This window comes from Pseudomonas sp. zjy_15 (genome assembly GCF_043101865.1).
GTDB lineage: Bacteria > Pseudomonadota > Gammaproteobacteria > Pseudomonadales > Pseudomonadaceae > Aquipseudomonas > Aquipseudomonas putida_Y.
The window spans coordinates 1-55250 of record NZ_JBICII010000003.1; the positions used below are offsets into that span (position 1 = coordinate 1).

Consider the following 55250-nt stretch of genomic DNA (forward strand, 5'->3'; position numbering starts at 1 on the left):
AACCCGCTCCTACCACGGTGGTGGACACACATCGGGCGTTGGACACAGGCCGCCGTAGGAGCGGGTTCACCCGCGAAGAGGCCAGTACATGCAGCACATCCCGTCAGCCGAAACGATATTCCGGCAACCCTGCCAACCCCTCCTTCAGGTAATCCACCAGCCGCCGTACCTTCGGCGACAGGTGCCTCTGCTGCGGATACAGCGCCCATACCGCCGTATTCGGCGGCTGGTGCGCCTCCAGCAGCGACACCAGCGCACCGCTATTGAGGTGTTCCAGCACGTAGTAATCCGGCAACTGGCATAACCCTATCCCTTGTAACGCCGCATCCAGCACTGCCTGGCCACTGTTGCAGCGCCAGTTGCCCTGTACCCGCTGGCTGATCTCACGGCCATCCTGCTGTAGTGCCCACAAGTCCGAACTCCCCACCAGGCAATTGTGCCGCGCCAGCTCCGACAGGCTGTGCGGCCGGCCATAACGCTCAAGATAGGCCGGCGAGGCGCACAGGTACATGCGCCTCGGCGCCAGGCGGGTAGCCACCAAGCGAGAGTCGGCCAGGCGACCCAGGCGGATGGCCAGGTCCATGCCTTCATGCAGCAGGTCGAGGGTGTGGTTGCTCAGTTCCACATCCACGCGCAGCTGCGGGTACAGCGCCATAAATCGCGTCACCAGCGGCACGATGAAGCGCTCGCCGTAGGCCACAGCGCAGGTCATGCGCAGCAACCCCTTGGGTTCGCTGGCCAGGTCGCCCATGGCGCGCAGCGCTTCCTCACGGCCATCCTGCAAGCGCTGGCAATGCTGCAGGAAGGTCTGCCCGGCCTCGCTCAGGGTTACCCGGCGGGTACTGCGGTACAGCAAGCGCGTTTGCAGGCGTTCTTCCAGCCGGGCGATCTGCCGGCTGATGTGCGATGAGGAAACCCCCAGGCGTTCGGCGGCGGCAGTGAACTGGCCCGATTCGGCCACGGCGACGAATTCGTCGATGCCTTCCCATCGGCTGCTCATCGATTATCCCTGTATGGCAATAATGTTTTGTCTTTGGCCTGATTATTCATCAAAAGGCGCTGAATTACACTGCAAGACTGAATCGACCCACTGTCTGGAGACCTTTGATGATCAAGTCCCGTGCTGCCGTAGCCTTCGAAGCCAAGAAACCCCTGGAAATCGTCGAAGTCGACGTGGCCATGCCAAAGGCCGGTGAAGTGCTGCTGCGCGTGGTCGCCAGCGGTGTCTGCCACACCGATGCCTATACCCTGTCCGGTGCTGACCCGGAGGGTATCTTCCCATCGATCCTCGGCCACGAAGGTGGTGCAATCGTCGAAGCGGTAGGCGAGGGGGTCACCTCGGTCGCTGTAGGTGACCACGTCATCCCGCTGTACACCCCGGAATGCGGCAAGTGCAAGTTCTGCCTCTCGGGCAAGACCAACCTGTGCCAGGCCATCCGCGCCACCCAGGGCAAGGGCCTGATGCCGGACGGCACCACGCGCTTCTCGTACAAGGGCCAGGAGCTGTTCCACTACATGGGTACCTCGACCTTCTCCGAATACACCGTGCTGCCGGAAATTTCCGTGGCCAAGATCCAGAAAGAAGCACCACTGGAGAAGGTCTGCCTGCTGGGCTGCGGCGTCACCACCGGTATCGGCGCGGTGCTCAACACTGCCAAGGTCAAGCCGGGTGATACCGTGGCCATCTTCGGCCTCGGTGGCATCGGCCTGTCGGCCGTGATCGGTGCGGTCAAGGCCAAGGCCTCGCGTATCATCGCCATCGACATCAACCCGGCCAAGTTCGAAATCGCCCGCCAGCTGGGTGCCACCGATTGCGTCAACCCGAAAGACTACGATCGCCCGATCCAGGAAGTGATCGTCGACCTCACCGATGGCGGCGTGGACTTCTCCTTCGAGTGCATCGGCAACGTTCAACTGATGCGCGCCGCCCTGGAATGCTGCCACAAGGGCTGGGGTGAGTCGGTCATCATCGGTGTGGCCGGTGCCGGCCAGGAAATTTCCACGCGTCCGTTCCAGCTGGTGACCGGTCGGGTTTGGCGTGGTTCGGCGTTCGGCGGCGTGCGTGGCCGCAGCGAGCTGCCGAGCTACGTGGAAATGTCCGAGAAAGGCGAGATCCCGCTGGACACCTTCATCACCCACACGATGGGTCTGGAAGACATCAACAAGGCCTTCGACCTGATGCATGAAGGCAAGAGCATCCGTAGCGTGATCCACTTCTGAGGTTTGCCATGAGCCTGGATAACATCTCCTGCCAGAAGAGCTTCGGCGGCTGGCACAAGCGTTACCGGCATCACTCCAAGGTGCTGGGTTGCGACATGGTGTTCGCTGTGTACCTGCCGCCGCAGGCCGAGCAGGGCGAGAAGCTGCCGGTACTGTACTGGCTCAGCGGCCTCACCTGCACCGACGAGAACTTCATGCAGAAGGCCGGCGCCCAGCGTCTGGCCGCCGAGCTGGGGCTGATCATCGTTGCTCCCGACACCAGTCCGCGTGGCGAGCAGGTGCCGGGCGATCCGGACGGCGCCTGGGACTTCGGCCTGGGGGCGGGCTTCTACCTCAACGCTACCCAGCAACCCTGGGCCCAGCACTACCGCATGCATGACTATGTGGTGGAGGAGTTGCCAGCCCTGATCGAGGCACATTTCCCGGCGTCGGGCGAGCGCAGCATCAGCGGCCACTCCATGGGGGGCCATGGCGCGCTGGTGTGCGCCTTGCGCAACCCGGGGCGCTACCGCTCGGTGTCGGCATTCTCGCCGATCAGCAATCCGATGGATTGTCCGTGGGGCGAGAAGGCCTTCAGCCGCTACCTGGGTGAAGACCGTGGGCGCTGGCGTGAGTGGGATGCCAGCGTGCTGCTGGCTGAAACCCCTGCTGGCCAATGCCCGCCGTTGCTGGTGGACCAGGGCGACCGTGACGACTTCCTCGAGAAGCAACTCAAGCCTGAAGCACTGGAACAGGCGGCACGCAAAGGTGGCCATGAAATGACCCTGCGTATGCAGCCGGGCTATGACCATAGCTACTACTTCATTGCCAGCTTCATCGAGGAGCACCTACGCCATCATGCGGTGGCACTGGGGCGGGTGTAACACCCTGGTCCAAAAGCCGCCAAACCCGCTGCAAAGCAGGTAGAATCACGCCCTGACTCTTTCAGGGCGTTTTCTTATGCGTATTGGCCACGGCTACGATGTGCACCGTTTCTGCGACGGTGATTTCATTACCTTGGGCGGGGTGCGCATCCCGCACAAATACGGCCTGCTGGCCCATTCCGACGGTGACGTGCTGCTGCACGCCCTGAGCGATGCCTTGCTTGGCGCTGCGGCACTGGGCGACATCGGCAAGCACTTCCCTGACACTGACCCGCAGTTCAAGGGGGCTGACAGCCGCGCGCTGCTGCGCCATGTAGTCGGCATCGTCAAGGCCAAGGGCTGGAAGGTCGGCAACGTTGACGCCACCATCGTCGCCCAGGCACCGAAAATGGCCCCACACATCGAAACCATGCGCCAGTTGATCGCCGAAGACCTGCAGGTCGAGCTCGACCAGGTCAATGTCAAGGCCACCACCACAGAGAAGCTGGGCTTTACCGGTCGCGAGGAGGGCATTGCCGTGCATTCGGTCGCCCTGCTGCTGCCAGCATGACCGAACTGGAACTGCTGGGCCCGCGCGCATCGGGTGAATCCCTGGGTACCGCCGTCCTCAAAGCGGTTGCCGAAGACTTTCAGGTTGACGAAGTCCTGGATATCCCGCTATCGGGCCAGGGCGAGCACCTGTGGCTGTGGGTCGAGAAGCGTGATCTGAACACTGAAGAAGCTGCCCGGCGCCTCGCCCGCGCCGCTGGCGTGCCGGTGCGCAGCATCAGCTACGCCGGCCTCAAGGACCGCCAGGCGCTGACCCGCCAGTGGTTCAGCCTGCACCTGCCGGGCAAGGCCGACCCGGATCTGTCGCGAGCCGAGGATGCCAGCCTGCGTGTGCTCAAGCAGGTGCGTCACCAGCGCAAACTGCAGCGCGGGGCGCATTCGGCCAACGGTTTCACCTTGCGCCTGACGGCCTTGGCTGCCGATCACCAGGCGGTTGATGCGCGTCTGGAACAGCTCAGGCGGCAAGGTGTGCCCAACTATTTCGGCACCCAGCGCTTCGGGCACGGCGGTGGCAACGTCCATGACGCCCTCGATTGGGCCGTACGCAAGGCTTTGCCTGAACAGCGCAACGTGCGTTCGCGGCTGCTTTCGGCCGGGCGCAGCTACCTGTTCAATCAGGTGCTGGCTGCGCGTGTCGCTGACGGTAGCTGGACCCGAGCCCAGGTCGGGGACCTGCTGGCGTTCACCGACAGCCGCAGTTTCTTCCCGGCGGGTGAGGCAGAATGTGGCGACCCGCGCCTGGCGATTCTCGACCTGCATCCGACCGGCCCGATGTGGGGGGAGGGCGCTTCGCCTGCTGGCGCTGCGCCTGCCCAGCTGGAAAACGCTATCGGCTCAAGTCAGCCAGCACTTTGCCAGTGGTTGGCCCAGGCGGGCATGGATCACGAACGACGAATTCTGCGGCTCCCTATTGGCGGCCTGACGTGGCATTATCCCGAGCCTGATATCCTGCAACTGGAATTCGTCCTGCCGGCCGGATGCTTCGCCACCGTGGTGGTGCGTGAAGTCGTGGATCTGGTGTCGGCAGGGCAGACGGACAGCCCATGCGTATTCTGATTTCGAATGACGACGGTGTTACCGCACCTGGCATCGCCGCGCTGCATGCTGCGCTGGTGGATTATGCCGAGTGCGCGGTGATCGCCCCGGATCAAGACAAGAGCGGCGCCAGCAGTTCGCTGACGCTGGACCGGCCACTGCATCCGCAGACCCTGGCCAATGGCTTCATCAGCCTCAATGGCACGCCGACCGATTGCGTGCACCTGGGGCTCAATGGGCTGTTGCCGCAGACGCCGGACATGGTCGTATCGGGGATCAACCTCGGTGCCAACCTGGGCGATGACGTGCTGTATTCGGGTACGGTCGCTGCGGCGCTGGAAGGCCGCTTCCTCGGCGGTACCTCGCTGGCGTTCTCGCTGTTGTCGCGCCAGCCGGACAACCTGCCGACCGCGGCCTATATCGCCCGCCGCCTGGTCGAGGCACAGTCGCGCCTGGCGTTGCCGCCACGCACCGTACTCAACATCAATATTCCCAACTTGCCGCTGGAGCACATCCGTGGCATCCAGCTCACCCGTCTCGGTCACCGGGCGCGGGCGGCGGCGCCAACCAAGGTAGTCAACCCGCGTGGCAAGGAAGGCTACTGGATTGCCGTGGCCGGTGATGCCGAGGATGGCGGGCCGGGCACCGACTTCCACGCGGTGATGCAAGGCTACGTATCGATTACCCCGCTGCAACTCGATCGCACCTTCAATGATGCCTTCGAGCAGCTCGATGGTTGGCTGGAGGGCCTGCTCTGATGCGTGAGGACGATATGCTGCGGCGTGGCATCGGCATGACCTCTCAGCGTACCCGGGAGCGGCTGATCCAGCGCTTGTGCGAGGAGGGTGTTTCGAACCCCAAGGTGCTTGACGTGATCCGGCGTACGCCGCGCCACCTGTTCGTTGACGAGGCGCTGGCGCATCGGGCTTACGAAGACACCGCGCTGCCGATCGGCCACAACCAGACCATCTCCCAGCCGTTCATGGTTGCTCACATGAGCGAGCTGTTGCTCGAGGCCGGGCCACTGGACAAGGTGCTGGAGATTGGTACCGGCTCGGGTTACCAGACGGCGATCCTGGCCCAGCTGGTCGAGCGGGTGTTCTCGGTAGAGCGCATCAAGGTACTGCAGGATCGGGCCAAAGAGCGCCTGGTGGAACTGAACCTGCGCAACGTGGTATTCCGCTGGGGCGACGGTTGCGAGGGGTGGCCGGCACTTGCGCCGTACAATGGCATCATCGTCACCGCCGTGGCGCCGGAGGTGCCACAGGCACTGCTCGACCAGCTGGCACCCGGTGGGCGCATGGTCATCCCGGTAGGGCCGGCCGGCGAAACGCAGCAACTGATGCTGATCGTACGCGAGGAGCATGGTTTCTCCCGTCGCGTGCTGGGGGCTGTGCGTTTCGTGCCGCTGCTCAATGGTCCGCTGGCCTGAGGTCTGTTGAACTGAGCTGTGCAGGCATGAGGCGCGGTGTATTTTTGTGCCGGTGGCGAATTCTTGTCGCTTCGCCCTGTCTATCAGGCGGTGCGAAGCGCTAACGCACAGCGTGCACCGGGGTTTTGCGCTCGTCTTTCGTAGCCGTCTGCCAATACCGGCTGGCTTGGTTATAATTGCAACAATATTGCATTTCTTGTCTTCATATCGATTTTCGGCACCATGAGGGGAGCGCGGGTGGGTCACACAGTCATTCGGCAGCGCAAGGACGGCTCGGGTTTCAAGCTTCTGGTGATTGCATTGGCCATGGGCGCGCTTCTGGTGGGTTGCTCAAGCACCGGCAGCAACAGCGCGCGGGTGGTCGACCGCAACAACACCGTTCCCAAGCGTCCGGCAGTGACTTCCGGGCAATATATCGTCAAGCCAGGCGACACCCTGTTCTCCATCGCCTTCCGTTATGGTTGGGACTACAAGGAGCTGGCTGCACGCAATGGCATCCGGGCGCCTTATACCATTCGCCCGGGCCAGGCGATTCGATTCAGCAGCGGCTCCGGCAGCCGCACCACGGTGGTGTCCAGCCCGTCCTCGTCAAGCCGCACTACGGTCACGCGGCGGCCTGTGGGCACTCCTGCCACGGCGCCTGCCAGCACCCGTAAACCGGTCACGCCGGCCTCTTCGGGCAATGCGCCAGCGGTTGCCAGTGTGCCGGCTGCGGAGCGTGCCGTAGGCGGTTGGGCCTGGCCGGCCAACGGCGTGCTGATTGGAAAATTCGCTTCAAACGGTAGTTTGAATAAAGGCATTGATATCGCCGGTGATTTGGGACAGCCTGTTTTTGCTGCGTCTGATGGTGCAGTGGTCTACGCCGGAAGTGGTTTGAGGGGCTACGGCGAGCTGATCATCATCAAGCACAGCGACACCTACGTCAGTGCCTACGGTCATAACCGCAGGCTGTTGGTTCGGGAGGGGCAGCAGGTCAAGGCAGGGCAGTCGATTGCTGAAATGGGGTCTACGGGCACAGATCGGGTGAAGCTGCATTTCGAGATTCGCCGCCAGGGCAAACCCGTCGATCCGCTCCAGTTCCTGCCACGTCGTTGATCGTTGTACCCAGCCTGTTCCTGTGATGTAGAGGGGACAGGCTCAAGCGCTGCCAGGGATAAAGGTGCCGCTCGAGTCTGAGTTCGAACTCAGCAAAGGATTATAACAATGGCTCTCAGTAAAGAAGTGCCGGAGTTTGACATCGATGATGACGTCCTCCTGATGGAGACGGGTATCGTTTTGGAAACGGATGTGGTGTCAGACGAACCTGCTGTATCTTCGGTTCGGACGAGGGCCAGGTCGGGCTCTTCGCTCAAGCAACACAAGTACATCGATTACAGCCGGGCGCTCGATGCCACCCAGTTGTATCTCAACGAGATCGGTTTCTCGCCGCTGCTTTCGCCGGAAGAAGAAGTGCATTTTGCGCGCTTGTCGCAAAAGGGTGACCCTGCCGGCCGCAAGCGCATGATCGAAAGCAACCTGCGCCTGGTTGTCAAAATTGCCCGTCGTTACGTGAACCGTGGCCTGTCGTTGCTCGACCTGATCGAGGAAGGCAACCTGGGGTTGATCCGTGCGGTCGAGAAGTTCGACCCGGAGCGTGGTTTCCGTTTCTCGACCTATGCGACCTGGTGGATTCGCCAGACCATCGAACGGGCGATCATGAACCAGACCCGCACCATTCGCCTGCCGATCCACGTGGTCAAGGAACTGAACGTCTACCTGCGCGCCGCGCGCGAGCTGACCCAGAAACTCGACCACGAACCTTCACCAGAAGAAATCGCCACGCTGCTGGAGAAGCCGGTCACCGAGGTCAAGCGCATGCTGGGCCTGAATGAGCGGGTGTCGTCGGTGGATGTGTCGCTTGGCCCGGACTCGGACAAGACCCTGCTTGATACGCTGACCGACGACCGTCCGACTGATCCGTGCGAATTGCTGCAGGATGACGACCTGTCGCAGAGCATCGATCAGTGGCTGGGTGAGCTGACCGACAAGCAGCGCGAGGTGGTGGTGCGTCGCTTTGGCCTGCGTGGGCATGAAAGCAGTACCCTTGAGGATGTTGGCCTGGAGATAGGCCTGACCCGGGAACGGGTGCGGCAGATTCAGGTAGAGGGGCTCAAGCGTTTGCGCGAGATCCTTGAGAAGAATGGCCTGTCCAGTGAGTCCTTGTTCCAGTAGCGAAGGTCTGTGTCACTCAAAACGCCCCGATGACCTCGGGGCGTTTTCGTCTGTAGCGGAAAAGCTTGAGAGCGGCGGGGCGCACTTCAGGGCAGAACAGATACCCAATGTGTATTCCGCTACCCCGGTAACATTGCATGTAAGCCTTTTCTTACTCGTTTTGTAAGCTATCTATGCAAGCCTCAGTAGACCATTGTCGTTTCCTGGCTCTGTTTTTTTACAACTCATTGAAAATCATGATTTATTCGCCGCTGACCATATGTGTCGTCGGAAATACCCTGTGAGGTCTCGCGCTTGCCCGCCCGGCTCAACCCGCTAGTATTCGAACTGTGCACAGGGACATGCACAGGCTTTCAGGATGAAGGCCAAGGACATCGCAAGAAGCGATTTCATCAGGATGATGTTTGGGACAAGCAGGGACTACGGAAAAAATGTGGGCGGGTCAAACCGCCCCTTTTTTTTGCACGTAGGAAAACAAAAAAGGCCCCGAAGGGCCTTTTTCGCGTCTGGGCGCTATCAGCGCTCCAGGTCGGCAATCTTGCCGGTCTTGCCATCCCATTCTTCAGCGTCCGGCAGGGCATCCTTACGCTCGGTGATATTAGGCCAGATTTCCGCCAGCTCGGCGTTCAGCTCGATGAAGTTTTCCATGCCCGAAGGCACTTCGTCTTCCGAGAAGATGGCTTGCGCTGGGCACTCCGGCTCGCACAGGGCGCAGTCGATGCACTCGTCCGGGTGGATGACCAGGAAGTTCGGGCCTTCGTAGAAGCAGTCCACCGGACAGACTTCCACGCAGTCGGTGTATTTGCATTTGATGCAGTTGTCGGTGACGACGAAGGTCATTTCTAATTCTCTCCTCAGGCGACGGCGGCGGCCCTTCCTCTCAGGGCCGCGCGGTTTACGGGCATGTGGCTGCAGGCCAGGCTAATAACCTGCAGCACCAGCAAACCGCGGCGGATTCTACCAGCTTGTAATGGGCGCCGTTATAACAGGTTCTTTAGTTGATATAGCATTTCGATAGCTTGACGCGGGGTCATGTCGTCCAGTTGCAGCTTGCCCAGCTTCTCGATGGCTGGATGTGGCAGGCTGGCGAACAGGTCGCTCTGGTGCGGTACCTGCGGCGCATCCTTGGCTTTTGCGGCCGGGGGCTGCTCGTGCGGCAGGCTGGTGGTTTCCAGGCGCCCCAGGTGTTCGCGGGCACGCTGGATGACCGCCGTGGGGACGCCGGCCAGTTGCGCCACGGCCAGGCCGTAGCTCTGGCTGGCAGGGCCGGGCAGTACATGGTGCAGGAACACGATGCGTTCGTTGTGCTCGGTGGCGTTCAGGTGCACGTTGGCCACCAGCGGCTCGCTCTCCGGCAGCACGGTCAGTTCGAAGTAGTGCGTGGCGAACAGTGTGTAGGCACGCAGTTGGGCCAGGCGCTCGGCGGCGGCCCAGGCCAGCGACAGGCCGTCAAAGGTACTGGTGCCGCGGCCCACTTCGTCCATCAGCACCAGGCTGCGGTCGGTGGCGTTGTGCAGGATGTTGGCGGTTTCGCTCATCTCGACCATGAAGGTCGAGCGCCCGCCTGCCAGGTCGTCACTGGAGCCGATGCGCGTGAAGATGCGGTCGACCAGCGACAGCTCGCAACTCGCCGCAGGGACGAAGCTGCCGATGTGCGCCAGCAGCACGATCAGGGCGGTCTGGCGCATGTAGGTGGACTTACCGCCCATGTTCGGGCCGGTGATGATCAGCATGCGCGTGCTGTTGTCCAGGCCCAGGTCGTTGGCCACGAACGGTGTGGTCAGTACCTGCTCCACCACCGGGTGGCGGCCTTGCTCGATGCGCAGGCACGGTTCGTCGACAAAGCGCGGGCAGTTAAGGTCGAGGTTAAGCGCCCGCTCGGCCAGGTTGCTGAGCACATCCAGTTCGGCCAGCGCGGCTGCGCTGTCCTGCAGGGGTGCCAGGTGGCTGATCAAGGTTTCCAGCAGGGCGTCGTAGAGCATCTTTTCGCGGGCCAGGGCGCGGCTTTTGGCCGACAATGCCTTGTCCTCGAACGCCTTCAGCTCCGGGGTGATGAAGCGCTCGGCGCCTTTGAGTGTCTGGCGGCGGATGTAGTCGCCCGGGGCCTGCTCGGCCTGCTTGGTCGGCAGTTCGATGAAGTAGCCGTGTACACGGTTGTAGCCGACCTTGAGGTTGGCAAGGCCGGTACGGGCCTTTTCCCGGGCTTCCAGGTCGATCAGGAACTGGCCGGCGTTCTCGCTGATTGCCAGCAGCTCGTCCAGTTCGTTGTCATAGCCGGCCTTCAGTACACCGCCGTCGCGGATCACCGCCGGCGGGTTGTCGATGATTGCCCGCTCCAGCAGGCTGGCCAGCTCCGGATAGGTACCGGTAATCGCCGCCAGGCGCGCCAGGTGCGGCGCTTCGAGCTCGGTCATGGCGTTCTGCAACTCTGGCAACGCGCCCAGCGCATCGCGCAGGCGTGCCAGGTCGCGCGGGCGGGCATTGCGCAGGCCAATACGGGCGAGGATCCGCTCGATATCGCCAATTTCCTTCAACTGCGGCTGCAGCTTTTCGAAGCGGTAGCTGTCGAGCAGGCAGCGGATCGAGTCCTGGCGTGCTTGCAGCACCTTGAGGTCGCGCAGTGGGCGGTTCAGCCAGCGGCTCAGCAGGCGGCTGGCCATGGCGGTCTGGCAGCGGTCGATTACCGATTGCAGGGTGTTGTCGCGCCCACCGGCCAGGTTGATGTCCAGCTCCAGGTTGCGCCGGCTGGCACCATCGAGGATGACCGTATCATCCAGGCGCTCGTGGCGCAGGCTGCGCAAGTGCGGCAGGGCGGTGCGCTGGGTTTCCTTGGCGTAGGTCAGCAGGCAGCCGGCGGCACCGATGGCCAGGGTCAGCTTGTCGCAGCCGAAGCCCTTGAGGTCCTTGGTCGCGAACTGCTGGCACAGGGCCTTGCGTGCCGAGTCGCGGTCGAAGTCCCACGGTGCGCGGCGGCGGGCGCCTGGGCGTTTCTCCGCAGGCAGGTCCCGTGGCCAGTCGTCGGGGATCAACAGCTCGACCGGGTTCAGGCGCTCGAGTTCGGCCAGCAGGTTTTCCCAGCCCTTGATCTCCTGCACGCTGAAATTGCCGCTGGTGATGTCCAGTACCGCCAGGCCGAACAGGCGCTCGTCACCGAGCAGTGCGGCAATCAGGTTGTCGCGGCGCTCGTCGAGCAGTGCCTCGTCACTGACCGTGCCCGGGGTGATGATGCGCACCACCTGGCGTTCCACCGGACCCTTGCTGGTGGCCGGGTCGCCGATCTGCTCACAGATCACCACCGACTCGCCGAGTTTGACCAGCTTGGCCAGGTAACCCTCCAGCGAATGGAACGGAATCCCGCACATGGGGATGGACTGGCCGGCCGACTGACCGCGGGCGGTCAGGGTGATATCCAGCAGTTTCGCGGCCTTTTTCGCATCTTCGTAGAAGATTTCGTAGAAGTCGCCCATGCGGTAGAACATCAGCTGGTCCGGGTGCTGGTTCTTCAGCTTCCAGTACTGCTGCATCATCGGGGTGTGTGCGGAAAGATCTGACATTCAGGGCCTTACAGGGGGGATCTGGTTGGCGATGGTAAACCCGTAATGGTACAGGCTTTTTCGTTGCGATGCAGGCGCGTGCTTTGGGGCATGCGCGCAGTCTGGCGGGCAATGGTGGAGCTGCACCGCGTAACCCTCTAGAATGCGCGCCCCTCGATGAATGCCCCTAGCCGTGACCTGCACGATGAATGTGTCCAGCCCTGTCCCTTATGTATCGCAACAGCTGATCTACCTCCTTTATGGCGAGCGCCGGATCTACCAGCTGGAGGCAAAACTCAGCATCCTTACCGCCCTGGCCCGTTGCAGGTCGGCTGAGCTGCCGGTGATCCGTGTGCTTACCGACCAGCCACAGGCTTTTGCCGGCTGGCCGGTGGAAGTGATCGCACTGGACGAGCAGACCCTGCAGGCCTGGGCCGGCTACGGCGGCTACACCCACCGGCGCAAGGCCTGTGCCATTGCCCTGGCCGGTCAGTGGGCGGACAAGACCGTGTTCATCGATACCGATACGGTATTTCTGCAGTCGCCGCAAAAGCTGTTCAGCCAGGTCGATGCCGGGCAGTTCTTGGTCGACGAGGTGGAAATGAGCTGGGCCGAGGCCTCCCGCAGCAGTTATTACCGCAGTTTCACCGAAGGACTTGCGGAGTCGGGCGAAGCGCCGGCCGATGACTTGCGGCTGTGTAACAGCGGTGTCATGGGCTTTATCCGCGACAACGTAGGCACCGCCGAGCGCGCCATCTGCCGGATCGACACCTGGACGCCGTATGCCCGTGACCTGCATACGATCGAGCAGATCGCCTTTTCCTTCGAACTGGATGGCGCGCAGATCAACGAGGCGCGCGGCGTGATCAGCCATTACTTTGCGATGAAGCAGTACGTGCATGCCATTCTAGAAATCTTCTTTGCCCGGCATGGCGAGCATTTTCATCCGAAGATGCCAGGTCTGGCCCTGAAGGTGCCGGCGCACCGCCCGGAGCCCTCGTGGTTGACTCGGCTCTCGGTGAAATGGAGCCTCAAGCATGTGCCCCGGGAGCTGCGTGGCATCGGCCGCAAGTTGCTCTATGGCAGTGTGATGAGTGGTGATGATTACCAGCGCGCGTGCAAGGTGGTCTGGTGGCGTTCGGCAATTGAGGACATGCGCAAGCTGGGCGGCTTCGACTGTAGCCGGGAGTGGCCTGAGGGGCTGCCGCGGTTGGGGCAGCGTGACGAACTGGCGTTCAGCGAAATCGCCCGGGCCAGCCTGAAAGTTCCTGAGCCAGAGTTCGAAGCAGGGTGATAGGGTAGAGAGCCGCCCTCAAGGAGCACCCTACATGGACCCGATCACCACGCTCGCCACCCGTCTGGGTGAACACCTGCGCCGATTCAATGCGCAGGTGACTACCGCCGAATCATGCACCGGTGGTGGCATTGCCGAAGCCATCACCCGCATACCTGGCAGCTCGGCCTGGTTCGAAGCCGGCTACGTCACCTATTCCAATGCCCAGAAAACCCGCCAGCTGGGGGTACCTGAAGCGTTGTTCGGTCAGGTGGGGGCAGTCAGCCAGGAAGTGGTCGAAGCCATGGTCCGCGGAGCTCAGGCCGCCAGTGGCGCACGCTTTGCCGTGGCGGTGAGTGGTGTGGCCGGGCCGGACGGCGGCTCGCCAGCCAAACCGGTGGGCACCGTGTGGCTGGCCTGGGGTGACGGCGACCGGGTGTTCAGCGAACGCCGGCAGTTCGACGGTGACCGCGAGGCGGTGCGTCGACAGACGGTGATCGCCGCGTTAGACGGCTTGTTACAGCTTGGTGCCGAGTAAATCGACGACAGGGGTTTGCGCGGGCGTCTGCCTGTGGAATAATACTGGCTACTTATACAGGTATTCCGGCCGTCAGGGCCAAGTCGAACACGTGAGGATTTCAATGGACGACAACAAGAAGCGCGCCTTGGCTGCGGCCCTGGGTCAGATCGAACGCCAATTTGGTAAAGGCGCGGTCATGCGCATGGGTGACCATGAGCGTCAAGGCATTCCTGCCATTTCCACCGGCTCGCTGGGCCTGGATATCGCCCTGGGTATCGGCGGTCTGCCAAAAGGCCGTATCGTCGAGATCTACGGCCCGGAATCGTCGGGTAAGACCACGCTGACGCTGTCTGTCATCGCTGAAGCGCAGAAGAACGGTGCCACCTGCGCCTTCGTCGACGCCGAGCATGCCCTTGACCCTGAGTACGCCGGCAAGCTGGGCGTCAACGTCGATGACCTGTTGGTTTCGCAGCCGGACACCGGTGAACAGGCCCTTGAAATCACCGACATGCTGGTGCGCTCCAACGCGGTCGACGTGATCATTGTCGACTCCGTGGCCGCGTTGGTGCCGAAGGCCGAGATCGAAGGCGAGATGGGTGATATGCATGTGGGCCTGCAGGCCCGCCTGATGTCCCAGGCGCTGCGCAAGATCACCGGTAACATCAAGAATGCCAACTGCCTGGTCATCTTCATCAACCAGATCCGTATGAAGATCGGTGTGATGTTCGGCAGCCCGGAAACCACGACCGGTGGTAACGCCCTGAAGTTCTATGCTTCGGTCCGTCTGGACATCCGCCGTACCGGCGCGGTCAAGGAAGGCGACGAGGTGGTCGGCAGCGAAACCCGCGTCAAGATCGTCAAGAACAAGGTCTCGCCTCCGTTCCGTCAGGCTGAGTTCCAGATTCTTTACGGCAAAGGTATCTACCGTAACGGCGAGATCATTGACCTGGGGGTATCTCAGGGCCTGGTCGAGAAGTCCGGTGCCTGGTACGCCTACCAGGGCAACAAGATCGGTCAAGGCAAAGCCAACGCTGCCAAGTACCTGGCTGAGAACCCGGCTATTGGTGCCGAGATCGAGAAGCAGATTCGTGACAAGTTGCTGAAAGCGGGCGCTGTTGCTGAAGCCGGCAAAGCTGCTGCTGCCGAAGCTGATGCCGATGACATGGCCGGCGCTGACGCCGGTTATTGATTGCGCAGTAGATAGCCGAATATGTCCGCCGTACTCGATACCCCCGTCGCCATCCGGCGGACAGCCATGGACCTGCTCGCACGACGTGAGCACGGTCGAGTCGAGCTGACGCGCAAGTTGCGTCAGCGCGGCGCTTCTGACGAGTTGATCGAGCCTGAACTCGATCGGCTCGCCGAAGAAGGGCTGCTTAGTGAAGCCCGCTACCTTGAGAGTTTCATCCGTTATCGTTCCGGCTCTGGCTATGGCCCTGCGCGTATTCGCGAAGAGCTATGTCAGCGTGGTTTGGCGCGTGCAGACATCGACCAGGCCCTGCGTGAAAGCGAGGTGAATTGGGGTGAGCGTATGCGAGACGTGTGGCAGCGCAAGTTTGCTGGGCAGCGCCCGCAAGATCCGCGCAGCCGTGCCCAGCAGACCCGGTTCCTGGCTTACCGTGGGTTCCCCATGGACATGATCGGCCGTCTGCTCAACGGGCGTGATCTCGACGATTATTGACGCTCGGTATGTGCCCGTAGCGGATAATCTGTTTTGCCAAATTCCCCAGGCTGTCTCCATTCCATTGTAGGAGCGGGTTCACCCGCGAATACGGTGGCGGCTGTGACGGTGAATGGCCGGGGAGATTGGCTGGCAGGCCCGGCCCTTTCGCGGGTGAACCCGCTCCTGCAACGGTCTATGCCCAACCATCGACCAGGTGTTGCTCCTGCCGGCATCACGCGAGCTGTTACAAAAAGCATCAACTCACTTTCAGCGCCTGCCTGGCCCTCTGCGTGGTATGTATCGGCTCCGGCTTGGCCCAGTTCTCCGGCAGGTTGATGAAATCCACCAACTCACGCAAGCGGCCCTGATCCCGGCCGTTGAAGGCGAATGACAGGCGGGTCAGGTGGCTGTAATTGCCAACTTCGTGCTCGGCGCTGCTATCCGCTTGCTGGTGATATTTGCCACTCAGGCGCAAATCGGCAAAACCTTCCTGAATGTCATACAGCGCCGCTTCGCTGAGCGGGTGATGCATGCGAATCACGAACTGGCTCTTCAACCAGCGGCTGGAATGGTAGTTGCTGTAGAACTGGTTGATTTCCTCAACGGCCTCGTCGGCACTGTGCACCAGGCGCACCAGTTTCAGGTCGCTGGGCAGGATGTAGCGGTTTTCTTCGAGCTGGCGGCTGATGAAGTCCAGGCAGTCGTGCCAGAAGCTTCCGCCCGGCGAATCCAGTAGCACAACCGGCACCAGTGGGCTCTTGCCGGTCTGGATCAAGGTCAGTACCTCCAGCGCTTCATCCAGGGTGCCGAAGCCGCCAGGGCACAACACCAGGCCATCGGCCTCCTTGACGAAGAACAATTTGCGGATGAAGAAAAAGTGGAACGGCAGTAGTTTGTCGGTACCGTTCACCGTCGGGTTGGCATGTTGTTCGAAGGGTAAGGTGATGTTGAAGCCCAGACTGTGCTCGCTGCCGGCCCCTTCGTGGGCAGCCGCCATGATGCCGCCGCCGGCACCGGTGATGACCATCAGGTCGGAGCGCGCCAGAGTGGCGCCCAGCTCGCGGGCCAGGGCGTACATCGGATGTTCCTGCGGGGTGCGTGCCGAGCCGAACACGGTCACTTTGCGTCGGTCCTTGTAGCGCTGCAGGGTGCGGAACGACTGGTCCAGTTCGCGCAGGGCCTGCAGGGTGATCTTGGCGCTCCAGCGGTCGCTGTCGTCATGGGCCATGCGCAGGATGGTCAGCATCATGTCGCGGTAGAGCGGCAGGTTGGGGCTGTTGGGGGCAACCAGTTGCAGTTGTGCTTCGATATTGCTCAGGTCGATATTGTTGTCGCGGAAGTGGCTGAACAGCAGTTCATTCGAATGGTAAGGCATGCGACGTCTCCTTCTGCACCAATACCTCTGACCTCAATCTAGACCCTTGCGCCCGATCGTGCCGAGGTGTTCGGCGCAGCCGCCTGTCGGCCTGCGGCCATCGGCAGCACGGGTTTGGTTAACTGGTAGAGCGAAATGTGTCGATGCAGGAGGTGGCGGTATGCATCGCTTGGTCATCGAAGTGGACCGGCAGCTCTACCAGCAGCTGGAGAACGCCGCCCAGGTGCATCACCTGAGCCTTGAAGCCGAGTGCCGCCGCAGGCTGTCGGGGCTGGAGTGCCGGTCGCGATACTTGCAGGCGCTGTTGGCGGAGATGCGCGCCGATGCCGCTGAAGGTCGCTGGCGCGCTCATGAGGACGAGAAAGCGTAGCCTTGACGCTATGCTTATTTCTTCTTGTTGCCGGCCAGGCAGCTGGCGTTGTCAAAGGCTTGGTCCATGACTGGCTGGTTGGTTTTGTAGACCGTGAAGCGGTAGACCATGACCGCGCCCTTGGACATCAGGTTGCGGAAGCCGTTGTTGCGGCACACGCTGTCGCCGAGCTGGCTACGCACTTGCTCAGGGTTGGCCTGCATGCGCTCTGCGTGGCTCTGGCGTACGCTCAGATGGTTGACCAGCGCCTTGCCTTCAACGGTGTAACCCTGATCGAGGATGTCCTCGTTAATTGCGCGCGGGGTGCCGACGCTGCTCTCTTTGGCGACCTTCTGCAGCAGGGTGTTCAGGTCGTAATCCTGCTTGGATGCCGCCTGGGCTGCCAGAGGCAGGGCGAGCAGCAGGCTCAGGGCGGGGGCAATAAGGCGCAGCATGAATCTCTCCTGGTTCGATGACTGGCGCTTTGACATGCGCGGGCCGACGGCGTTCCGTGAAATTACGCGCGGCGAGGTCCGGCACGGTAAAAAACCGATTATAAGGAGCGCTTTGCCGGCTGCACAGCAATTGCCACCTGTTCTGGTAGACTGGCAGCCTTGTTTTCTCCGAGTCATCCTTGTGCCCATTTCCAATCTGTCCAGAGGCCTGCCGGCATGAGCCATGCGGTAGCGCGTCTGCGCGCCGAACGCCTGGCCCGCAGCAACAAGCCTTTCATCGCCCGTGGCTCGCGTGCCGAGCGTTGCCCGGATTGCCGGGTCATTGCTACCCATTGCCTGTGTGCCTGGAAGCCTAGGGTGCAGGCTGACGCGGGTGTGTGCCTGCTGATGCACGACACCGAGCCGCTGAAACCCACCAACACCGGCTGGTTGATTGCCGACCTGATTGAAGACACCTGGGCCTTCGGCTGGTTGCGCACCGCGGTTGACGAGCGCCTGCTGGCCTTGCTCGATGACCCGAGCTGGCAGCCCTATATCGTTTTTCCGGGCGAGTTCGTTGCCCAGGAGCGGGTGGTCAGCGAGGTGGTGCGCGAGCCGGGCAAGCGTCCACTGTTCATCCTGCTGGATGCCACCTGGACCGAAGCGCGCAAGATGTTCCGCAAAAGCCCGTACCTGGACCGCTTCCCGGTGTTGAGCCTGCAAGCCGAGCAGATGTCGCGCTACCGCCTGCGGCGCTCCAAGCGCGATGATCATTTCTGTACGGCAGAAGTTGCGGCCATGTGCCTGGACCTTGCTGGCGACAGCCAGGCCTCGCAGGCGCTGGATGCCTATCTGGATGTGTTCAGCCTGCATTACCTGAGCGGCAAGCGGCGGCTGCCACTTGACGAGCAGGACGACACCCACCAGCGTTTGCATACCTTCCTATAGTCCAAGGGGCACAACCCCTGCTTTGGTTCATAATGACTGAGCTGGCAGCCAGGGTGGGCGAGACGGCAGGGCGATTGGCTTGATCACCCTTGAACGTGCTCGGCATCCTTGGCGCCGTTTCCCGCCGGGCGCTTCCCTTCCTCTCGAGTGCCTGGCACAGAACAGGATCCTTAGATCGATGGCCACATACGAAATCCTGATTGCCGATGACCACCCACTGTTCCGTGGCGCCCTGCGCCAGGCCGTTACCCTCGGGCTTGGCTCCGATGTGCGTCTGGTCGAAGTTGCGAGCATTGCCGAACTGGAAACCCGCCTGAGCGAAAAAGCCGACTGGGACCTGGTGCTGCTGGACTTGAACATGCCGGGTGCCTACGGTTTTTCCGGTCTGGTGCTGCTACGCGGGCAGTACCCGCAGATCCCCGTGGTGATGGTTTCGGCACAGGAAGAGGCCGCCGTGGTGGTCAAGTCCCGCGAGTTCGGCGCCAGTGGTTTCATTCCCAAGTCCAGCACCCTGGAAGTGATCCAGGATGCGGTGCGCAAGGTGCTTGACGGTGAGGTCTGGTGGCCGCCGCAGGCGTTCGAAAAGGTCGATGTTTCGGCCGAGGCCAAGGCCGCCAGCGAAGGCTTGGCCAGCCTCACGCCGCAGCAGTTCCGCGTACTGACCATGGTTTGTGAAGGCTTGCTGAACAAGCAGATCGCCTATGAGCTGAGCGTGTCGGAAGCGACCATCAAGGCCCACGTTACCGCGATCTTCCGCAAGCTGGGTGTGCGTACCCGGACCCAGGCTGCGTTGCTGCTGCAACAACTGGAATCGGTTGCCAGCAACTGAGTGCGCGTGGCTTCACGCTTTTTTGACCCGAGCCGGTCTAGTCTGCTGGCCTTTCTGCTGTGAAGTGACTTACATGACCTCGCCATTCAAGGGCCAGACCGGCCTCAAACGCATCTTGAACGCCGCTGGCTACTCGCTGGACGGCCTGCGAGCCGCCTTCAAGGGCGAGGCCGCATTCCGCCAGTTGGTGCTGCTCAATGTGCTGCTGATCCCGATCGCCTTGTGGTTGCCGGTCAGCCGCGCCGAACGGGCAATCATGATTGTGGTTTGCCTGCTGGGGCTGATCGTCGAGCTGTTCAACTCGGCGGTGGAGGCGGCCATCGATCGCATTTCGCTGGAGCGCCACCCTCTGTCGAAAAACGCCAAGGACATGGGCAGCGCCGCACAGCTGGTGGCACTGACCATGGTGGCGTTGGTGTGGGGGGTGATCCTGCTTTAAGCGATCGGCGGCAGCACGATTTCGTCGCTGCGGGTAAAGCCCGCAGTGAAGTTGCGGCATAGCTCGAGAAACTCACGCATGGCCGAGGTCTGGTACTTTTGTTTGTGCCAGATGAAGTAGAACTGGCGCAGCAGGTCCAGTTCCGGGGTTTCCACAGGTACCAGGCTGCCACGGCGGAAGGCGTCACGCAGGGCCAGACGTGAAATGCAACCGATGCCCAGGCCCGACTCCACCGCCCGCTTGATCGCTTCGGTGTGCTCCAGCTCCAGGCGAATATTCAGGTTGGCGCGGTGATGGCGCATGGCCTGGTCGAAGGTCAGGCGCGTGCCTGAGCCTTGTTCGCGCAGGATCCATGCCTCTTGCGAAAGGCTTTCGATATCGGCGCGGCCCAGTTTCGCCAGTGGGTGCTGTGGCGCACAGAACACCACCAGTTCGTCCTCGACCCACGGCTGAACCTCCAGGTCGGGGTGATTGCAGTCGCCTTCGATTAGACCCAGATCAATTTCGTAGTGCGCGACCTGTTGCACGATATGCGCAGTATTTTGAACATGCAGTTTTACCTGGCTTTCCGGGTGTGTCTGCATGTAGTTGCCGATCAGCAGGGTGGCCAGGTAGTTGCCGATGGTCAGTGTGGCGCCGACCGCCAGCGAGCCGAAACCGGATTTGCCGTTGAGCAAGTCTTCGATTTCCTTGGCCTGGTCAAGCAGGGCTACTGCTTGTGGCAGCAGTTGATGGCCCAAGGCATTGAGGGCCAGGCGTTTGCCGGCACGGTCGAACAGCTGGCAGCTCGATTGGCGCTCCAGCTCGGTGATAGAGGTGCTGGCAGCCGACTGCGACAGCGCCAACAGGCTGGCGGCCCGAGAGACGCTTTGGTGCTGGGCGACAGCAACGAAGACTTGCATTTGACGGAGTGTGAATCGCATATCGATATAACCGATAACACATATCTTGATAATCCAGTTAACAGATATTGTCGCTGCCCCTAAACTATTGCGCAACTGTGCGCTTTGCGCGCGCGTTTTTCTTCAGGAGCCCCATCGATGAGCAACATGAACCACGAACGTGTCCTCAGTGTGCACCACTGGAACGACACCCTGTTCAGCTTCAAGTGCACCCGCGACCCGGGCCTGCGCTTCGAGAACGGTCAGTTCGTGATGATCGGCCTGCAGCAGGACAACGGCCGTCCGCTCATGCGTGCCTACTCCATCGCTTCGCCGAACTGGGAAGAGCACCTTGAATTCTTCAGCATCAAGGTACCGGACGGCCCGCTGACCTCGCAGCTGCAACACCTGAAGGAAGGCGATGAGATCATCATCAGCAAGAAGCCTACCGGTACCCTGGTACTCGACGACCTGAACCCTGGCAAGCACCTGTACCTGCTGAGCACCGGTACTGGCCTGGCGCCGTTCATGAGCGTCATCCAGGATCCGGAAACCTACGAGCGCTTTGAAAAAGTGATCCTGGTCCATGGCGTGCGCTACGTGAACGAAGTCGCCTACCGCGAGTTCATCACCGAGCACCTGCCGCAGAACGAGTTCTTCGGTGAGTCGGTTCGCGACAAGCTGATCTACTACCCGACCGTGACCCGTGAGCCGTTCGAAAATCAGGGCCGTCTGACCGACCTGATGCGCAGCGGCAAGCTGTTCAGTGACATCGGCCTGCCGCCGATCAACCCGCAAGACGACCGCGCGATGATCTGTGGCAGCCCGAGCATGCTCGACGAGACCAGTGAAGTGCTGGACAGCTTCGGCCTGAAGATCTCCCCGCGCATGCGCGAACCGGGTGACTACCTGATCGAGCGAGCTTTCGTCGAGAAGTAAGGCGCAGGCGAATAGAGGAAGGCGACTTTCGGGTCGCCTTTCTTATGCCTGGGATTTGTGCATTGCCTGTTCCGGCCCTTTCGCGGGTAAACCCGCTCCTACGGGGGGCGTGCAATTCTCGAGACGTGCGCTGCACCTGTAGGAGCGGGCTTGCCCGCGAAAGGGCCGGTGCAGGCGAAACCCGGTCTATTCGACCCGCGTCTCGCCGCTGTACACCAGGACTTCCCGGCACCGCTTGCACAGGTATCGTCGCCCCTGGTGCACCAGCCTGTGCCGCTGCGCGGTAAACGGGAAGTCGCTTTTCGGGCACGGGCAGCGGTAGATGTAGCGGGTCACTGCACGCCGTTGCACGTCATAGTTGTGGCAACGATTGGGCGGCAGCTCATACACCCCGCGCATGATCAATTGCCACTCTTCACCGTGGGCCTGGATACGGTCGCCAAACAGTTGGTGGGCAACCAGGTGCGCCACTTCATGGGCCACGGTCTGGCGCAGGAAGTCTTCCTGGTTTTCGCGGTAGAGCTGCAGGTTGAAGCGCAGCAGATTTTCGTGCAGGTGGGCGACGCCGGCTTTTTGCCCGCGCAGTTTGAAGCTGACCTCCGGGCGCGGGAAGCGGCGTTTGAAAAAGGCTTCGGCTTGCAGGTAACAGGTTTCGACGCGTTGTTTGAGCTGCTCGGGCATGGCGGGGCGGTTCTCCTGACCAGGCATTATGCCGCAAGCGCAGGTGGCTTGCCGAGTCACCGGTCAGCGCACAGCCAGAAGCCGCCTTGCGGCGGCCCCTGGTTGATGCCCCAGTGTTGGTTCAGTCTGTTCTAGTTGGTGTAGACGGGCCCCACGCCCAGTCCCCAGATAATGACGGTAGCCGCCATGATTGCCACCAGTACCACCAAGCCTACTGCCAGCACCGAGCTGGAGAACAGGAAGCCTTCATCCGATGGTATGTTCATGAACGTCGGCAAGCCGACATACAGCAGGTATACCGTGTAGCAGATGGCGGCTGTGCCGATCAGCATGCCCAGCCACAGGTGCGGGTAAAGCGCCGCCAGGCCGCCGATGAACAAGGGGGTGGCGGTGTAGGTGGCAAAAGCGATGCATTGCGCCATGGACGGGTTGGCATCGTAGGTGCGGGCCATCCAGTGGATGAACGCGCCCATTACCGCCACCCCGGCGAGCATGGCCAGGTATGACATGATGCTCATCCAGACAGCGCTTTCCATGGTCAGCATCACTGCCGGTCGGTCACCGATCACCCAGCCCACCTGGGTAGTGCCGATAAACGCCGAAACGGCCGGAATCGCCGCGAGGATCAGGGTGTGCGTCAGGTACATGTGGCTGATGGTTTCTTCTTCGCCACGAATCTCCCGCCATTCCTGATCGGGATGGGTAAACAGCCCCACAACGTGATGAATCATGCCGATCACTCCTCTCAATGTTGCCAAACGCCCCCCAATATGGAGCGCAAGCGGCCCGAGGCCCTAACACCGATGCAAGCGGTAATGTGGCCTTATGTGGCAGTATAGGAAGCCGTTACCCACATAAACCGCGCTTTTTAGAGCAAATTGCGCTGTAAGCGGTGCTGTTGATTACATTGAAGTCTTTATCGGAATGCCTACAGCGATGCTGCGTTTGTGCGTAAAATAGCCGGCTTTTGTCACACCTCGCGGATCCAAGCGCTATGGGCACCCTCTCGGTCAACCAGAACAAACTGCAAAAACGCCTGCGTCGTCTCGCTGGCGAAGCCATCACCGACTACAACATGATCGAGGATGGCGACAAGGTCATGGTCTGCCTGTCCGGCGGCAAGGACAGCTACACCATGCTCGACGTTCTGTTGCACCTGCAGAAGGTGGCACCGATCACGTTCCAGATCGTGGCGGTGAACATGGACCAGAAACAGCCGGGCTTCCCTGAGCACGTATTGCCGGCCTACCTCAAGGAACTGGGTGTCGAGTACCACATCGTCGAGAAGGATACCTACTCGGTGGTAAAGGAGCTGGTACCCGAAGGCAAGACCACTTGCTCGCTGTGTTCTCGTCTGCGCCGCGGTACCCTGTACACCTTTGCCGACGAAATTGGCGCTACCAAGATGGCGCTGGGGCATCACCGCGACGACATCGTCGAAACCTTCTTCCTCAACATGTTCTTCAACGGCGCGCTCAAGGGCATGCCGCCGAAGCTGCGCGCCGACGACGGCCGCAACGTGGTGATCCGCCCGCTGGCCTACTGCAGCGAGAAGGACATCCAGGCCTACTCGGACATGAAGGAATTCCCGATCATCCCGTGCAACCTGTGCGGCTCGCAGGAAAACCTGCAGCGCCAGGTGGTCAAGGACATGCTGGTGGAGTGGGAACGCAAGCACCCGGGCCGTACCGAGAGCATCTTCCGTGCCCTGCAGAACGTGGCTCCGTCGCAGTTGGCCGACCGGAACCTGTTTGACTTCACCAGCCTGAAGATCGACGAAAACGCTACCCCGCGTTTCCTCGACGTGCTGAACATCTGAGCCCATGCGCGATTACCAGTGGTTGCATGAGTACTGCCTTAACCGCTTTGGCTCGGCCCAGGCGCTGGAGGCTTTCCTGCCGCAGCCGCGCACGCCGGCGCAACTGCGCGACATCAGTGACGACCGCTACCTGTCGACGCTGGCCCTGCGGGTGTTTCGCGCCGGGCTCAAGCACAGCCTGGTGGACGCCAAGTGGCCGGCGTTCGAGCAGGTGTTCTTCGGCTTCGATCCGGAGAAAGTGGTGTTGATGGGTGCCGAGCATCTGGAGCGGCTAATGCACGACGAGCGCATCATTCGCCACCTGGGCAAGCTCAAGAGCGTGCCGCGCAATGCGCAAATGGTGCTGGATATCGCCAAGGCGCATGGCAGTTTTGGGGCATTTATCGCCGACTGGCCAGTGACCGACATTGTCGGCTTGTGGAAGTACCTGGCCAAGCACGGCAACCAGTTGGGCGGGTTGTCGGCGCCACGGTTCTTGCGCATGGTCGGCAAGGACACCTTCATCCCGACCGATGACATGGCAGCGGCGTTGATTGCACAGAAGGTGATCGACAAGCAGCCAACCAGCCAGCGCGACCTGGCTCTGGTGCAGCAGGCGTTCAACCAGTGGCATGCAGAGAGCGGGCGGCCGCTGTGCCAGTTGTCGGTGATGCTGGCGCACACCGTCAACCATTGAGCCTTGTGTTGCTCCCATTCGCGGGCACGCCCGCTCCCACAGGAATCGCACCGCACTTAAGGCCTGTGCAGTACCTGTGGGAGCGGGCGTGCCCGCAAAAAATCTAACTGCCTTCGCCTGCCATGCGCCGCTCATGCTGGAACTTCCAGCGCACGTACAGTAGCCCGGCAATGAACAGCCCCAGGCTCACCAGCACTTCAAGCCAGCCGAATACCGCCCGGGCCGGGTCGAACGCCGCCAGCACGCCCTTGATGAAATAGATATTCACCACGAAGCAGGTCCAGGCATGCGCCCGGGCGCTGCCTTTCAGCATGCCTGGCAGCAGCAACAGCAACGGCACCAATTCGATCGCCAGGATCACCTCGACCCGGGCCCCGTGCAGGTTGGCGAACCACAGGTTGTTCACCACCAGCAGGGCGATCAGGCCGAAGAAGCATGCCAGGCTGAATGCCCGCGTCAGGCGCAGGCGTGGTACCAGCCATTGCAGCGGTGGCAATACCTTGGGCTTTCTAGCCACGCGCCGCCTCCAGGGCCTTGGCCGTGGTCGCCAGGCGTTGGCCCAGGGCGCGGCACAGGGTGATTTCGTGGGAGTCGAGTTCGCGCTTGCCATCGGCACCTGCGTGGTGGCTGGCGCCATAAGGCGTGCCGCCGCCGCGGGTCTCGAGCAGTGCCGACTCGCTGTAGGGCAGGCCCATCACCAACATGCCGTGGTGCATCAGTGGCAGCATCATCGACAGCAAAGTCGTTTCCTGGCCGCCGTGCAGGCTGGCGGTGGAGGTGAACACGCCAGCCGGTTTGCCGACCAGCTCACCGCCTAGCCAAAGGCTGCTGGTGCCATCCAGGAAGTACTTGAGTGGCGCTGCCATGTTGCCGAACCGGGTCGGGCTGCCCAGTACCAGGCCTGCGCAGTGGCGCAGGTCATCAAGGGTGGCGTACAGCGCGCCACTGGCCGGAATATCCGGGGCCACCGCTTCGCATTCGGTGGAAATCGCGGGCACCGTGCGCAGGCGCGCCTCCATGCCGGCCAGCTCGATACCGCGGGCGATGTGCCGGGCCATTTCGCTGGTCGCTCCATGGCGGCTGTAATACAGCACCAGGATGTAGGGCGCGCTCACGGCAGGATCTCCAGCACTTTTTCTGGCGGACGACCGACCACGGCCTTGTCACCGGCAACCAGGATCGGCCGCTCGATCAGTTTGGGGTGCTGGGCCATGGCCTCGATCAGTTGCGCGTCGGTCAGTGCCGGGTCGGCCAGGTTCAGTGTTTTATATTCGTCCTCGCCGCTGCGCAGCAATTGGCGCGGGGCGATGCCCAGCTTGCCGAGCAAGGCCTTGAGGGTGGCAGCGTCGGGCGGGGTTTCCAGGTAGCGCACGATGGTCGGGGCCAGGCCGCGGGCTTCGAGCAGTTCAAGGGCGCCGCGGGATTTCGAGCAGCGCGGGTTATGATAGAGCGTGAGGTCAGTCATGTCGGGTCGCATCCAGCTGGGTGTGGCGGCTATTCTAACCGCAGCGACTGACCAATTTGCTTTAAAACTCGAGAAGGATTGACCCATGGCAAGGCGTTTGGCAGCAGTACTGGCCATCACCGCGAGCCTGTTGCTCGGTGGTTGCGGTGCCGATTATGGCGTGGACCAACACGGTAATACGGTTAAGGCCGAACAGATCGAAGGGCACTGGCTGGTGCTCAACTACTGGGCTGAGTGGTGCGGGCCGTGCCGTACCGAAATCCCGGAACTGAACGCAGCGGCCAAGCAGTGGGCGGCTGATGGCGTCAAGGTGGTGGGGGTGAACTTCGATGGCCTGCAGGGGCAGGACCTGAAGCAGGCTGCCGAAACCCTGGGCATCGGTTTCACCGTGCTGGCCCAGGACCCGGCCGAGCGCTATGACCTGCCGCGTAGCGAGGCCTTGCCGGTGACCTACATCATCGACGACAAGGGCAAGGTGCGTGAGCAGTTGATGGGCGAGCAGACCCTGGAAGGGTTGCAGGCAAAGATCAAGGCCCTGAAAGGCGCCTGATGCATTCGGGGCCGTTCTGCAGCCCTTCGCGGGCACGCCCGCTCCCACAGGGGGACGCGATAAACTGTGGGAGCGGGCGCGCCCGCGAAGGGCCGCAAAGCGGCCCCGGCAATCCTCAGCCTTCCTCGGGCCAGAAGCGCAGCGGCTTGCCTTCGGCCGGCCAGAAGCGTATCTGCTCCACCGGTGACACATCCCAACGCTCTACCGTTTCCAGCGCCTGCAGGAAGCGCTTTTCCTGTTCCATCAGCGCGGGTGCGCACAGCTTGCGGGTCTTGCCGACCTTGCCGAAGCTGAGGTGCTCGCCATCGAGCGTGTAAGGCGCAAACCAGTGGTTGCAGCCGCCGTTGCCATAGGCACGGCCGTCGCTGGCCAGTGTCAGGGTCAGGTGGCTGTAGTCGATCAGTGGTCGTTCGCCAATCCACTCCAGCACGTAGCTGCGCTCCTGCTGCAGCTTGGAAGGTTCTGTGGCGCAGCCGAGCAGGCCGGTTGCAATCAGCACGCCGGTCAGCAGATTCTTCACTCGGCGCTCTCCTGGCAACGTGGGCACAGGTGTTTTTCGCCACGGCTGGCCCAGCCCAGCTCTGCGATACGGGCACTGGCAGCCGGTTGACGAGCTGCCTTGCCGAGCTTGGCGTCTACCGCGAACTCGAAGCCCAGCACCGCATCGCAGCGATCGCATTCGACCTGCCAGGTGAGGATTTCCAGCTCGTTGAACACCGGGCCGCTCGCCACGGCAACCCACTGGCCGCGTGGGTTGATCAGGTGGCGCACGCTTTCCACGGTCAGGCGCATGGACAAATCCTTGCTGCCCTTGAGCGTGACCAGCAGGCTGTCGCCTTTGTGCATCGAGCCGCCGTTGCCGGTGACCTGATAGCGGCCTGGCACCAACGCACGGCACTCGATCAGGGTGTGTTGCGGGTTGAAAAGGGTGTAGCGAAAATCGTGTTCGACCATGGGTCCTCCAGAAATGCCGCGTATCCTAGCACTAACCCATTACCAGATTCTGTGGATTGCCTGCCGCCCAGCGGTTGATGTTGTCCAGTGTGGTCGCGGCAATGGCATCCAGCGCCTCGCGGGTGAGGAAAGCCTGGTGGGCGGTGATGATCACGTTGGGGAAGGTCAGCAGCCGAGCTAGCACATCGTCTTGCAAGGGCAGGTCGGAGCGGTCCTCGAAGAACAGTTGGGCTTCTTCTTCGTAGACGTCCAGGCCCAGGTAGCCAAGCTGGCCGCTCTTCAGTGCGTCGATCAGCGCAGGGGTGTCGACCAGCGCACCGCGACCGGTGTTGATCAGCATGGCGCCGGGCTGCAACTGGGCCAGGCTTTGCGCATTGATCAGGTGGCGAGTGTGCTCGGTCAGTGGGCAGTGCAGGCTGATGATGCGGGCTTCGCGCAATAGCTCGGGCAGGGGCATGTAGCGGGCGCCAAGGGCCAGCAGCTCTGGGTTGGGGTAGGGGTCGTACGCCAGCAGCTTGCAGCCGAAACCGGCCATGATGCGGGCAAAGGCGGCACCGATCTGGCCGGTACCGACCACCCCGACGGTTTTGCCGTGCAGATCGAAACCGGTCAGCCCGTGCAAGGTGAAGTCGCCTTCGCGAGTGCGGTTGTAGGCCCGATGCAGACGCCGGTTGAGTGCCAGGATGAGCGCCACGGCATGCTCGGCAACGGCGTGTGGCGAGTAGGCCGGCACACGCACCACGGCCAGGCCCAAGCGCTGGGCGGCGGCCAGGTCGACGTGGTTGTAGCCGGCCGAGCGCAGCGCGATCAACCGCGTGCCAGCTGCGGCCAGGCGCTGCAGCACCGGTTCGCCGAGCTCATCATTGATGAAGGCGCAGACCACCTCAAAGCCATCTGCCAGGGCGGCGGTGTCGAGGGTCAGGCGGGCGGGCTGGAAATGCAGCTCCAGGGTGGTGCCGCGGGCAGCCTCGGTGAAGCTTTCCTGGTCGTAGTGCTGGCTGCTGAACAACAGGGCGCGCATGGTGGAACTCCTTTGCAATGCATGTTTTGGGTGGGGCGCTGCCTGTCAAGGCATACCCAGCGAGGCCCAGATCCACTCAAGCGCTCAATCTGGCCTGTGCCGCCAGCCGGCTGATCGCGCTGTCCAGTTCATCCAGGGCCTGCTGCGCCTGCGGATTGTCCTGCTTCAGCAAGGTTTCGCTGCGTTGGCACGCTGCCCTTAATTGCGGCACGCCGCAATAGCGTGAGGCACCGTTCAGACGGTGTACTTGCTCGATCAGGCCATTGCGGTCATCGGCTGCGCGGGCGGCGCGTATGGCTTCACGGTCCGTATCCAGCGACGCCAGCAGCATGCTCAGCATGTCAGCCGCCAGATCTGCCTTGCCAGCGGCCAGGCGCAGGCCCTCTTCGGGGTCGAGTACCTTCAGTTCGTCGCCGTTGGTCAGCAACTCGGCCTGCGCCTGCTGCGGTGTGCCCAGGCTCAGGCCGGTCCACTTCATCACCACCTGGGCCAGTTGCCGTTCGCTGATCGGTTTGGTCAGGTAGTCGTCCATGCCGCTGTGCAATAACGCACGTTTTTCGTTGGCCATGGCATGGGCCGTGAGGGCGACGATCGGCAGCGGATTGCCGCTTTGGGTGTTCTCCCACAGGCGGATCTGTTCAGTACAGGCGCGGCCGTCCATGCCGGGCATCTGCACATCCATCAGCACCAGGTCGAACAGCTCGCCCTGCACGGCCTGTACCGCCGCATGGCCATTGTTGACGGCCAGTACCTCGGCACCCAAGTCTTCGAGCAGGGTTTTCACCAGCAGCAGGTTGGCGGCATTGTCGTCGACGCAGAGTATTTTCGGTCGGCGCTGGCCATTGGGGTTATTTGCATCGGCCAGCGGTCGACGTGGTTGCACCAGTTCCAGCAAGAGACGCCGCAGCTTGCGGGTGCAGGTCGGCTTGGACAGCAATTGGCCATGGCCGTTAGGCAGGTATGGGTGGTAAAGCGCCTGCTCGGTGGTCGGGCACAGCACCACGCACTGGCAGTGGTAACGCTCGAGCTGCTGGTGATAATGGCCTAGTTGCTCGGGCGACAGGTTGCCCAGGTTGGCCCCGAGCACCGCGAACTCGAACGGCAGGCCGGCCTGGCTGGCGGCCTGCACCCCCTGCAGCAACTGGTCATAGGAGCCGAAAAGGCTCACGCTGAGGCCGCAGTCTTGCAACTGGTGCTCCAACGCCTGGCGTGCCAGTTCGTGGCCATCGACAATGGCGGCACGGCGGCCCAGCAATGGCTGCGGTGGCAGTTCTTCAGCATCGTCATGCGCCTTGGGCAGGTTGAGGCTGATCCAGAACTGCGAACCTTCGCCCGGGGTACTGTCGACGCCGATCTCGCCGCCCATCTGTTCGATCAGGCGCTTGGAAATCACCAGCCCTAGACCGGTGCCGCCGGGCTGGCGGGCCAGTGAGTTGTCAGCCTGGCTGAAGGCCTGGAACAGTGTGCGCACATCCTGTGGTGACAGGCCGATGCCGGTGTCCTGCACGCTGATGCGCAACTGCGCGCAGTCTTCGTGCTCGTCTTCCAGCATGGCGCGCACGACGATGGTGCCTTCGCGGGTGAACTTGATGGCATTGCTGACCAGGTTGGTGAGGATCTGCTTGAGCCGCAACGGGTCGCCAACCAGCGAAGCAGGCGTGTCACGGTAGATCAGGCTCAGCAATTCCAGCTGCTTGGCGTGGGCGGCCGGAGCGAGGATGGTCAGGGTGTCCTGGATCAGGTCACGCAGGTTGAACGGTATGCTGTCGAGCACCAGCTTGCCGGCTTCGATCTTGGAGAAATCGAGGATCTCGTTGATGATTCCCAGCAAGTTGTCAGCAGACTTCTCGATGGTGTTCAGGTAGTCGAGCTGGCGGGGTGTCATCTCGCTTTTTTGCAGCAGGTGGGTAAAACCGAGGATGCCGTTGAGCGGGGTGCGGATTTCGTGGCTCATGTTGGCCAGGAACTCCGACTTGATGCGGCTGGCCTCAAGTGCCTCTTTGCGCGCCATGTCCAGCTCGATGTTCTGGATTTCGATGGTTTCCAGGTTCTGGCGCACGTCTTCGGTGGCCTGGTCGATGCTGTGCTGCAGTTCTTCGTGGGCGTTTTGCAGGGTTTCGGCCATGCGGTTGATGCCATGGGCCAGTTCGTCCAGCTCATGGCTGCCCAGGGTCGGCAGGCGTTCCTCGAGGTGCCCGTCCTTGAGCTGGTTGACCGCGTGCTTGATGCGCTCGATAGGGTCGTTGATGGTGCGGCTCATGCGCAGCGCCAGCAGGCCACTGAGTGCCAGGCAAGCGAGGATCAGCAACAGGCTGGTGAACAGGTTGCGGTAGCCGCGCAGCAGCGTGCCGTCGTGCGACAACTCGATCTCTACCCAGCCCAGCAGGCGATCGGCTTCGGCGGGCACGGCGTCGGTGGCCAGGTCACGGTGGTGGCCGAACACTGGCATCAGGTAGCGGGTGGCGTCGTTGCCACTGCGCTGCAGGAGTTGGGTGCCGGTACCGCCGCTGGGCGGCAGGTTGAGCATGCTCGGGCCTGCGTGGGCCAGGCGCGTGCGGTCTGGGGCCAGGAACGCAACTGCGCGCACATCGGCCTGCTCCAGGGTTTGTGCGGCAATTCTCTCCAGTTGCGCAGGCGCGAGCCGGGCCATGGCGGGTGCGGCCAGTGGCGCCAGTTGTTCGGCGATCATTTTGCCGCGCTGCAACAGCTGGGTGCGCAGGTCGTTCTGTTGCAGCCAGGTGAAATAGCTACCCAGCACCAGGGCCATCAAGCCGGCCGGCAGCAGTGCCAGCAGCAAGACCCGACTGCGGATTCCCAAACGATCGAGCACAATCGCCTCCTCTGATGTGCCTGGATGCCGTCAAGTGGTAACGGCCAAGCCGCGAAGTTACTCCGCCTGCGGCACCATTGCATCTCTTTAGTATGTGTCATGCGCTGTTGCCGGGGTATTGGTCGCAACGCGGTTGCCTGGCAGGTGGCGAATGCTCAATAATCGCTCAATTGAGAATTAATGGCAGTTGCCAATGAATCCTGTAGCTATTTACAACTCCAATATCCTTGCCATCGAGGACGACCCGGTTCTTGGTGCCTATCTGCAAGAGGAATTGCAGCGCGGGGGCTTCCAGGTCACCTGGTGCCGCAATGGCCTGGAGGGCCTGGAAACGGCTGGCCGCCAGGCTTTCGATGTTGTGCTCATGGACATCCTGCTGCCCGGGCTTGATGGGCTGGACGCCTTGGCGCAGTTGCGCAGGCGCAGCGCCACGCCGGTAATCCTGATGTCGGCGCTGGGAGCCGAGGCCGACCGTATCAGCGGCTTTCAGCGCGGTGCTGACGATTACCTGCCCAAGCCATTCAGCATGGCCGAGTTGCAGGTGCGCATCGAGGCGATTCTGCGCCGCGTGGCCCTGGAGCGGCGGCATCAAGGCCCGCTGGAGCAAGCCAACTGCGGCGAGCTGCAGTTCGACGAGGGGTTGTGTGACGTGTGCCTGGATAATCGCCTGGCAGGTCTGACCCCCAGCGAATACCGCGTGCTGGACATCCTCAACCGCAACCTCGACGAGGTCCTCAGCAAGCCGTTCCTGTACCAGCAGGTGTTGCAGCGCGGCTATTCACGGCACGACCGCAGCCTGGACATGCACGTCAGCCAGATCCGCCGCAAGCTCAAGGGCATCGGTTATCACGAACGGCAGATCCGCACCGTGTGGGGCAAGGGTTACGTGCTCAGTGCCGGCGAGGCAGAGTGAACCATGCTCGATCGCCATTCGCTGTTCTGGAAGCTGGCCATCTTGCTGGTGGGCTTCTGCCTGCTGATGATCGGCCTCAGCTATACCTGGGGCCGGCATATGGAAACCCAGAACGCCTTCCTCTCGCAGCCGGCACGGCATACGTTGCTGGGCTATGCCGCCGAAGCTGAAAAGGCCTGGCGCAGCGGCGGTCGGGCAGGGCTGGACCAATGGGTGGCGGCCATGCATCAGCGCGAACGGGGCTGGGTTGGCGTGCTCGACATCAACCTGCGGCCGCTCGACAACGCCACACTCAACCCGCAGATCATGCAGCGTCTGACGCGCCTGCGCGGTGTCGATTGGCCCATGAGTCGGCGCAGCGTCGACCAGCCGTGGGTGCGCATACCGTTCCCGGGGGCGCCGGAGCAGGGCATGCTGGTGATCGAGCTGCCGCAGCGCTTCAATCCGGGCCAGCACCGCGTGCTGTGGCGCATCGTCACCAATGGCATTATCCCGGGGCTGTTCACCTTGCTGTTGTGTGTAGGCCTGTACCGCATGTTGATCGTGCCGCTCAATCAACTTCGCGAGCAGGCCAATGCCTGGCGGGCCGATCAGCTGTCGGCCCGCCTGGACTCGCGCACCATCGCCCGGCATGACGAGTTGGGCGAACTGGCGCGTGCCTTTGACCAGATGGCCGAGCGGCTGCAAGGCACGGTGGCTATGCAGCAGCAGTTGCTGCGCGACCTGTCCCACGAAATGCGTACGCCGCTGAGCCGGCTGCGGGTGGCCTGCGATGGTGAAACCGACCTGCAGCGTCTGCGTGATCGCCTGATCCGTGAAGTGGACTGCATGCAGCAACTGGTCGAAGACACCCTGCAACTGGCCTGGCAGGACGCCGAGCGTGCGCCGATGAACCTGGAGCCGATCGAGGTCCACGCCTTGTGGGAGTTGCTGGCCGAAAATGCCAGCTACGAGAGCGGCTGGTCGCCTGCGCAATTGCGCTGCGAAGTGCCGGCCGACTGCTGGGTGCAGGGCAACCTCAACCACCTGGCTCAGGCGCTGGAGAACATGTTGCGCAATGCCATTCGTCACTCGCCGGCCGAGGGGGTGGTGCGGCTGGGAGGCCAGCGCGAAGGCGGTTATTGGTGGCTATGGTTGGAGGATGAAGGTGGCGGTGTGGCTGAAGAGGACCTGGAGCGGATCTTCGCGCCGTTCTCGCGGCTGGACGGTTCTCGGCCGGGGGATGGGGGCTTCGGTCTGGGCTTGAGCATCGCCCGCAGTGCCATTCAGCGCCAGGGCGGGACCTTGTGGGCGCAGAATGGCAAACGCGGGTTGCGCTTGTGGATGAAGTTGCCGTTGCATGTGCCGGCCTCTTCGCGGGTAAACCCGCTCCTACAGGCTAGCGGATCCCCGTAGGAGCGGGTTTACCCGCGAAGAGGCCAGCACATGTCACACCGTTATAGCTTGTAGCTATATGCACTACAGATTGCGTGATATGGCCGCGAAGGGTTTGCCGGTATGATAGGCACCCCGCCGTCCGGATTGCGAAATACGCCCATGACCTTGCAGTACCCAACCATCGCCGATTGCGTCGGCAATACGCCACTGGTTCGCCTGCAGCGCATCGCTGGCGAAACCAGCAATACCCTCCTGCTCAAGCTCGAAGGTAACAATCCCGCCGGCTCGGTGAAGGACCGCCCGGCACTGTCGATGATCGCTCGCGCCGAACTGCGTGGCCAGATCAAGCCAGGCGATACCCTGATCGAAGCCACCTCAGGCAACACGGGCATCGCCCTGGCGATGGCGGCGGCGATCAAGGGCTACAAGATGATCCTGATCATGCCCGACAACTCCACCGCCGAGCGCAAGGCCGCCATGACGGCCTATGGCGCCGAGCTGATCCTTGTGACCAAGGAGGAGGGTATGGAAGGCGCCCGTGACCTGGCCGAGAAGCTGCAGGCCGAAGGCCGTGGCCTGGTGCTCGACCAGTTCGCCAACGGCGACAATCCGATCGCCCACTACAACAGTACCGGCCCGGAGATCTGGCAGCAGACCCAGGGCACCATTACCCATTTCGTCAGCTCCATGGGTACCACCGGTACCATCATGGGCTGCTCGCAGTACCTCAAGGAACAGAACCCTGCGGTGCAGATCATCGGCCTGCAACCGATGGAGGGCTCGGCCATTCCGGGCATTCGCCGCTGGCCCGAGGAATACCTGCCGAAAATCTTCGACGCCACCCGCGTCGACCGCGTGGTCGACATGTCGCAGCAGGAAGCCGAAGACACCACCCGTCGCCTTGCGCGTGAAGAGGGCATTTTCTGCGGCGTGTCTTCTGGTGGTGCGGTCGCGGCCATGTTGCGTCTGTCCCGCGAAGTGGAAAATGCCGTGATGGTTGCGATCATTTGCGACCGCGGCGACCGTTATCTGTCCACTGGCCTGTTTGACCCACGCTAAATGTCCAAGAAAAAAAGCAACAGCGGCCTGCGCTTCCAGCCGGCCGGCGGCAATCGCACCTCCCAGGTCCCAGTGGGCAAGAAGCAACGGCTGGACATCGAGCGCCTGGCCGGTGACGGCCGTGGCATCGCCTTCCTCGACGGGCGTACCTGGTTCGTCAGCGGCGCCTTGGCCGGTGAGGCCGTGGAGGCACGCGTGCTCAATGCCCGTGGCAAAGTGGTCGAAGCCCGCCTGGAGCGGTTGCTGCAGGCCGGGCCCGAACGCCGTGAGGCGCCATGTCGCTACTACGACCGCTGCGGTGGCTGCAACCTGCAGCACCTGCCGCACGAAGCGCAACTGGCGCTGAAGCAGCGCACCCTCGCCGAGCAGTTGCAGCGGGTGGCCGGCGTGCAACCCGAGGAATGGGCCACACCCCTGAGCGGGCCGGAATTCGGCTACCGGCGCCGGGCCCGTGTGGCCGTGCGCTGGGACGTCAAGGCGCGTCAACTGGAGGTGGGGTTCCGCGCCGAAGCCAGCCAGGACATCATTGCCATCGACGATTGTGCCGTGCTGGTACAGCCCTTGCAGTCGATTCTGCGCCACTTGCCGACGGTGCTGCGCTCGTTGAGCAAACCGCAGGCGCTTGGCCATGTGGAGCTGTTCAGTGGCACCGCCGAGGCGGTTCTGGTGCGCCACGTCATGCCGTTGCCGGCTGAGGACCAGGCCAGGCTGCAAGCGTTCTGCGAGCAGGCCAATGCCCAGCTGTGGCTGCAAGGCGAAGGGGAGCCGGCGCCCGTGGACCCTGCTGCGCAGTTGGGCTTTGCCCTGGCACCCTGGCAGCTGGAGCTGGCCTGGCGCCCGGGTGATTTCGTGCAGGTGAATGCCCAGGTCAATACCGCGATGATCGAGCAGGCCTTGGCCTGGCTCGCGCCAAAGGCCGACGAGCGTGTGCTGGACTTGTTCTGCGGTCTGGGCAATTTTGCCCTGCCGCTGGCCCGCCAGGCGCGTGAGGTGGTGGCAGTGGAAGGTGTACAGGCCATGGTCGATCGGGCCGCGGCCAATGCCCGGAACAACAATGTGCATAATGCACGGTTTTTTCAGGCCGATTTATCGCAGCCTTTGGCAGGCACCGGATGGGCCGCCGAAGGCTTTTCTGCGGTACTCTTGGATCCACCGCGCGACGGTGCTTTCGAGGTGGTGCAAGGCATCGCCCGCCTCAAGGCCAGAAGGCTGGTCTACGTATCGTGCAACCCGGCCACGCTGGCGAGAGACGCCCAAGTGCTGGTCGGCCAGGGGTACCGGTTAAAAAGGGCCGGGATTCTCGACATGTTTCCTCAGACGGCGCATGTCGAGGCCATGGCGTTATTCGAAGCGGGCTAGCTGACTGGCCCCTTGGTGCGGTTGCCACGGAATGGCGGCCGCACGGTGATCGCCAGCACATCCGTATGGTGTGCTGCATGGAAAGGTAAAACAAAGATGGTACAGGTGAGAGTGCACCAGCCGGTCAACACTGACGGCAGTATCAATCTCGAAGCATGGTTGGACCATGTGGTAAGCGTCGATTCGGCACTGGATCGCGCAGCGCTGAAAGAAGCCTGCGAGTTTGCGCATGAGGTAGAGAAAAAGGGCAACCCGGCCAAGCATTCCTGGGCGGATGGTACGTCCAGCTTCCAGGCTGGCCTGGAAATCGCCGAAATTCTGGCTGACCTCAAGCTCGACCAGGACTCCCTGGTGGCTGCGGTCATCTACCGTTCGGTGCGCGAGGGCAAGGTCACCCTCGCCGAAGTCAGCCAGTGTTTTGGCCCGGTGGTCTCCAAGCTGATCGACGGCGTGCTGCGCATGGCCGCCATCAGTGCCAGCCTCAGCCCGCGACAGTCGCTGGTGCTGGGTTCGCAGGCGCAGGTCGAAAACCTGCGCAAGATGCTGGTGGCCATGGTCGACGACGTGCGCGTGGCACTGATCAAGCTGGCCGAACGCACGTGCGCAATCCGTGCGGTCAAGTCCGCCGACGACGAGAAACGCCTGCGCGTCGCGCGTGAAGTGTTCGACATCTATGCGCCGCTCGCGCACCGCCTGGGTATCGGTCACATCAAGTGGGAGCTGGAAGACCTCTCCTTCCGCTACCTGGAGCCCGACCAGTACAAGCAGATCGCCAAGCTGTTGCATGAGCGGCGGCTGGACCGCGAGCGCTTCATCAGCGACGTGATGACCCAGCTGCAGAACGAGTTGCTTGCCACTGGCGTAAATGCCGACATCAGCGGTCGGGCGAAACATATCTATTCGATCTGGCGCAAGATGCAGCGCAAAGGCCTGGAGTTCAGCCAGATCTACGACGTGCGAGCGGTGCGCGTACTGGTGCCGGAAATCCGCGACTGCTACACCGCGCTGGGCATCGTGCACACCTTGTGGCGGCATATTCCCAAGGAGTTCGACGACTACATCGCCAACCCCAAGGAGAACGGCTACCGCTCGTTGCACACCGCGGTAATCGGCCCCGAGGGCAAGGTGCTGGAGGTACAGATCCGCACCCACGGCATGCACGAAGAGGCCGAGCTTGGGGTATGCGCCCACTGGCGCTACAAGGGCACGGACGTCAAGCCCAGCTCCAACCACTACGAAGAGAAGATTTCCTGGTTGCGCCAGGTGCTGGAATGGCACGAAGAGCTGGGCGACATCGGTGGCCTGGCCGAGCAGTTGCGGGTCGATATCGAGCCTGACCGGGTTTATGTGTTCACCCCCGACGGCCACGCCATCGACCTGCCCAAGGGGGCCACGCCACTGGACTTCGCCTACCGCGTGCACACCGAGATCGGCCACAACTGCCGCGGCGCCAAGATCAATGGCCGTATCGTGCCGTTGAACTACAGCCTGCAGACTGGCGAGCAGGTGGAGATTATCACCAGTAAGCACGGCAACCCCAGCCGAGACTGGTTGAACTCCAACCTGGGCTACGTCACCACCTCGCGGGCGCGGGCCAAGATCGTCCACTGGTTCAAGCTGCAGGCTCGCGACCAGAACGTTGCCGCCGGCAAGACCTTGCTTGAGCGCGAGCTCAGTCGTCTGGGCCTGCCGCAGGTTGATTTCGAGCGCTTGGCCGAGAAGACCAACGTCAAGACTGCCGAAGACATGTTTGCCGCGCTCGGTGCTGGCGACTTGCGCCTGGCTCATCTGGTCAACGCTGCCCAGCAGTTGCTGGAGCCCGAGCGTATCGAGCAGATCGAACTGGTGCCGCGCAAGCCTACCGGTCCGCGTACCGGCAAGCGTGGCGACATCCAGATCCAGGGTGTCGGCAATCTGTTGACACAAATGGCCGGCTGCTGCCAGCCGCTACCGGGCGATGCCATTGTCGGTTACATCACCCAGGGCCGTGGCGTGAGCATTCATCGCCAGGACTGTGCCTCGGTACTGCAGCTGGCGGGCAGGGAGCCAGAGCGCATGATCCAGGTGAGCTGGGGGCCGATCCCGGTGCAGACCTACCCGGTCGACATCGTCATCCGTGCCTACGACCGCCCGGGTCTGCTGCGCGATGTGTCGCAGGTGCTGCTGAACGAAAAGATCAACGTGCTGGCGGTGAATACCCGATCGAACAAGGAAGACAACACCGCGCTGATGTCGCTGACCATCGAGATCCCCGGCCTGGACGCACTGGGGCGCCTGCTGGGGCGGATCTCGCAGTTGCCGAACATCATCGAAACGCGGCGTAATCGTACCCCTTGAGACTGTGGCGCCAGCTTCGCGGGCTTGCCCGCTCCCACAGGATGGATGCAGGTTTGGAAATCTGCACCGTACCTGTGGGAGCGGGCAAGCCCGCGAAGCAGCCACCACCGAAGGACCTGCCTGTATGACCTACACCCTTGACGACCTGCTGCATCTCATGGCCCGTCTGCGCGACCCGCAGTACGGCTGCCCGTGGGACCTGAAGCAGAACTACGCCAGCATCGTCCCGCACACCCTCGAAGAGGCCTACGAGGTCGCCGACACCATCGAGCGCGGCGATTTCGAGCACCTGCAAGGTGAACTGGGCGACTTGCTGTTCCAGGTGGTCTATTACAGCCAGCTGGCCCGGGAGGAGGGGCGTTTCGAGTTCGACGGCGTGGTCGACAGCATCACCCGCAAGCTCATCCGCCGTCACCCGCATGTATTCCCCACTGGCGAGCTGTACGCGCCGATGGATACCCCCGGTTTGAGCGATGCGCAGGTCAAGTCGCGCTGGGAAGAAATCAAGGCCGAAGAGCGCGCGGAAAAAAGCCAGCCTGAACAGCTTTCGCTACTCGACGACGTTCCGGCAGCCTTGCCGGCGCTGTCGCGGGCAGCCAAACTGCAAAAGCGCGCGGCCACGGTCGGTTTCGACTGGCCAGCGGCATTGCCGGTGCTGGACAAGGTCCGTGAAGAGCTTGATGAAGTGCTGCAGGCCATGGCCGACGGTGATGTCGATGCCCTTGAAGATGAAATGGGTGACCTGCTGTTCGCCACCGTCAACCTGGCACGCCACCTCCAGCAGGACCCGGAGCACGCCTTGCGCCGCGCCAATCGCAAGTTCGAACGACGCTTCCGTTTTATCGAACAGGCATTGCGCGACAGTGGCCGCCCCATTGAAGACTGTGACCTTGACGAGCTGGATGCCCTTTGGGGGGAAGCCAAACGTCAGGAAAAGAACCTGCCCAGCTGCGGCTGAGCTGTTGCATAAGTGAGTGAATATTCATGAGCCTTTCCCTTCGCGACCAATTGCTCAAAGCCGGTCTGGTCAACCAGAAACAGGTCTCGCAGACCAACAAAGCTGAAAAGAAACAAAAGCGCATGGAGCACAAAGGCCAGGTCGAAGTCGACGACAGCCAGCAGCGCATGGCCAAGGAAGCCATGGCTGAAAAAGCCAGGCGTGACCAGGAACTGAACCGCCAGCAGCAGGAAAAGGCCGAGCAGAAGGCCCGTGCCGCGCAGGTCAAGCAACTGATCGAGGCCACTCGCCTGCCCAAGCTGAACACCGAGGATTACTACAACTTCGTCGACGACAAGAAGGTCAAGCGCATTGCCGTCAACGCCCTCATGCGTACCAAGCTGAGTAATGGCGCGCTGGCCGTGGTAGCCCATGCCGGTGGCTACGAGGTTATCCCCCGTGAGGCCGCATTGAAGATCCAGGAGCGCGACCCTGGCCGTATTCTGCTGCTCAATACCCATGTCGAGGAAGCGGACGAAGACGACCCGTACGCGGCTTACAAGATCCCTGATGATCTGATGTGGTAAACAGTAAAACACCGCTCTGGCGGTAACGCGGTTCATTCAAGATCGCCAGGGCCGCTTTGCGGCCCTTTTGCGACGCAAGGTCGCTTCTGCGGCCATCGTGAAAAACGCGTTGGCTCGCAGCTCGCCGAACCGGCGCGATCAGTCAGCTGTGCTATTGCCTTGGTTCCTTCCGTTCGTCGGACATTTCCTAGGGTTTTGGCACAGCGGCTAGCCTCCAGCTTAGCGTCAGGGATAGCGCTGAACATTCGGTCCAGGAAGGGCCAGTACGCCTCGTCGTCCCGACGCTTTATCTGCTGAGGAGACGATAATGAAAATAACCCTGAAACGGTTGGCGTGCCTGGGTGCAAGTTTCACCAGCGCGTTCGCCATGGCCGATGCGGCCAGTCCGCCGGTGCTGTCACCTGCGATTCCCTTCGACGTCACCGCCAATCCCCCTTTCACCCTGGACAACCTGCAACACGATTTCGACGTGCTGTCGTGGCAGACCTTCGTCGCCCTGAACTGGCCCGCCAACGCCGACGGCAGCGCCAACACCTCGGCGCAGATCGGCGCACCCGGCAAGACGGTGTGGGAGTCGTGGAAAGAGAGCTACGAGATCTTCCTGCCCAAGGGACAGAAACCCGTTGCCTGGGATCAGCAGGCACCCGTGCCCGCAGCCTGCCAAGGCAAGGGTGACTTGCCGGTGCTGCAGCAGATGGGCAAGGTCGCCGGCGTGCTCGATGAGTTCATCCAGCCGTTCAAGACCGGCCCGTTGGTCGACCAAAGCGGCACCTACACGCGCAACGCGATCATGGTCAACAAGCCGATGTTCGATGACATCGTCAACAATGGCCTGTACAGCAAGGAAGGCCAGCAAGCGTTCCTGAGCAAGGCTGACAACCGCATCGCTTTCGCCTGTGGTTCGCAGAAGGCCCAGCAGGTCGGTGCGATCATGGTCAAGTCGGCCTGGAAAGTGCTCGATGGCAGCGACAACCCGCAGGAGTTCCACGCCGTCGACGCGCTGGTCTACACCCCCGGCAACGCCGACCCGAACAAGGGGGCGCTGATCCCCGAGTCGTGCAATGCGCAGAAGGTCGGGCTGGTAGGCCTGCACATCGTGCACAAGACCGAAGGTGCACCACAGTGGGTATGGTCGACGTTCGAGCACGTGCGCAACGTGCCGGAAAAGACCACGCCCATGAACGAGCGCAAGGGGCCCTACCTGTTCTACGACGCCCAGGCCAGCGACCGCCCGGTGAACGAGCCGCCCGCGCAACCGTGGGACCCGTCGAAGAAGGCCATCCCCTCGCAGATCGTGCGTGAAATTCCCATCACCGCCGCCACCCAACAGCTCAACGCACAGTGGCAAGGTGCGCTCAAGGGCACGGTGTGGGCCAACTACCACCTGATCAGCACCCAGTGGCCCACCGCCCCGGCCGATGACTGCCAGGTGCCGTCACCGACCAACCCGTTAGGTACGCCTGCGCCGAACTTCCTGGCCAACGCCACCCTGGAGACCTACAACCAGGGCACCACCCCGCAGGCCTCGTCCAGCTGCATGGAGTGCCACAACAACGCGACCACTCGCGTGACCCAGTCACCGCGCACCAGCTTCGCCGATTTCACTTTCCTGCTTGAACGTGCCCAATCCACCGGCGCCAAGGAGTGATGCCATGAGCGACCAGAACCTGCAAAACTTCATCGGCTTGTCCGCCGTGCTCACTGGCCTGTCGGCCAAGCTGCTGGCGCCTTCCGTCGACCCGATCAACCTGCCGCCGGTGTTCTTCGCCACCGCCCAGCAAGGCATGGGCCTCGAGGCGTTCAGCAGCCTGCTGGAGCTGTACGCCAGCATCCAGAGCCAGCCGCCCGCGCAAATCGCCAGCGCCGTGCTCGATAACGCGAACCCGCAAATCGCCCAGGGCGCCCGCTCGATCATGAAGCTGTGGCTGCTCGGCAGTTGGTACCAACCCTACGACCTGGGCAACGCGCGCACGGGTGACACGCGCGTGGTCTCCGACCAGGCCTACAAGGAGAGCTGGGCGTGGAAGATCGCCCAATCCCATCCCATGGGCTACAGCCAGTTCCACTTCGGATACTGGGGAGAGCAGCCACCGACCCTCAAGCAATTCACCGGAGTCGACGCCAAGGAAGGGCAGCAGCCATGAGCAATGTACAAACCCAGAACATCGAAACCGCCGATGTGATCGTGGTGGGCGCCGGCATGGCCGGCAGTGTCATGGCCTACCAGTTGGGCCTGGCCGGGTTGAAAGTGCTGGTGCTCGAATCGGGCCCGGCCATTCCGCCCAATCGCAGCGAGTACCTGGAGCGCTTCTACACCGCGGTGCTCAAAGCGCCCGAATCGCCGTACCCACCTGAACAGAGCGAGCAGACCCCGGCCACGCAGTTCGCGCCACGGGCGACCATCCAGGACCTGATCACCGCGGGTAGCCAAGACCCGGACAAGGCGCAGAAAAGCTACCTGGTGCAGAAGGGACCGCAACTGTTCGCCAGCACTTACGAGCGGGTAGGTGGCGGCACCATGTGGCACTGGATGGGCACGGCCCTGCGCCTGTTGCCCAACGACTTTCGCATGCGCACTGCGTACAACGTCGGGGTCGACTGGCCGATCAGTTACGACGATCTGCAGACCGCCTATTGCCGCGCCGAAGAGGAGATGGGCGTGTCCGCCGATGTCGCCTCGCAGACTTACCTGGGCGTGACGTTCCCGCATGGCTACAAATACAGCATGCATGGCATCCCGCCGTCGCTGGTCGACCAAGGCCTGGGCGAGAACGTCACGGGCACGGTATACCAGAGCCCGGAGAAGGGGCCCGACGGCAAGCCGTACCCAGGTGTCACCCTCAATGTCCGGCAGACCCCGGCCGGGCGCAACTCGCAGAATGATAACGGCCGTCGGGTGTGCGCAGGCAACACCAGTTGCACACCGATCTGCCCGATCCAGGCCAAGTACGATGCCACCGTGACCATGGCCAAGGCACTGGATACCGGCAACGTGCGCATCCTCTACCAGACCGTGGCAAGCCAGGTGCAGGTCGATGCCAATGGGGTCACGGGAATCGACTTCATCCAGTATCAGAACAACGGCACGCGCCAGAACGGCACGGCCCAGGGCAAGCGCTACGTGATTGCCGCCCACGCGATCGAAACACCGAAGCTGCTGCTCAACTCCATCGGCCCGAACAGCCCTAAAGGGGTCGCCAACAGCAGCGGCCAGGTCGGCCAGGCGTTGGCTGACCACCCGGTGTACCTGGCCTGGGGCCTGATGCCCGAAGGCAAGCCGCTGTTCCCGTTCCGTGGGCCATTGTCCACCTCGGGGATCGAGGACATGCGCGATGGCCCGTTCCGCAGCCAGCGTGCCGCCTGGCGTATCGAAATCGGCAACGAGGGCTGGAACTGGTCGGTGAACGACCCCTACACCTCGGTCTGCGATTTCATCGACGGGACCAACCACGGCGGCGCTAACCCCAACAAGCTGGCATTGTCCGGCCAGGCGCTGGTGCAGCAGCTCAACAGCGTGCTGACCCGCCAATTCCGTCTGGGCTTCTTGGTCGAGCAGGTGGAGAAAGACCCGGACAAAGCGCTGTGCCGGGTGGAGAGGAGCACGGAGTTCACCGACGGCCTGGGCCTGCCTCGGCCACAGATCACCTACGAACTGTCCGACTACACCAAGGAGGGTTTCAAGCAAGCGCGCCTGGCCGCCACGCACATCATCACCGAGCTGATGGGCGCCACCGAGCTGACCGACCTGAACCCTAAGCTCGAGCCCGGCTCGCAAACGGTGTTCGAGTACGACGGCCAAAACTACGCGTTCTACGGCGCTGGCCACCTGATGGGCACCTACCGCATGGGCTCGGACCGCACCAAGTCGGTGGTGGACAAGGACCAGCGCAGCTGGGACCACCCCAACCTGTTCCTGGTCGGCGACGGTGTGTTCCCCACCACCGGCACCGCCAACCCGACCTTGACCATCACCGCGTTGACCTTCCAGGCCGCCGATGTGGTGGCCAGCGACCTGCTCAAGCGTACCGTACAGGTGCAGGCCAACCAGGCATGGCAGGGCACGGGCATGCAGATCAATGGGCAGAGCTGGCAGTTGGCGGTCTGTACGGGCGGGCAGTGGACGGCCAACCCGGCCACCGGCATGGTTGGCGCGCAGGGCAACCCAGCGTTGATCGCCAAGCAGGGCTACACCCTGCCGGGGCAGAACGAAGGGGCGTTGATCGGGCGTATCGGCAACAGCGGCGTGCCGTTCCTGGTCGGCAACCAGATGCAATTGCCGCGTGGCCAGCAGGGAGAGTTGCAATTGTGCATCAATGACGACTTGGACGGCCGTTACGGGGCTGGCCTGAGCGATAACCTGGGCAGCCTGTCGGTGGAGGTGCGTTTCGGGTCGGTGTAGACCCTGTCATGGCAACCCCACAAGGCTCCGGTACTGCCGCAGTATTGTGGGGTTGTTCTTCGAGCCCGGGTGAATCAGGGATTCGCGGCAATGCGCTGGGTCATTGTGTAGCGCGCTGGTTTTCCAGGTCTTCAAGCTCAACGCGGTATTGGTGCGCTTCGTGTTCGTTATGGAACATGCCCACCAGTTGGCCTTGTTGGTACACATCCCAGATCCGCACGCCAGCGGCCAGGCCTTCGTGGGACATTTTCGATTCGTCGCGTTCGGTTACTTGGACAGTCATCGTTAAACTCCACTTCTTCAAGATGGCTGCGACAGTGTGTCGCACGTCTTCTTTATAGAGTTTGTTAGCAGACTAAGTAAATAAAACAGGCATGAAACAAGTTTCATGAAGCTGGGAGGTGTGCTGCCTCGATGGGCTTCTTCGCAGCAAAGAAAAGCCCCGCACTGGGCAGGGCTTCAGGTGTTGCAGGCAGTGCCGGATCAGTTGCCCTTCACCGGCTTGCCATCGACCGTGCCATCCTGCAGCACGATCACGTACTCCTTGCCATCGGTCTCTACCTGGCGCAATTGCACCAGTAGGTAGTCCCAGTTCTTGGCAAACCATAGCTCGGTGATGCGCTTGCTCTGGCTTGGATCGCGCACGCGCTCGACCTTCACTGCATCGACCTGGCCGGTCTTGGTGGTGACCTTTTCGGTGCCCAGCACGCGGAAGTCGTAGGTGTCGATTTCGTCGCCGTCGACCACCTGGTAGGTCATGCTTTTCTTGCCCGCGGCCACGTCGTGCTGCAGGGCCAGCTGGTAGGACGACTTGTCCAGTACGCCGCGGTTCAGTGGCAGGCTGACGGCATCGCCACGGTCGCTGCCGGTGACCTTCTTGGTGCTCCAGTCGAAGTCCAGGTCGACCTTCTTGGCCTTGCCCAGGCCGCCGCGCTCGAAGTGGTACTTCTGCGGCAGCAGGGTGTCGTTTTCCATGCGCAGGGTGCTTTGCTCGGTCAGGCTGGCGATCATCATGGAAGCCTTGAAATTAAGGTCCCAGGTACCGTTGGCATTTTTGACCAGGCTGCGCTCGGCGGTGCCGCTCATGGGCAGCTGTTTCCAGTCGGCCGTGTAGCTGGCCGAGAAGGGCTTCAGATCAGCTGCCTGGAGGGGCAGGGCGAGCACGGCGAGAGCCAAGAGCAGGGCGCGACGCATAAATTCTCCTAGGATCGAATCAAGTGACCGCTGGCCGCCAGTGGCTGGCCGTCCAGTAATGCACCCTGTTCGCCAAGACGCAAGCGCCCTTCAGCGAACCAGCGCACCGCCAGTGGGTAGATCAGGTGTTCCTGATGGTGTACCCGCTGTGCCAGGCTTTCGACGGTGTCATCAGACGCCACCGGTACCACAGCCTGTACGACCAGTGGGCCGCCATCGAGTTCCTCAGTCACGAAGTGTACGCTGCAGCCATGCTCGGCGTCGCCAGCTTCCAACGCCCGGCGATGAGTATGCAGGCCCTTGTACTTGGGCAGCAGCGACGGGTGGATGTTGAGCAGGCGGCCCTGATAGTGGCGCACGAAGCCGCCACTGAGGATGCGCATGAAGCCGGCCAGCACCACCAGGTCCGGGGCAAAGCCGTCGATGCGCGCCATCAGCGCGGCATCGAAGGCTTCACGGCCGTTGAACTGGGTGTGGTCGAGCACGACGCTGTCGATGCCGGCCGCTGCGGCGCGTTGCAGGCCGTAGGCATCGGCGCGGTTGGAGACCACCGCGCGGATACGCACCGGGCTGTCCTGCCCTTGGCAGCTGTCGATCAGGGCTTGCAGGTTGCTGCCGGAGCCCGACAGCAGTACCACTACATTGCAGGCATTGCTCGGCATCAGTGTGCCTTGAGGTTCTGCAGCTCGACCTGGGCAGCGCCTTCGGCGGCTTCGGCGATGTGGCCGATTACCCATGGCTGCTCACCGGCGGCGCGCAGTTCGTTCAGGGCGGCTTCGACCTGGTCCTGGGCCACGCAGATGACCATGCCCACACCGCAGTTCAGTACGCGGTGCATTTCGTGCTCGTCGACGTTGCCTTTTTCCTGCAGGAAGTCGAACACCGCCGGGCGCTGCCAGCTGGCCACGTCAACCACGGCCTGGGCGTTTTTCGGCAGTACGCGCGGGATGTTGTCCAACAGGCCGCCGCCGGTGATGTGGGCCATGGCCTTGACTGCGCCAGTGTTCTTGATCAGCTGCAGCAGCGGCTTGACGTAGATGCGGGTCGGCGCCATCAGCAGGTCGGTCAGCGGCTTGCCGTCCAGCTGGGTGTTCTCGATATCGGTAGCCGAGACTTCGAGGATCTTGCGGATCAGCGAGTAGCCGTTGGAGTGCGGGCCCGAGGACGGCAGGGCGATCAGCGCGTCGCCGGTGGCAACCTTGGAGCCGTCGATGATTTCGGCCTTTTCCACCACACCTACGCAGAAACCGGCCAGGTCGTAGTCTTCACCTTCGTACATGCCAGGCATTTCGGCGGTTTCACCACCGACCAGCGAGCAGCCGGCCAGTTCGCAACCGGCGCCGATGCCGGTGACCACGGTGGCGGCCACGTCAACGTTCAGCTTGCCAGTGGCGTAGTAGTCGAGGAAGAACAGCGGCTCGGCGCCGCAGACGACCAGGTCGTTGACACACATGGCGACCAGGTCCTGGCCAATGCTGTCGTGCTTGTTCAGGTTAAGTGCCAGGCGCAGCTTGGTACCGACGCCGTCGGTGCCGGAGACCAGCACCGGCTGCTTGTAGCCGGCCGGGATCTCGCAGAGGGCGCCGAAGCCACCCAGGCCACCCATGACTTCAGGGCGTGCGGTGCGTTTTGCCACGCCCTTGATGCGTTCGACCAGTGCTTCGCCGGCGTCGATGTCTACACCGGCGTCCTTGTAGCTCAGGGAGGGTTGCTTGCTCATTGATCCAGGCCTTTAGGAGGGAGGGATTCTTAAAAACGACCATGACGGCCAAGGCCGGCTGGTAAGCGGCGGCTGCCTGAAACGTCAGTAGTCTGTGAAGGCGCGCGATTTTATCAGGGTTGCCGTGCAGCGGCCATCCTCAGGCCGACGGGCAGGGCATGAAAAAGATAATTAGTTGGGACGTTCGCCTTGAGGGAACAGCCATGCGCCGCGCGGGCGGTGCGCGATCTCACCGGCGCTGCGCCGCTCAACGCGAACACCGGTAGGCCCTACAACACCCGCAAGCAATCTTTCACGCCCCGCGGCTGGTTACCTGGCGCCCCCGTGTATAAGGTATAGGCATTGCGGTAACTGGACAGGAATCCTCCATGCGTTTGTTCAATATTCTGGCAGCCGGTTGCCTGGCCCTGATCTCGGCCACTGCCCTGGCTGAAAATGTCTCAGGCCTTTATCAGGTGCGCGAACCGGTCTCCGGGCCGGGCGCTGAAGCCCGTACCGCGGCCACGGTCAAAGCCCTGGACACGCTGGTGCTGCGTCTGACCGGTGACCCAAAGGCAGTGCAAAGCCCTGCGTTGGCCGAGCTGCGCAAGGACCCTCGGCAAATCATCAACCAGGTGGGCAGCGAAGCCGGCCCGCCCGAGTCGATAGTGGTCGAGTTCGACCCTGGTAGTACCGAGCGGGCCTTGCGCAAGGCTGGCCTGGCGCTATGGGGCAGTAATCGGCCTTCAATACTGGGGTGGTGGTTGAACGACACTGTTGAGGGCAGCAACCTGGTCGGTGATGGCCAGGTCAGTGCCCAACCCCTGCGCCGCGCCGCCCAGCACCGCGGTCTGCCGCTGCGCTTGCCGCTGGCCGACTTGCAGGAGCAACTGGTTGCCAATGCCAGGCAGATCGAAGGCAGCGACCCGGCGCAGTTGCGCGAAGCATCCGAGCGCTACGGCGCCGATGCTTTGCTGGCGGTACATGCACAGGAAGCCGACGGCAAGTGGCAGGGCAAGTGGCAGCTGTGGCTGGGCGACCAGCGTGAGCAGGGCAATGCCGAGGGTGCCGACCCGACAGCCTTGGCTGACGCGGTGATGCTGGCGGTAAGCAGCCGCCTGGCGCCGCGCTACGTTACCCGGCCGGGTGCCGGCCGCCAATTGCAGGTGCAAGTGCAGGGCATGAACCTGCAGCGCTACGCCGAACTGGCCCGCGTGCTGGAGCCCTATGGCCCACGCTTGCAGGCGGCCGAAGGCACGACCTTGACCTACGGGGTCACTGGCAATCGTGATCAGCTGCGTGCCCAGCTTGGCCTGGCCAAACTGCAGGAGGTGCCGGTAGAGCAGGCATCGGCAGTGCCAGCCACGCCAGCACCGGCAGTGGACGCCGCTGCCGGGCAGCCCGCGCCTGCGCAGCCAGCACCCACGCCGTTCGACGGCTTGCGTTTTCGCTGGTAAGGGGCGCTTGCCGTGACTGACATGCGTCGCTGGATCTGGCTGGGTGTTGCGCTGCTGATCGCTGTGCTGCTTTATAGCCTGCACAATATTCTTACGCCGTTCCTGGTTGGCATCATGCTGGCCTACCTGGCCGACCCGCTGGTCGATCGCCTCGAGCGCCTGGGGCTATCGCGTACCTGGGGTGTAGTGGTGGTGTTCGGCCTGTTCACCCTGGTGCTATTGGCCTTGTTGCTGGTGCTTGTGCCGATGCTGGCCAAGCAGTTGGTGCGCCTGTACGAATTGGCGCCGCAGGTGCTCGACTGGCTTGAGCATGTAGCGCTGCCGTGGGTACAGGGCCGCCTTGGCCTGGCCGATGGTTTCTGGAAATTCGACAAGATCAAGGCCGCCATCGGCGCGCACATGGGGCAGACCACCGATATCGTCAGCATGCTGCTGTCCCAGGCTACCGCCTCAGGCCTGGCGTTGGTGGCCTGGCTGGCCAACATGGTGCTGATCCCGGTAGTGGGCTTCTATCTGCTGCGCGATTGGGACCTGATGATGGGCAAGCTGCGCAGCCTGCTGCCGCGCCAGCGCGAGACGCAAGTGATGGGCCTGGCAGGTGAATGCCATGAAGTGCTGGGCGCATTCGTGCGCGGGCAACTGATGGTGATGCTGGCCCTGGGCATCATCTATTCAGCCGGCCTTATGCTGGTGGGGCTCGAGCTCGGTCTGCTGATCGGCATGCTTGCAGGTCTTGCGGCCATCGTGCCATACATGGGCTTCATCATTGGCATTGGTGCCGCGCTGGTGGCCGGCCTGTTCCAGTTCGGTGGCGACCTGTACCCGATGCTGGGCATCGTTGCGGTGTTCATGGTCGGGCAGGCGCTGGAGGGTATGGTACTGACCCCGCTGCTGGTGGGCGATCGCATCGGCCTGCACCCGGTTGCGGTCATCTTTGCCATCCTCGCGGGTGGTGAACTGTTCGGCTTTACCGGCGTGCTGCTGGCGCTGCCGGTGGCGGCGGTGATCATGGTGCTGCTGCGGCATGTGCATGCTCTGTACAAGGAATCGGACATGTACGCCGGAAATATCGACCCGGAGCTTTGAACGCCACGCGTTTTGTCTTGAGCCTTTTCGCGCCCCGCATCCGCAGGTCGCTTGCAAAACGCAACTTGTTGATTTTGCTTGCCCTATCCGCAGTCGAGATTGTGCGTCCCGCGTTGCAGGTATAGACTTTGCACATTGTTCACCAAAGGCCCCCCGCGGTCCTGCCGACCGCCCGCGAGCATGAAACCACCGATCCAGTTGCCCCTGGGTGTGCGCCTGCGCGATGACGCCACCTTCATCAACTACTATCCGGGCGCCAATGCTGCGGCATTGGGTTACGTCGAGCGGTTATGCGAAGCCGACGCCGGCTGGACCGAGAGCCTTATCTACCTGTGGGGCAAACAAGGTGTTGGCCGTTCCCACCTGCTGCAGGCCGCCACCCATCGCTTCCAGCAACGTGGCGAACCTGCTGTCTACCTGCCACTGGCGCAATTGCTCGATCGCGGCGTAGAACTGCTCGACTACCTGGCCCAGTACGAACTGGTGTGCATCGACGATTTGCATGTGATCGCCGGCAAGGCTGATTGGGAAGAGGCCATGTTCCACCTGTTCAACCGCCTGCGCGACAGCGGCCGCCGCTTGCTGCTGGCAGCCTCGGCATCACCGCGCGAGCTGCCGATCAAGCTGCCGGACCTGAAGTCGCGCTTGACCCTGGCCCTGGTGTTCCAGATGCGCGGCCTGTCTGATGAAGACAAGCTGCGCGCGTTGCAGTTGCGTGCTTCGCGCCGTGGCCTGCACCTGACCGACGAAGTCGGCCATTTCATCCTCACCCGCGGGGCGCGGAGCATGAGCGCGTTGTTCGACTTGCTCGAGCGCCTCGATCAGGCGTCGCTGCAGGCACAACGCAAGCTCACCATTCCTTTTCTCAAGGAAACCCTCGGCTGGTAACCCCCTGAAAACACTGGGCCAGAGCGGTGGCGCAAAAAAGTCACATCTTTTTCGATAAAATTTGCAAATGGCCATGATAGAGGGCATAGTCTCACCCTTCTAAAGGATTACAGACACGGTCGTGCCCATGCTGAAGCGCTTCGCACCCCTCGTGCCACTCGCACTCGTGACCCTTCTTTTTGGCTGCGCGGCCCAAGGCCCGGTATCTCAGCCCCAGGATCACACCCCGGTCACCGCACAATCGGCTATCAAGGCCAAAGCCTCTTCCTCGGCGGTATTCGGTGAGCCGGAAGAGCTGGCCACCGAAGATGACCTTTCGTCTTTCTCCGGCAGCAAGCCTTACCAACTGCCCGTTCTGGCTGACAGCATTCTCGAGCGCGGTATGTCGTTGATCGGCACTCGCTACCGCTTCGGTGGTACCTCGGAAAAATCCGGCTTCGACTGCAGTGGCTTCATCGGTTACCTGTTCCGCGAAGAGGCGGGCATGACGCTGCCGCGCTCCACGCGTGAAATGATCAAGGTCGATGCGCCTAAAGTGGCCCGCAACAAACTCAAGCCAGGTGACTTGCTGTTCTTCAGCACCAATGGCCGCGGCCGGGTGAGCCATGCCGGTATCTACCTGGGTGACAACCAGTTCATCCACTCCAGCAGCCGCCGCAGCGGCGGTGTACGCATCGACAACCTCGGTGATCGCTATTGGAGCAAGACCTTCATCGAAGCCAAGCGAGCCTTGGCCATGGCGCCGACCAACATCGCGCGCAACTGATATCAAAATGATGTACCCTGCCGCGGCGGTGATGCTTTGAAAAAAAGCACACCGCCGTGCGCATTTACAGAAAGCGTCTAATCTAAATTCTCAACTCTTTTCGGCTGCAGCGCAGCGGTCTCAGACAGGATGTTCTGGCCATGGTAAAAATGGCGCGCTTCGCATTTCTCTCCTTGGCAGCCTTGCTGGCTGCATGCTCCAGCCGTGCGCCTGCGCCGGCCCCGGTGGTACAGCCGCAGGTTACCTATAGCCAGCCCAATCCTTCGCCGGTTGCCGATGACGTGCTGATTCGTGCCATTGGTCTGGTTGGCACGCCTTATCGTTGGGGTGGCAATACGCCGGACTCCGGCTTCGACTGCAGCGGCCTGATCAAATACGTGTACCGTGATGCTGCAGGCATCAGTCTGCCGCGCTCGACGCGAGAGATGATCGTCATGCGCGCACCGACGGTGGATGCCAGTTCACTGCAGTCCGGTGACCTGGTGTTCTTCGCCACCAATGGTGGCTCGCAGGTCAGCCATGCGGGCATCTATGTAGGGGACGGGCGCTTCGTGCATGCACCGTCCACCGGTGGCACCGTGCGCCTGGACTACCTGTCAAACAGCTACTGGGCCAAGGCCTACCTGCAGGCCAAGCGGGTGATTCCTCAAGGGCATCTGGCGCAGAATCCCTGATATCGATACCTGTATCGGCCCCGCTGAGCTCGGGACCGATACAGACTGCCGAGATTCAGGGGGCTTTGCTCACCCGCCAGATCACATTGCCGACATCGTCGGCCACCAGTATCCCGCCTTGACCGTCCTGGATCACGCCCACCGGCCGACCCATCGCCTTGCCTTCTCTATCGAGAAAGCCCGTTAGCAGGTCTATGGGGCGGCCCGCAGGTTTGCCTGATCCGTCGAAGGGCACGAACAGCACTTTGTAGCCACTGTGTGGTTTGCGGTTCCACGACCCGTGCTGGCCCACCAATGCCCCTTGTTCGAAAGGCGGCGGCAACACGCCGGGTCCGATGAATGCCAGCCCTAGGGATGCAGTATGCGGGCCGACCGCATAGTCCGGCACCAGTGCCTCGGCCACCTTTTGCGGGGCCTGCGGGTGTACTCGTTGGTCTACGTGTTGCCCATAGTAACTGTAGGGCCAGCCATAGAAGCCGCCGTCTTTCACCGAGGTGATATAGTCCGGCACCAGGTCGCTGCCGAGTTCGTCACGCTCGTTGACCGCTGTCCACAAGACTTCGCTGTGCGGCTCCCAGGCCAGTCCGTTGGGGTTGCGCAAGCCGGTGGCGAACAGCCGGTGCTTGCCGCTGGCGGGGTCTATCTCCCAGATCGCGGCACGCCCTTGCTCCTTGTCCATGCCGTTTTCCCCCACGTTGCTGTTCGAGCCAACCGTCACGTAGAGCTTCCTGCCATCAGGGCTTGCGATCACGTTCTTGGTCCAGTGGTGGTTCAGAGGGCCGCCGGGTAGCTCGGTCACCGGGTGGCCTTCATCGTCAATCTGTAGGGCGCCAGATTCATAGTGAAAGCGCAGCAGCCTGTCTGTTTCCGCCACGTACAAGTTCTTGCCCACCAGTGTCATGCCGAAGGGGGAGTTGAGGCCTTTGATGAAAACGCTGCGGACTTCTGCCACGCCATCCTGATCAGCATCGCGCAGCAGGGTGATACGGTTGGCACTGGGTACGGTAGCGCCGGCACGTTTCATCGCCTTGCCCATGACCCAGCCGCGAATGCCCTTGCCATCTTCGGGTTTGGCCGGCGCGTTGGTCTCGGCCACCAGCACATCGCCGTTGGGCAGCAAATAGAGCCAGCGTGGGTGATCGAGGCTTTTGGCGAACGCTGCGACTTGGGTGCCAGGTGCTGCGGTCGGTTTCATACCCTTGGGCCAGCCGACTGCGGGGGCGATATTTACGGTGGGGATCAAGGTCGTGACAGGGGCAGGCAGCTTGGGCGTTGGTCCGCTGCCCTCGCGCACGTCCAGCAGCGCCGTCTCGCCGCAGCCTGCCAGGCTGGCTGCGATTAACCAAGGCATGAGGCATTTCATAGGCGGCGTCCTCCAAAGAAGGCCTGTTGAACTGAGAGGGGGCTGGGGTCGTCGGGTTCCCCTCGGCGCCCCCGTCGATCCAGCAGCCTCTGAGAGGCTTGTTCTTGCTCGTGCCTCGACTTTTGCATCTAAGTGCACGGTAGTTCAGGCAACGCAGATTGCTACTTCGGAAGGCCGGGCGCAGCGCAGGGGCCGGGCGTTCAGAGCGGGCCAGGCATACTTTGGCGGCGTCACCCGCTTCGATTGACGCTCCCGGTACAACCCTCTAACCTTCGCGGCGTGTTTCAGGTGCCCTGCCAGCCCCGACTGGGCAGGGTGAAACTGGGAAGCCGGTGGGTGCCAGCATGGCGCGATTCCGGCGCTGCCCCCGCAACGGTGGATGAGTAAAAGGCCGCGCAGGGCCACTGGATGCCAGCATCCGGGAAGGCGCGCAGGCCAGGGCCGAGGCCCACTCACAAGCCCGGAGACCGGCCTGATACTGCCAACGGCATCACGGAGGGTGATGCGCGGTGCACCGTGGCTTCCTGCCATGGCCTCTGCGCGCTCTCCGTTTGCCTGCCTATTACCTGTCGCCGCGCATTGCCGTGGTGCCAGCCAGCGGAGAACCCTGATGAGCGAATCCACCGAACGCGACGAACGCCACCTGGCGCGCATGCAGCGCAAGAAGGCGGTCATCGACGAACGCATCGCCAATTCCCCTAACGAATGTGGCCTGCTGCTGGTGCTGACCGGCAACGGCAAGGGCAAGAGCAGTTCGGCCTTCGGCATGCTCGCGCGCGCCTTGGGCCACGGCATGCAATGCGGTGTGGTGCAGTTCATCAAAGGGCGCAACAGCACCGGCGAGGAGCTGTTCTTCCGTCGCTTCCCCGAACAGGTGCGCTACCACGTGATGGGCGAGGGCTTTACCTGGGAAACACAGGACCGCCAGCGTGACATCGCTGCCGCGCAAGCCGCCTGGGCGGTGTCGCGCCAGTTGCTGCAGGACCCAGGTGTGCAGTTCGTGGTGCTGGACGAGCTCAACATCGCGCTCAAGCATGGTTACCTCGACCTGGACCAGGTACTGTCCGACATTCAGGCCCGCCCGCCCATGCAGCATGTGATTGTCACTGGCCGCGCTGCGAAGCCCGAGATGATCGAACTGGCTGATACCGTGACCGAAATGGGTATGCTCAAGCATGCCTTCCAGGCTGGTATCCGCGCGCAGAAAGGCGTCGAACTGTGAGTCGATCGCGCCACTGCCCCGCCGTGTTGATCGCGGCACCGGCCTCTGGCCAGGGCAAGACAACCGTCACTGCTGCCCTGGCCCGCCTGCACCGCAACCTCGGGCGCAAGGTGCGGGTGTTCAAGTGCGGGCCCGACTTTCTTGACCCGATGATTCTCGAACGGGCCAGTGGCGCGCCGGTGTATCAGCTGGATCTGTGGATGATCGGTGCGGAGGAAAGCCGTCGTCTGCTGTGGGAAGCAGCCGGCGAAGCTGACCTGATCCTCATCGAAGGGGTGATGGGGCTGTTCGACGGCACCCCTTCGAGCGCCGACCTGGCGCGCCACTTTGGCGTGCCGGTGCTGGCGGTGATCGACGGCACAGCCATGGCCCAGACCTTCGGCGCCCTGGCCCTGGGCTTGGCGCGGTACCAGGCCGACCTGCCGTTCGCCGGCGTGCTGGCCA

At 62.4% G+C, this 55250-nt stretch carries 57 protein-coding genes and 1 riboswitch (1 of these 58 running past the window's edge); of the genes, 37 read left to right on the top strand and 20 right to left on the bottom strand.

The annotated features are described in order from the left end of the window. Positions 1–103: 103 nt before the first annotated feature. Complete coding sequence (locus tag ACF8EF_RS00025; RefSeq protein ID WP_021785896.1) at positions 104–1000, bottom strand: LysR substrate-binding domain-containing protein; 897 nt, start codon at positions 998–1000, stop codon at positions 104–106. Positions 1001–1107: 107 nt separating this feature from the next. Here ACF8EF_RS00025 and ACF8EF_RS00030 point away from each other — a divergent pair, with 107 nt between their 5' ends. The 8 genes from ACF8EF_RS00030 (at position 1108) to rpoS (ending at position 8310) form a co-directional block, all read left to right on the top strand. Next, positions 1108–2220 carry an S-(hydroxymethyl)glutathione dehydrogenase/class III alcohol dehydrogenase gene (locus ACF8EF_RS00030; RefSeq protein WP_021785895.1) on the top strand — a complete coding sequence of 371 codons (1113 nt, stop codon included), beginning with the start codon at positions 1108–1110 and terminating at the stop codon, positions 2218–2220. An 8-nt stretch (positions 2221–2228) separates the two neighbouring features. Next, the gene (gene fghA, locus ACF8EF_RS00035) at positions 2229–3083 is read left to right on the top strand and encodes an S-formylglutathione hydrolase (protein WP_014592130.1); all 855 of its coding nucleotides are present in this window, start codon (positions 2229–2231) and stop codon (positions 3081–3083) included. A 76-nt stretch (positions 3084–3159) separates the two neighbouring features. Further along, complete coding sequence (gene ispF / locus ACF8EF_RS00040; protein WP_003252342.1) at positions 3160–3633, top strand: 2-C-methyl-D-erythritol 2,4-cyclodiphosphate synthase; 474 nt, start codon at positions 3160–3162, stop codon at positions 3631–3633. Beyond that, a complete protein-coding gene (gene truD, locus ACF8EF_RS00045) occupies positions 3630–4688 on the top strand; it encodes a tRNA pseudouridine(13) synthase TruD (RefSeq protein WP_392460818.1) in 1059 nt (352 codons plus the stop codon). Before ispF ends, truD begins: the two co-directional genes overlap by 4 nt. Then, positions 4676–5425, top strand: coding sequence for a 5'/3'-nucleotidase SurE (gene surE / locus ACF8EF_RS00050; RefSeq protein ID WP_176682772.1), 750 nt, complete (start codon positions 4676–4678; stop codon positions 5423–5425). Before truD ends, surE begins: the two co-directional genes overlap by 13 nt. A 35-nt stretch (positions 5426–5460) precedes the next feature. Further along, on the top strand, positions 5461–6099 hold the full coding sequence (locus ACF8EF_RS00055; RefSeq protein WP_176682794.1) for a protein-L-isoaspartate(D-aspartate) O-methyltransferase: 639 nt from the start codon (positions 5461–5463) through the stop codon (positions 6097–6099). Positions 6100–6336: 237 nt separating this feature from the next. Beyond that, complete coding sequence (locus ACF8EF_RS00060; protein WP_209963999.1) at positions 6337–7194, top strand: peptidoglycan DD-metalloendopeptidase family protein; 858 nt, start codon at positions 6337–6339, stop codon at positions 7192–7194. 108 nt (positions 7195–7302) lie between these two features. Further along, positions 7303–8310 (top strand): RNA polymerase sigma factor RpoS, encoded by a 1008-nt coding sequence (gene rpoS, locus ACF8EF_RS00065; RefSeq protein ID WP_392460820.1) that lies wholly within the window; start codon positions 7303–7305, stop codon positions 8308–8310. Between the two features lie 516 nt (positions 8311–8826). Here rpoS and fdxA read toward each other — a convergent pair. Both fdxA and mutS read right to left on the bottom strand, forming a co-directional pair. Then, positions 8827–9150, bottom strand: a complete 324-nt coding sequence (gene fdxA / locus ACF8EF_RS00070) for a ferredoxin FdxA (RefSeq protein WP_027595821.1) — start codon at positions 9148–9150, stop codon at positions 8827–8829. Between the two features lie 140 nt (positions 9151–9290). Next, positions 9291–11864: a DNA mismatch repair protein MutS gene (gene mutS / locus ACF8EF_RS00075; RefSeq protein WP_176682773.1), complete on the bottom strand. Its 2574-nt coding sequence runs from the start codon at positions 11862–11864 to the stop codon at positions 9291–9293. Positions 11865–12048: 184 nt separating this feature from the next. Here mutS and ACF8EF_RS00080 point away from each other — a divergent pair, with 184 nt between their 5' ends. The 4 genes from ACF8EF_RS00080 (at position 12049) to recX (ending at position 15317) form a co-directional block, all read left to right on the top strand. Next, positions 12049–13137 (top strand): hypothetical protein, encoded by a 1089-nt coding sequence (locus ACF8EF_RS00080; RefSeq protein WP_392460821.1) that lies wholly within the window; start codon positions 12049–12051, stop codon positions 13135–13137. Between the two features lie 34 nt (positions 13138–13171). Further along, on the top strand, positions 13172–13654 hold the full coding sequence (locus ACF8EF_RS00085) for a CinA family protein (RefSeq protein WP_010952695.1): 483 nt from the start codon (positions 13172–13174) through the stop codon (positions 13652–13654). Between the two features lie 103 nt (positions 13655–13757). Continuing rightward, positions 13758–14825 (top strand): recombinase RecA, encoded by a 1068-nt coding sequence (gene recA, locus ACF8EF_RS00090; protein WP_176682775.1) that lies wholly within the window; start codon positions 13758–13760, stop codon positions 14823–14825. Between the two features lie 21 nt (positions 14826–14846). Then, entirely contained in the window at positions 14847–15317 is a 471-nt protein-coding gene (recX, locus tag ACF8EF_RS00095; protein ID WP_019436651.1) for a recombination regulator RecX, read from the top strand. 238 nt (positions 15318–15555) lie between these two features. Here recX and ACF8EF_RS00100 read toward each other — a convergent pair whose 3' ends face one another. Continuing rightward, positions 15556–16674: an LOG family protein gene (locus ACF8EF_RS00100; protein WP_392460822.1), complete on the bottom strand. Its 1119-nt coding sequence runs from the start codon at positions 16672–16674 to the stop codon at positions 15556–15558. Between the two features lie 160 nt (positions 16675–16834). Here ACF8EF_RS00100 and ACF8EF_RS00105 point away from each other — a divergent pair, with 160 nt between their 5' ends. Continuing rightward, positions 16835–17044 (top strand): hypothetical protein, encoded by a 210-nt coding sequence (locus ACF8EF_RS00105; RefSeq protein WP_176682778.1) that lies wholly within the window; start codon positions 16835–16837, stop codon positions 17042–17044. Positions 17045–17058: 14 nt separating this feature from the next. On the opposite strand, the gene ACF8EF_RS00110 is transcribed toward ACF8EF_RS00105, so the two are convergent. Next, positions 17059–17478, bottom strand: coding sequence for a quorum-sensing-regulated virulence factor family protein (locus ACF8EF_RS00110; protein WP_021785869.1), 420 nt, complete (start codon positions 17476–17478; stop codon positions 17059–17061). Between the two features lie 216 nt (positions 17479–17694). Here ACF8EF_RS00110 and ACF8EF_RS00115 point away from each other — a divergent pair, with 216 nt between their 5' ends. From ACF8EF_RS00115 to ACF8EF_RS00125, 3 genes are all read left to right on the top strand, one after another. After that, positions 17695–18405: a tRNA-uridine aminocarboxypropyltransferase gene (locus ACF8EF_RS00115; RefSeq protein WP_176682779.1), complete on the top strand. Its 711-nt coding sequence runs from the start codon at positions 17695–17697 to the stop codon at positions 18403–18405. A 178-nt stretch (positions 18406–18583) separates the two neighbouring features. Beyond that, positions 18584–19234, top strand: coding sequence for a response regulator transcription factor ErdR (gene erdR / locus ACF8EF_RS00120; RefSeq protein WP_010952699.1), 651 nt, complete (start codon positions 18584–18586; stop codon positions 19232–19234). A 73-nt stretch (positions 19235–19307) separates the two neighbouring features. Then, positions 19308–19673 carry a diacylglycerol kinase gene (locus tag ACF8EF_RS00125; RefSeq protein WP_176682780.1) on the top strand — a complete coding sequence of 122 codons (366 nt, stop codon included), beginning with the start codon at positions 19308–19310 and terminating at the stop codon, positions 19671–19673. Here the strand turns inward: ACF8EF_RS00125 and finR are convergent. Then, on the bottom strand, positions 19670–20596 hold the full coding sequence (gene finR / locus ACF8EF_RS00130) for a LysR family transcriptional regulator FinR (RefSeq protein WP_003252379.1): 927 nt from the start codon (positions 20594–20596) through the stop codon (positions 19670–19672). The two genes, ACF8EF_RS00125 and finR, sit on opposite strands and share 4 nt — an antisense overlap. A 117-nt stretch (positions 20597–20713) precedes the next feature. On the opposite strand from finR, the gene fpr reads away from it, so the two are divergent. Further along, entirely contained in the window at positions 20714–21493 is a 780-nt protein-coding gene (fpr, locus tag ACF8EF_RS00135) for a ferredoxin-NADP reductase (protein WP_003252381.1), read from the top strand. A gap of 186 nt (positions 21494–21679) precedes the next feature. Here fpr and ACF8EF_RS00140 read toward each other — a convergent pair whose 3' ends face one another. Then, a complete protein-coding gene (locus tag ACF8EF_RS00140; protein ID WP_176682781.1) occupies positions 21680–22174 on the bottom strand; it encodes a SprT family zinc-dependent metalloprotease in 495 nt (164 codons plus the stop codon). A gap of 131 nt (positions 22175–22305) precedes the next feature. Next, a complete protein-coding gene (locus ACF8EF_RS00145) occupies positions 22306–22905 on the bottom strand; it encodes a Yip1 family protein (protein WP_103443838.1) in 600 nt (199 codons plus the stop codon). Between the two features lie 263 nt (positions 22906–23168). Between ACF8EF_RS00145 and ttcA the strand changes: the two genes are divergently transcribed. After that, complete coding sequence (gene ttcA, locus ACF8EF_RS00150) at positions 23169–23993, top strand: tRNA 2-thiocytidine(32) synthetase TtcA (protein ID WP_339443485.1); 825 nt, start codon at positions 23169–23171, stop codon at positions 23991–23993. A gap of 4 nt (positions 23994–23997) precedes the next feature. Then, positions 23998–24669 (top strand): DNA-3-methyladenine glycosylase I, encoded by a 672-nt coding sequence (locus ACF8EF_RS00155; protein WP_176682782.1) that lies wholly within the window; start codon positions 23998–24000, stop codon positions 24667–24669. A 103-nt stretch (positions 24670–24772) separates the two neighbouring features. Here ACF8EF_RS00155 and ACF8EF_RS00160 read toward each other — a convergent pair whose 3' ends face one another. Genes ACF8EF_RS00160 through arsC form a run of 3 tightly spaced genes read right to left on the bottom strand, consistent with a single transcriptional unit; the run spans position 24773 to position 26134 of the window. After that, a complete protein-coding gene (locus ACF8EF_RS00160; protein WP_176682783.1) occupies positions 24773–25186 on the bottom strand; it encodes a DUF2069 domain-containing protein in 414 nt (137 codons plus the stop codon). Further along, complete coding sequence (gene wrbA / locus ACF8EF_RS00165; protein ID WP_176682784.1) at positions 25179–25784, bottom strand: NAD(P)H:quinone oxidoreductase; 606 nt, start codon at positions 25782–25784, stop codon at positions 25179–25181. Before wrbA ends, ACF8EF_RS00160 begins: the two co-directional genes overlap by 8 nt. Further along, positions 25781–26134, bottom strand: a complete 354-nt coding sequence (arsC, locus tag ACF8EF_RS00170) for an arsenate reductase (glutaredoxin) (RefSeq protein ID WP_103469350.1) — start codon at positions 26132–26134, stop codon at positions 25781–25783. The genes wrbA and arsC overlap by 4 nt, the downstream gene beginning before the upstream one ends. An 85-nt stretch (positions 26135–26219) precedes the next feature. Here arsC and ACF8EF_RS00175 point away from each other — a divergent pair, with 85 nt between their 5' ends. Continuing rightward, positions 26220–26684, top strand: a complete 465-nt coding sequence (locus ACF8EF_RS00175; protein ID WP_010952706.1) for a peroxiredoxin family protein — start codon at positions 26220–26222, stop codon at positions 26682–26684. 115 nt (positions 26685–26799) lie between these two features. On the opposite strand, the gene ACF8EF_RS00180 is transcribed toward ACF8EF_RS00175, so the two are convergent. The 4 genes from ACF8EF_RS00180 to ACF8EF_RS00195 all read right to left on the bottom strand — a co-directional run bounded on the left by ACF8EF_RS00180 (position 26800) and on the right by ACF8EF_RS00195 (position 31489). After that, on the bottom strand, positions 26800–27204 hold the full coding sequence (locus tag ACF8EF_RS00180; RefSeq protein WP_021782541.1) for an META domain-containing protein: 405 nt from the start codon (positions 27202–27204) through the stop codon (positions 26800–26802). Then, positions 27201–27638, bottom strand: a complete 438-nt coding sequence (locus tag ACF8EF_RS00185; protein ID WP_176685503.1) for a hypothetical protein — start codon at positions 27636–27638, stop codon at positions 27201–27203. The genes ACF8EF_RS00180 and ACF8EF_RS00185 overlap by 4 nt, the downstream gene beginning before the upstream one ends. Before the next feature lie 31 nt (positions 27639–27669). Then, positions 27670–28659, bottom strand: a complete 990-nt coding sequence (locus tag ACF8EF_RS00190; RefSeq protein ID WP_176685502.1) for a 2-hydroxyacid dehydrogenase — start codon at positions 28657–28659, stop codon at positions 27670–27672. A 76-nt stretch (positions 28660–28735) separates the two neighbouring features. After that, a complete protein-coding gene (locus ACF8EF_RS00195; RefSeq protein ID WP_176685501.1) occupies positions 28736–31489 on the bottom strand; it encodes a response regulator in 2754 nt (917 codons plus the stop codon). A gap of 193 nt (positions 31490–31682) precedes the next feature. Here ACF8EF_RS00195 and ACF8EF_RS00200 point away from each other — a divergent pair, with 193 nt between their 5' ends. The 10 genes from ACF8EF_RS00200 to ACF8EF_RS00245 all read left to right on the top strand — a co-directional run bounded on the left by ACF8EF_RS00200 (position 31683) and on the right by ACF8EF_RS00245 (position 44457). After that, the gene (locus ACF8EF_RS00200) at positions 31683–32402 is read left to right on the top strand and encodes a response regulator transcription factor (protein WP_176685500.1); all 720 of its coding nucleotides are present in this window, start codon (positions 31683–31685) and stop codon (positions 32400–32402) included. A gap of 3 nt (positions 32403–32405) precedes the next feature. Continuing rightward, a complete protein-coding gene (locus ACF8EF_RS00205) occupies positions 32406–33797 on the top strand; it encodes a histidine kinase sensor domain-containing protein (RefSeq protein ID WP_392460824.1) in 1392 nt (463 codons plus the stop codon). 141 nt (positions 33798–33938) lie between these two features. Next, the gene (cysM, locus tag ACF8EF_RS00210) at positions 33939–34838 is read left to right on the top strand and encodes a cysteine synthase CysM (protein WP_010952713.1); all 900 of its coding nucleotides are present in this window, start codon (positions 33939–33941) and stop codon (positions 34836–34838) included. After that, on the top strand, positions 34839–36197 hold the full coding sequence (gene rlmD, locus ACF8EF_RS00215; RefSeq protein ID WP_209964022.1) for a 23S rRNA (uracil(1939)-C(5))-methyltransferase RlmD: 1359 nt from the start codon (positions 34839–34841) through the stop codon (positions 36195–36197). It begins immediately after the preceding gene. 96 nt (positions 36198–36293) lie between these two features. After that, a complete protein-coding gene (gene relA / locus ACF8EF_RS00220) occupies positions 36294–38534 on the top strand; it encodes a GTP diphosphokinase (RefSeq protein WP_176685497.1) in 2241 nt (746 codons plus the stop codon). Positions 38535–38658: 124 nt separating this feature from the next. Next, on the top strand, positions 38659–39492 hold the full coding sequence (gene mazG, locus ACF8EF_RS00225; protein ID WP_176685496.1) for a nucleoside triphosphate pyrophosphohydrolase: 834 nt from the start codon (positions 38659–38661) through the stop codon (positions 39490–39492). Between the two features lie 26 nt (positions 39493–39518). Beyond that, positions 39519–40058, top strand: coding sequence for a DUF2058 domain-containing protein (locus ACF8EF_RS00230; RefSeq protein WP_209964025.1), 540 nt, complete (start codon positions 39519–39521; stop codon positions 40056–40058). Between the two features lie 307 nt (positions 40059–40365). Next, entirely contained in the window at positions 40366–41706 is a 1341-nt protein-coding gene (locus tag ACF8EF_RS00235; protein WP_176685494.1) for a cytochrome C, read from the top strand. Between the two features lie 4 nt (positions 41707–41710). Continuing rightward, entirely contained in the window at positions 41711–42202 is a 492-nt protein-coding gene (locus ACF8EF_RS00240; RefSeq protein ID WP_104962419.1) for a sorbitol dehydrogenase, read from the top strand. Next, positions 42199–44457 (top strand): GMC oxidoreductase, encoded by a 2259-nt coding sequence (locus tag ACF8EF_RS00245; RefSeq protein ID WP_392460826.1) that lies wholly within the window; start codon positions 42199–42201, stop codon positions 44455–44457. Before ACF8EF_RS00240 ends, ACF8EF_RS00245 begins: the two co-directional genes overlap by 4 nt. A gap of 100 nt (positions 44458–44557) precedes the next feature. Here ACF8EF_RS00245 and ACF8EF_RS00250 read toward each other — a convergent pair whose 3' ends face one another. The 4 genes from ACF8EF_RS00250 to purM all read right to left on the bottom strand — a co-directional run bounded on the left by ACF8EF_RS00250 (position 44558) and on the right by purM (position 47371). Next, complete coding sequence (locus tag ACF8EF_RS00250) at positions 44558–44740, bottom strand: hypothetical protein (RefSeq protein ID WP_021782528.1); 183 nt, start codon at positions 44738–44740, stop codon at positions 44558–44560. Positions 44741–44940: 200 nt separating this feature from the next. Next, positions 44941–45651: a DUF3108 domain-containing protein gene (locus ACF8EF_RS00255; RefSeq protein ID WP_176685492.1), complete on the bottom strand. Its 711-nt coding sequence runs from the start codon at positions 45649–45651 to the stop codon at positions 44941–44943. Between the two features lie 8 nt (positions 45652–45659). Then, positions 45660–46313, bottom strand: a complete 654-nt coding sequence (purN, locus tag ACF8EF_RS00260) for a phosphoribosylglycinamide formyltransferase (protein WP_176685491.1) — start codon at positions 46311–46313, stop codon at positions 45660–45662. Then, complete coding sequence (gene purM / locus ACF8EF_RS00265) at positions 46313–47371, bottom strand: phosphoribosylformylglycinamidine cyclo-ligase (RefSeq protein WP_003252437.1); 1059 nt, start codon at positions 47369–47371, stop codon at positions 46313–46315. The genes purN and purM overlap by 1 nt, the downstream gene beginning before the upstream one ends. Positions 47372–47739: 368 nt before the next feature. Here purM and ACF8EF_RS00270 point away from each other — a divergent pair, with 368 nt between their 5' ends. From ACF8EF_RS00270 to ACF8EF_RS00290, 5 genes are all read left to right on the top strand, one after another. Then, the gene (locus ACF8EF_RS00270) at positions 47740–48807 is read left to right on the top strand and encodes a DUF2066 domain-containing protein (protein WP_392460827.1); all 1068 of its coding nucleotides are present in this window, start codon (positions 47740–47742) and stop codon (positions 48805–48807) included. A 12-nt stretch (positions 48808–48819) separates the two neighbouring features. Continuing rightward, the gene (locus tag ACF8EF_RS00275; RefSeq protein WP_176685489.1) at positions 48820–49893 is read left to right on the top strand and encodes an AI-2E family transporter; all 1074 of its coding nucleotides are present in this window, start codon (positions 48820–48822) and stop codon (positions 49891–49893) included. A gap of 180 nt (positions 49894–50073) precedes the next feature. Next, on the top strand, positions 50074–50781 hold the full coding sequence (gene hda, locus ACF8EF_RS00280) for a DnaA regulatory inactivator Hda (RefSeq protein WP_003252443.1): 708 nt from the start codon (positions 50074–50076) through the stop codon (positions 50779–50781). Between the two features lie 127 nt (positions 50782–50908). Then, positions 50909–51547 carry a C40 family peptidase gene (locus ACF8EF_RS00285; RefSeq protein WP_209964040.1) on the top strand — a complete coding sequence of 213 codons (639 nt, stop codon included), beginning with the start codon at positions 50909–50911 and terminating at the stop codon, positions 51545–51547. A 140-nt stretch (positions 51548–51687) separates the two neighbouring features. Beyond that, a complete protein-coding gene (locus tag ACF8EF_RS00290; protein ID WP_176685488.1) occupies positions 51688–52221 on the top strand; it encodes a C40 family peptidase in 534 nt (177 codons plus the stop codon). 55 nt (positions 52222–52276) lie between these two features. Here the strand turns inward: ACF8EF_RS00290 and ACF8EF_RS00295 are convergent, their stop codons facing one another. Next, positions 52277–53584: a PQQ-dependent sugar dehydrogenase gene (locus ACF8EF_RS00295; RefSeq protein WP_392460828.1), complete on the bottom strand. Its 1308-nt coding sequence runs from the start codon at positions 53582–53584 to the stop codon at positions 52277–52279. 269 nt (positions 53585–53853) lie between these two features. Beyond that, a riboswitch (cobalamin riboswitch) is annotated at positions 53854–54075 on the top strand. Positions 54076–54194: 119 nt separating this feature from the next. Here ACF8EF_RS00295 and cobO point away from each other — a divergent pair. Both cobO and ACF8EF_RS00305 read left to right on the top strand, forming a co-directional pair. Then, positions 54195–54806 (top strand): cob(I)yrinic acid a,c-diamide adenosyltransferase, encoded by a 612-nt coding sequence (gene cobO, locus ACF8EF_RS00300; RefSeq protein WP_014754250.1) that lies wholly within the window; start codon positions 54195–54197, stop codon positions 54804–54806. Beyond that, on the top strand, positions 54803–55250 hold the 5' end (the start) of the coding sequence (locus ACF8EF_RS00305; RefSeq protein WP_392460829.1) for a cobyrinate a,c-diamide synthase. It continues 848 nt past the right edge of the window; the window shows 448 of its 1296 coding nt (coding positions 1–448); its start codon is at positions 54803–54805; the stop codon falls past the right edge of the window. The genes cobO and ACF8EF_RS00305 overlap by 4 nt, the downstream gene beginning before the upstream one ends.

Bases quoted from the DNA above. Each gene is read 5' to 3' on its own strand.
- ACF8EF_RS00155 (WP_176682782.1), top strand. From the start codon at position 23,998: ATGCGCGATTACCAGTGGTTGCATGAGTACTGCCTTAACCGCTTTGGC.
- recX (WP_019436651.1), top strand. From the start codon at position 14,847: ATGTCCGCCGTACTCGATACCCCCGTCGCCATCCGGCGGACAGCCATG.
- ACF8EF_RS00200 (WP_176685500.1), top strand. From the start codon at position 31,683: ATGAATCCTGTAGCTATTTACAACTCCAATATCCTTGCCATCGAGGAC.
- ACF8EF_RS00270 (WP_392460827.1), top strand. From the start codon at position 47,740: ATGCGTTTGTTCAATATTCTGGCAGCCGGTTGCCTGGCCCTGATCTCG.
- ACF8EF_RS00145 (WP_103443838.1), bottom strand. From the start codon at position 22,905: ATGATTCATCACGTTGTGGGGCTGTTTACCCATCCCGATCAGGAATGG.
- purM (WP_003252437.1), bottom strand. From the start codon at position 47,371: ATGAGCAAGCAACCCTCCCTGAGCTACAAGGACGCCGGTGTAGACATC.
- cobO (WP_014754250.1), top strand. From the start codon at position 54,195: ATGAGCGAATCCACCGAACGCGACGAACGCCACCTGGCGCGCATGCAG.
- ACF8EF_RS00080 (WP_392460821.1), top strand. From the start codon at position 12,049: ATGAATGTGTCCAGCCCTGTCCCTTATGTATCGCAACAGCTGATCTAC.
- surE (WP_176682772.1), top strand. From the start codon at position 4,676: ATGCGTATTCTGATTTCGAATGACGACGGTGTTACCGCACCTGGCATC.
- ACF8EF_RS00295 (WP_392460828.1), bottom strand. From the start codon at position 53,584: ATGAAATGCCTCATGCCTTGGTTAATCGCAGCCAGCCTGGCAGGCTGC.
- ACF8EF_RS00235 (WP_176685494.1), top strand. From the start codon at position 40,366: ATGAAAATAACCCTGAAACGGTTGGCGTGCCTGGGTGCAAGTTTCACC.
- fpr (WP_003252381.1), top strand. From the start codon at position 20,714: ATGAGCAACATGAACCACGAACGTGTCCTCAGTGTGCACCACTGGAAC.
- ACF8EF_RS00125 (WP_176682780.1), top strand. From the start codon at position 19,308: ATGACCTCGCCATTCAAGGGCCAGACCGGCCTCAAACGCATCTTGAAC.
- ACF8EF_RS00110 (WP_021785869.1), bottom strand. From the start codon at position 17,478: ATGCTGCGCCTTATTGCCCCCGCCCTGAGCCTGCTGCTCGCCCTGCCT.
- hda (WP_003252443.1), top strand. From the start codon at position 50,074: ATGAAACCACCGATCCAGTTGCCCCTGGGTGTGCGCCTGCGCGATGAC.
- ACF8EF_RS00205 (WP_392460824.1), top strand. From the start codon at position 32,406: ATGCTCGATCGCCATTCGCTGTTCTGGAAGCTGGCCATCTTGCTGGTG.
- ACF8EF_RS00185 (WP_176685503.1), bottom strand. From the start codon at position 27,638: ATGGTCGAACACGATTTTCGCTACACCCTTTTCAACCCGCAACACACC.
- ACF8EF_RS00115 (WP_176682779.1), top strand. From the start codon at position 17,695: ATGAGCCATGCGGTAGCGCGTCTGCGCGCCGAACGCCTGGCCCGCAGC.
- ACF8EF_RS00030 (WP_021785895.1), top strand. From the start codon at position 1,108: ATGATCAAGTCCCGTGCTGCCGTAGCCTTCGAAGCCAAGAAACCCCTG.
- ACF8EF_RS00025 (WP_021785896.1), bottom strand. From the start codon at position 1,000: ATGAGCAGCCGATGGGAAGGCATCGACGAATTCGTCGCCGTGGCCGAA.
- arsC (WP_103469350.1), bottom strand. From the start codon at position 26,134: ATGACTGACCTCACGCTCTATCATAACCCGCGCTGCTCGAAATCCCGC.
- finR (WP_003252379.1), bottom strand. From the start codon at position 20,596: ATGCGATTCACACTCCGTCAAATGCAAGTCTTCGTTGCTGTCGCCCAG.
- erdR (WP_010952699.1), top strand. From the start codon at position 18,584: ATGGCCACATACGAAATCCTGATTGCCGATGACCACCCACTGTTCCGT.
- ACF8EF_RS00105 (WP_176682778.1), top strand. From the start codon at position 16,835: ATGCATCGCTTGGTCATCGAAGTGGACCGGCAGCTCTACCAGCAGCTG.
- ACF8EF_RS00175 (WP_010952706.1), top strand. From the start codon at position 26,220: ATGGCAAGGCGTTTGGCAGCAGTACTGGCCATCACCGCGAGCCTGTTG.
- ACF8EF_RS00245 (WP_392460826.1), top strand. From the start codon at position 42,199: ATGAGCAATGTACAAACCCAGAACATCGAAACCGCCGATGTGATCGTG.
- mutS (WP_176682773.1), bottom strand. From the start codon at position 11,864: ATGTCAGATCTTTCCGCACACACCCCGATGATGCAGCAGTACTGGAAG.
- cysM (WP_010952713.1), top strand. From the start codon at position 33,939: ATGACCTTGCAGTACCCAACCATCGCCGATTGCGTCGGCAATACGCCA.
- ACF8EF_RS00255 (WP_176685492.1), bottom strand. From the start codon at position 45,651: ATGCGTCGCGCCCTGCTCTTGGCTCTCGCCGTGCTCGCCCTGCCCCTC.
- recA (WP_176682775.1), top strand. From the start codon at position 13,758: ATGGACGACAACAAGAAGCGCGCCTTGGCTGCGGCCCTGGGTCAGATC.
- ttcA (WP_339443485.1), top strand. From the start codon at position 23,169: ATGGGCACCCTCTCGGTCAACCAGAACAAACTGCAAAAACGCCTGCGT.
- relA (WP_176685497.1), top strand. From the start codon at position 36,294: ATGGTACAGGTGAGAGTGCACCAGCCGGTCAACACTGACGGCAGTATC.
- ACF8EF_RS00290 (WP_176685488.1), top strand. From the start codon at position 51,688: ATGGTAAAAATGGCGCGCTTCGCATTTCTCTCCTTGGCAGCCTTGCTG.
- truD (WP_392460818.1), top strand. From the start codon at position 3,630: ATGACCGAACTGGAACTGCTGGGCCCGCGCGCATCGGGTGAATCCCTG.
- ispF (WP_003252342.1), top strand. From the start codon at position 3,160: ATGCGTATTGGCCACGGCTACGATGTGCACCGTTTCTGCGACGGTGAT.
- fghA (WP_014592130.1), top strand. From the start codon at position 2,229: ATGAGCCTGGATAACATCTCCTGCCAGAAGAGCTTCGGCGGCTGGCAC.
- ACF8EF_RS00140 (WP_176682781.1), bottom strand. From the start codon at position 22,174: ATGCCCGAGCAGCTCAAACAACGCGTCGAAACCTGTTACCTGCAAGCC.
- ACF8EF_RS00285 (WP_209964040.1), top strand. From the start codon at position 50,909: ATGCTGAAGCGCTTCGCACCCCTCGTGCCACTCGCACTCGTGACCCTT.
- ACF8EF_RS00240 (WP_104962419.1), top strand. From the start codon at position 41,711: ATGAGCGACCAGAACCTGCAAAACTTCATCGGCTTGTCCGCCGTGCTC.
- fdxA (WP_027595821.1), bottom strand. From the start codon at position 9,150: ATGACCTTCGTCGTCACCGACAACTGCATCAAATGCAAATACACCGAC.
- ACF8EF_RS00085 (WP_010952695.1), top strand. From the start codon at position 13,172: ATGGACCCGATCACCACGCTCGCCACCCGTCTGGGTGAACACCTGCGC.
- purN (WP_176685491.1), bottom strand. From the start codon at position 46,313: ATGCCGAGCAATGCCTGCAATGTAGTGGTACTGCTGTCGGGCTCCGGC.
- ACF8EF_RS00230 (WP_209964025.1), top strand. From the start codon at position 39,519: ATGAGCCTTTCCCTTCGCGACCAATTGCTCAAAGCCGGTCTGGTCAAC.
- ACF8EF_RS00190 (WP_176685502.1), bottom strand. From the start codon at position 28,659: ATGCGCGCCCTGTTGTTCAGCAGCCAGCACTACGACCAGGAAAGCTTC.
- mazG (WP_176685496.1), top strand. From the start codon at position 38,659: ATGACCTACACCCTTGACGACCTGCTGCATCTCATGGCCCGTCTGCGC.
- ACF8EF_RS00250 (WP_021782528.1), bottom strand. From the start codon at position 44,740: ATGACTGTCCAAGTAACCGAACGCGACGAATCGAAAATGTCCCACGAA.
- ACF8EF_RS00055 (WP_176682794.1), top strand. From the start codon at position 5,461: ATGACCTCTCAGCGTACCCGGGAGCGGCTGATCCAGCGCTTGTGCGAG.
- rlmD (WP_209964022.1), top strand. From the start codon at position 34,839: ATGTCCAAGAAAAAAAGCAACAGCGGCCTGCGCTTCCAGCCGGCCGGC.
- rpoS (WP_392460820.1), top strand. From the start codon at position 7,303: ATGGCTCTCAGTAAAGAAGTGCCGGAGTTTGACATCGATGATGACGTC.
- ACF8EF_RS00100 (WP_392460822.1), bottom strand. From the start codon at position 16,674: ATGCCTTACCATTCGAATGAACTGCTGTTCAGCCACTTCCGCGACAAC.